The sequence below is a fragment of the Janthinobacterium sp. NKUCC06_STL genome (genome assembly GCF_019345455.1).
Classification (GTDB): Bacteria; Pseudomonadota; Gammaproteobacteria; order Burkholderiales; family Burkholderiaceae_D; genus Janthinobacterium; species Janthinobacterium rivuli.
Genome location: NZ_JAHKQY010000014.1, coordinates 56,992 through 114,662 on the forward strand (window position 1 = coordinate 56,992; position 57,671 = coordinate 114,662).

The 57,671-nt window shown below is 63.9% G+C and carries 47 protein-coding genes (2 of these 47 only partly in view); 24 read left to right on the top strand and 23 right to left on the bottom strand.

All coding sequences use genetic code 11. From position 1 onward, the window contains the following. Positions 1–182: the 5' portion of a hypothetical protein gene (locus tag KO539_RS28065; protein ID WP_219313454.1), read on the bottom strand. Its footprint begins 13 nt before the window's first position; 182 of the gene's 195 nt are visible here — the first part of the coding sequence; its start codon is at positions 180–182; its stop codon lies beyond the left edge, outside the window. A 113-nt stretch (positions 183–295) separates the two neighbouring features. On the opposite strand from KO539_RS28065, the gene KO539_RS28070 reads away from it, so the two are divergent. Together KO539_RS28070 and KO539_RS28075 are read left to right on the top strand one after the other, a co-directional pair. Next, positions 296–1,204, top strand: coding sequence for a histidine kinase (locus KO539_RS28070; protein ID WP_219313456.1), 909 nt, complete (start codon positions 296–298; stop codon positions 1,202–1,204). Between the two features lie 8 nt (positions 1,205–1,212). After that, on the top strand, positions 1,213–1,860 hold the full coding sequence (locus KO539_RS28075) for a response regulator transcription factor (RefSeq protein WP_219313458.1): 648 nt from the start codon (positions 1,213–1,215) through the stop codon (positions 1,858–1,860). Here KO539_RS28075 and KO539_RS28080 read toward each other — a convergent pair. Together KO539_RS28080 and KO539_RS28085 are read right to left on the bottom strand one after the other, a co-directional pair. Beyond that, positions 1,857–4,343, bottom strand: a complete 2,487-nt coding sequence (locus KO539_RS28080) for a TonB-dependent receptor (protein ID WP_257626522.1) — start codon at positions 4,341–4,343, stop codon at positions 1,857–1,859. The two genes, KO539_RS28075 and KO539_RS28080, sit on opposite strands and share 4 nt — an antisense overlap. Before the next feature lie 93 nt (positions 4,344–4,436). Continuing rightward, positions 4,437–4,898 (bottom strand): Lrp/AsnC family transcriptional regulator, encoded by a 462-nt coding sequence (locus tag KO539_RS28085; RefSeq protein WP_034784295.1) that lies wholly within the window; start codon positions 4,896–4,898, stop codon positions 4,437–4,439. Between the two features lie 99 nt (positions 4,899–4,997). Between KO539_RS28085 and ilvB the strand changes: the two genes are divergently transcribed. Beyond that, positions 4,998–6,749 (top strand): biosynthetic-type acetolactate synthase large subunit, encoded by a 1,752-nt coding sequence (ilvB, locus tag KO539_RS28090; protein ID WP_219313460.1) that lies wholly within the window; start codon positions 4,998–5,000, stop codon positions 6,747–6,749. Positions 6,750–6,889: 140 nt separating this feature from the next. Here ilvB and KO539_RS28095 read toward each other — a convergent pair whose 3' ends face one another. After that, positions 6,890–7,747: an AraC family transcriptional regulator gene (locus KO539_RS28095; RefSeq protein ID WP_257626523.1), complete on the bottom strand. Its 858-nt coding sequence runs from the start codon at positions 7,745–7,747 to the stop codon at positions 6,890–6,892. A 113-nt stretch (positions 7,748–7,860) separates the two neighbouring features. Here KO539_RS28095 and KO539_RS28100 point away from each other — a divergent pair, with 113 nt between their 5' ends. Genes KO539_RS28100 through bamE form a run of 5 tightly spaced genes read left to right on the top strand, consistent with a single transcriptional unit; the run spans position 7,861 to position 11,304 of the window. Continuing rightward, positions 7,861–9,297: a cytochrome P450 gene (locus KO539_RS28100; RefSeq protein ID WP_219313462.1), complete on the top strand. Its 1,437-nt coding sequence runs from the start codon at positions 7,861–7,863 to the stop codon at positions 9,295–9,297. A 35-nt stretch (positions 9,298–9,332) separates the two neighbouring features. Then, positions 9,333–9,794 (top strand): GNAT family N-acetyltransferase, encoded by a 462-nt coding sequence (locus tag KO539_RS28105; RefSeq protein ID WP_219313464.1) that lies wholly within the window; start codon positions 9,333–9,335, stop codon positions 9,792–9,794. After that, a complete protein-coding gene (locus KO539_RS28110) occupies positions 9,791–10,150 on the top strand; it encodes a nucleotide pyrophosphohydrolase (protein ID WP_219313466.1) in 360 nt (119 codons plus the stop codon). The genes KO539_RS28105 and KO539_RS28110 overlap by 4 nt, the downstream gene beginning before the upstream one ends. Before the next feature lie 60 nt (positions 10,151–10,210). Next, a complete protein-coding gene (locus KO539_RS28115) occupies positions 10,211–10,999 on the top strand; it encodes a hypothetical protein (protein ID WP_219313468.1) in 789 nt (262 codons plus the stop codon). After that, positions 10,996–11,304 carry an outer membrane protein assembly factor BamE gene (gene bamE / locus KO539_RS28120; protein WP_176390772.1) on the top strand — a complete coding sequence of 103 codons (309 nt, stop codon included), beginning with the start codon at positions 10,996–10,998 and terminating at the stop codon, positions 11,302–11,304. Before KO539_RS28115 ends, bamE begins: the two co-directional genes overlap by 4 nt. A 58-nt stretch (positions 11,305–11,362) precedes the next feature. On the opposite strand, the gene KO539_RS28125 is transcribed toward bamE, so the two are convergent. From KO539_RS28125 to KO539_RS28135, 3 genes are all read right to left on the bottom strand, one after another. Continuing rightward, complete coding sequence (locus tag KO539_RS28125; protein WP_219313470.1) at positions 11,363–13,018, bottom strand: PAS domain-containing methyl-accepting chemotaxis protein; 1,656 nt, start codon at positions 13,016–13,018, stop codon at positions 11,363–11,365. Positions 13,019–13,455: 437 nt separating this feature from the next. Beyond that, the gene (locus KO539_RS28130; protein WP_219313472.1) at positions 13,456–15,606 is read right to left on the bottom strand and encodes a DEAD/DEAH box helicase; all 2,151 of its coding nucleotides are present in this window, start codon (positions 15,604–15,606) and stop codon (positions 13,456–13,458) included. Between the two features lie 200 nt (positions 15,607–15,806). Beyond that, on the bottom strand, positions 15,807–16,688 hold the full coding sequence (locus KO539_RS28135) for an alpha/beta fold hydrolase (protein WP_219313474.1): 882 nt from the start codon (positions 16,686–16,688) through the stop codon (positions 15,807–15,809). A 134-nt stretch (positions 16,689–16,822) separates the two neighbouring features. Between KO539_RS28135 and KO539_RS28140 the strand changes: the two genes are divergently transcribed. Beyond that, positions 16,823–18,439, top strand: coding sequence for a M28 family peptidase (locus tag KO539_RS28140; protein ID WP_219313476.1), 1,617 nt, complete (start codon positions 16,823–16,825; stop codon positions 18,437–18,439). 114 nt (positions 18,440–18,553) lie between these two features. On the opposite strand, the gene KO539_RS28145 is transcribed toward KO539_RS28140, so the two are convergent. The 3 genes from KO539_RS28145 to KO539_RS28155 all read right to left on the bottom strand — a co-directional run bounded on the left by KO539_RS28145 (position 18,554) and on the right by KO539_RS28155 (position 22,861). After that, positions 18,554–18,970 carry an SRPBCC family protein gene (locus KO539_RS28145; protein WP_219313478.1) on the bottom strand — a complete coding sequence of 139 codons (417 nt, stop codon included), beginning with the start codon at positions 18,968–18,970 and terminating at the stop codon, positions 18,554–18,556. 140 nt (positions 18,971–19,110) lie between these two features. Then, positions 19,111–19,809 (bottom strand): dienelactone hydrolase family protein, encoded by a 699-nt coding sequence (locus KO539_RS28150; RefSeq protein ID WP_035824330.1) that lies wholly within the window; start codon positions 19,807–19,809, stop codon positions 19,111–19,113. A gap of 91 nt (positions 19,810–19,900) precedes the next feature. After that, positions 19,901–22,861 (bottom strand): polymer-forming cytoskeletal protein, encoded by a 2,961-nt coding sequence (locus tag KO539_RS28155; protein ID WP_219313480.1) that lies wholly within the window; start codon positions 22,859–22,861, stop codon positions 19,901–19,903. 115 nt (positions 22,862–22,976) lie between these two features. Between KO539_RS28155 and KO539_RS28160 the strand changes: the two genes are divergently transcribed. Then, a complete protein-coding gene (locus KO539_RS28160; protein WP_099401381.1) occupies positions 22,977–23,981 on the top strand; it encodes a GlxA family transcriptional regulator in 1,005 nt (334 codons plus the stop codon). A gap of 4 nt (positions 23,982–23,985) precedes the next feature. On the opposite strand, the gene KO539_RS28165 is transcribed toward KO539_RS28160, so the two are convergent. Both KO539_RS28165 and KO539_RS28170 read right to left on the bottom strand, forming a co-directional pair. Beyond that, on the bottom strand, positions 23,986–24,219 hold the full coding sequence (locus tag KO539_RS28165; RefSeq protein WP_034784311.1) for a hypothetical protein: 234 nt from the start codon (positions 24,217–24,219) through the stop codon (positions 23,986–23,988). 117 nt (positions 24,220–24,336) lie between these two features. After that, positions 24,337–25,443 (bottom strand): S-(hydroxymethyl)glutathione dehydrogenase/class III alcohol dehydrogenase, encoded by a 1,107-nt coding sequence (locus tag KO539_RS28170; protein ID WP_035824324.1) that lies wholly within the window; start codon positions 25,441–25,443, stop codon positions 24,337–24,339. Positions 25,444–25,651: 208 nt separating this feature from the next. Between KO539_RS28170 and KO539_RS28175 the strand changes: the two genes are divergently transcribed. The 3 genes from KO539_RS28175 to KO539_RS28185 all read left to right on the top strand — a co-directional run bounded on the left by KO539_RS28175 (position 25,652) and on the right by KO539_RS28185 (position 28,505). Next, positions 25,652–27,100, top strand: a complete 1,449-nt coding sequence (locus KO539_RS28175) for a PQQ-dependent sugar dehydrogenase (RefSeq protein WP_219313482.1) — start codon at positions 25,652–25,654, stop codon at positions 27,098–27,100. A 119-nt stretch (positions 27,101–27,219) separates the two neighbouring features. Further along, positions 27,220–27,663, top strand: coding sequence for a thioesterase family protein (locus tag KO539_RS28180; protein ID WP_099401379.1), 444 nt, complete (start codon positions 27,220–27,222; stop codon positions 27,661–27,663). Positions 27,664–27,704: 41 nt separating this feature from the next. Beyond that, positions 27,705–28,505, top strand: a complete 801-nt coding sequence (locus tag KO539_RS28185; RefSeq protein ID WP_219313484.1) for an ABC transporter substrate-binding protein — start codon at positions 27,705–27,707, stop codon at positions 28,503–28,505. A 59-nt stretch (positions 28,506–28,564) separates the two neighbouring features. Here the strand turns inward: KO539_RS28185 and KO539_RS28190 are convergent, their stop codons facing one another. Next, the gene (locus tag KO539_RS28190; protein WP_219313486.1) at positions 28,565–29,068 is read right to left on the bottom strand and encodes a DUF3016 domain-containing protein; all 504 of its coding nucleotides are present in this window, start codon (positions 29,066–29,068) and stop codon (positions 28,565–28,567) included. Between the two features lie 434 nt (positions 29,069–29,502). Between KO539_RS28190 and KO539_RS28195 the strand changes: the two genes are divergently transcribed. Beyond that, positions 29,503–31,008 (top strand): DUF3369 domain-containing protein, encoded by a 1,506-nt coding sequence (locus KO539_RS28195; RefSeq protein WP_219313488.1) that lies wholly within the window; start codon positions 29,503–29,505, stop codon positions 31,006–31,008. Between the two features lie 292 nt (positions 31,009–31,300). Here the strand turns inward: KO539_RS28195 and KO539_RS28200 are convergent, their stop codons facing one another. Further along, on the bottom strand, positions 31,301–33,256 hold the full coding sequence (locus KO539_RS28200) for a GAF domain-containing sensor histidine kinase (RefSeq protein WP_219313490.1): 1,956 nt from the start codon (positions 33,254–33,256) through the stop codon (positions 31,301–31,303). 185 nt (positions 33,257–33,441) lie between these two features. Here KO539_RS28200 and KO539_RS28205 point away from each other — a divergent pair, with 185 nt between their 5' ends. The 5 genes from KO539_RS28205 to KO539_RS28225 all read left to right on the top strand — a co-directional run bounded on the left by KO539_RS28205 (position 33,442) and on the right by KO539_RS28225 (position 41,138). Next, the gene (locus tag KO539_RS28205) at positions 33,442–34,989 is read left to right on the top strand and encodes a C13 family peptidase (RefSeq protein WP_219313492.1); all 1,548 of its coding nucleotides are present in this window, start codon (positions 33,442–33,444) and stop codon (positions 34,987–34,989) included. 29 nt (positions 34,990–35,018) lie between these two features. Beyond that, entirely contained in the window at positions 35,019–35,387 is a 369-nt protein-coding gene (czcI, locus tag KO539_RS28210; RefSeq protein ID WP_219313494.1) for a cation efflux protein, CzcI family, read from the top strand. A gap of 94 nt (positions 35,388–35,481) precedes the next feature. After that, positions 35,482–36,714 carry a TolC family protein gene (locus tag KO539_RS28215; protein WP_219313496.1) on the top strand — a complete coding sequence of 411 codons (1,233 nt, stop codon included), beginning with the start codon at positions 35,482–35,484 and terminating at the stop codon, positions 36,712–36,714. 13 nt (positions 36,715–36,727) lie between these two features. Beyond that, positions 36,728–37,933, top strand: a complete 1,206-nt coding sequence (locus tag KO539_RS28220) for an efflux RND transporter periplasmic adaptor subunit (protein ID WP_219313498.1) — start codon at positions 36,728–36,730, stop codon at positions 37,931–37,933. Positions 37,934–37,958: 25 nt separating this feature from the next. Continuing rightward, positions 37,959–41,138, top strand: coding sequence for an efflux RND transporter permease subunit (locus KO539_RS28225; RefSeq protein WP_219313499.1), 3,180 nt, complete (start codon positions 37,959–37,961; stop codon positions 41,136–41,138). A gap of 166 nt (positions 41,139–41,304) precedes the next feature. Here the strand turns inward: KO539_RS28225 and KO539_RS28230 are convergent, their stop codons facing one another. Together KO539_RS28230 and KO539_RS28235 are read right to left on the bottom strand one after the other, a co-directional pair. Further along, a complete protein-coding gene (locus KO539_RS28230) occupies positions 41,305–41,814 on the bottom strand; it encodes a hypothetical protein (protein WP_035824298.1) in 510 nt (169 codons plus the stop codon). Positions 41,815–41,936: 122 nt separating this feature from the next. After that, positions 41,937–42,173, bottom strand: a complete 237-nt coding sequence (locus KO539_RS28235) for a hypothetical protein (RefSeq protein WP_152598828.1) — start codon at positions 42,171–42,173, stop codon at positions 41,937–41,939. A 211-nt stretch (positions 42,174–42,384) separates the two neighbouring features. Here KO539_RS28235 and KO539_RS28240 point away from each other — a divergent pair, with 211 nt between their 5' ends. Beyond that, the gene (locus KO539_RS28240) at positions 42,385–42,759 is read left to right on the top strand and encodes a hypothetical protein (RefSeq protein ID WP_219313500.1); all 375 of its coding nucleotides are present in this window, start codon (positions 42,385–42,387) and stop codon (positions 42,757–42,759) included. On the opposite strand, the gene KO539_RS28245 is transcribed toward KO539_RS28240, so the two are convergent. Further along, a complete protein-coding gene (locus KO539_RS28245) occupies positions 42,760–45,804 on the bottom strand; it encodes a CHASE domain-containing protein (protein WP_257626524.1) in 3,045 nt (1,014 codons plus the stop codon). Positions 45,805–46,028: 224 nt separating this feature from the next. On the opposite strand from KO539_RS28245, the gene KO539_RS28250 reads away from it, so the two are divergent. Then, on the top strand, positions 46,029–46,748 hold the full coding sequence (locus KO539_RS28250; RefSeq protein WP_219313501.1) for an AraC family transcriptional regulator: 720 nt from the start codon (positions 46,029–46,031) through the stop codon (positions 46,746–46,748). Here the strand turns inward: KO539_RS28250 and KO539_RS28255 are convergent. Both KO539_RS28255 and queC read right to left on the bottom strand, forming a co-directional pair. Then, the gene (locus KO539_RS28255) at positions 46,732–47,649 is read right to left on the bottom strand and encodes a sterol desaturase family protein (RefSeq protein WP_219313502.1); all 918 of its coding nucleotides are present in this window, start codon (positions 47,647–47,649) and stop codon (positions 46,732–46,734) included. The genes KO539_RS28250 and KO539_RS28255 overlap by 17 nt on opposite strands. Positions 47,650–47,730: 81 nt before the next feature. Next, positions 47,731–48,444: a 7-cyano-7-deazaguanine synthase QueC gene (gene queC / locus KO539_RS28260; protein WP_035824294.1), complete on the bottom strand. Its 714-nt coding sequence runs from the start codon at positions 48,442–48,444 to the stop codon at positions 47,731–47,733. Positions 48,445–48,665: 221 nt separating this feature from the next. Here queC and KO539_RS28265 point away from each other — a divergent pair, with 221 nt between their 5' ends. Both KO539_RS28265 and KO539_RS28270 read left to right on the top strand, forming a co-directional pair. Then, entirely contained in the window at positions 48,666–50,573 is a 1,908-nt protein-coding gene (locus KO539_RS28265; RefSeq protein ID WP_219313503.1) for an autotransporter assembly complex family protein, read from the top strand. Beyond that, a complete protein-coding gene (locus KO539_RS28270) occupies positions 50,573–54,997 on the top strand; it encodes a translocation/assembly module TamB domain-containing protein (protein WP_219313505.1) in 4,425 nt (1,474 codons plus the stop codon). The genes KO539_RS28265 and KO539_RS28270 overlap by 1 nt, the downstream gene beginning before the upstream one ends. A 197-nt stretch (positions 54,998–55,194) precedes the next feature. On the opposite strand, the gene KO539_RS28275 is transcribed toward KO539_RS28270, so the two are convergent. Beyond that, positions 55,195–55,434, bottom strand: coding sequence for a hypothetical protein (locus tag KO539_RS28275; RefSeq protein WP_034753464.1), 240 nt, complete (start codon positions 55,432–55,434; stop codon positions 55,195–55,197). 24 nt (positions 55,435–55,458) lie between these two features. Further along, complete coding sequence (locus KO539_RS28280) at positions 55,459–55,611, bottom strand: hypothetical protein (RefSeq protein ID WP_168208500.1); 153 nt, start codon at positions 55,609–55,611, stop codon at positions 55,459–55,461. A 154-nt stretch (positions 55,612–55,765) separates the two neighbouring features. On the opposite strand from KO539_RS28280, the gene KO539_RS28285 reads away from it, so the two are divergent. Continuing rightward, the gene (locus KO539_RS28285) at positions 55,766–56,305 is read left to right on the top strand and encodes a hypothetical protein (RefSeq protein WP_257626525.1); all 540 of its coding nucleotides are present in this window, start codon (positions 55,766–55,768) and stop codon (positions 56,303–56,305) included. 6 nt (positions 56,306–56,311) lie between these two features. Here KO539_RS28285 and KO539_RS28290 read toward each other — a convergent pair whose 3' ends face one another. Further along, positions 56,312–57,121, bottom strand: coding sequence for a hypothetical protein (locus tag KO539_RS28290; protein ID WP_219313507.1), 810 nt, complete (start codon positions 57,119–57,121; stop codon positions 56,312–56,314). 86 nt (positions 57,122–57,207) lie between these two features. Beyond that, a protein-coding gene (locus tag KO539_RS28295) for a nucleotidyltransferase family protein (protein ID WP_374106499.1) crosses the window boundary here: on the bottom strand, positions 57,208–57,671 show its 3' portion. It continues 115 nt past the right edge of the window; the window shows 464 of its 579 coding nt (coding positions 116–579); the start codon falls outside the window, past its right edge; the stop codon is at positions 57,208–57,210.

The following is a 57,671-nucleotide window of genomic DNA, read 5'->3' on the forward strand; positions in this document are numbered from 1 at the left end:
AACTCCGCGAAACTTTGTTTTGTTTTATCTATGAAAGCTTGAGGAATCTCAACGTTACATTTGAACAACAATGCTTCGCACTGCAGGCGCATGGGCCAGCGCGCCGGCGCGACTTCGGATAAGCTCGAAAACCGCGCCTGCCGCGTCGTCATCCCCGTCACATCGCGGTACACCTGTTCCATCCTGGAACACTTGCCTGCCCCCTCTGCCCCGCCTGATCCACCCCTGCCGCCCTTGCGCCGATGGCATGAAGCTTGCACAACAAGGACATCTACCGTGCTCAGGGAGCAGCATCATGGAACACTACCAACTTGGCGCCCAGGCAAGCGCGCGCTCCCGGCCGCGCCGGACTGTCCTGCTGTGCTGCACGCTGGCGCTGGCTTTTTTCCTGCTGGCCGCCAGGCTGGACCTGGCCGAACGGCTGACGCAGTCACTCTGGCGCCAGGAGCACTGGCAACTCGATGAACTGGCTCTGAGCCTGCTGGTGCTGGCGCTGGCGCTGGCCGGCTTCGCCGTGCGGCGCGGACGCCAGGTGGCGCTGCTGCTGGCGCAAAACCGCGCCCTCACGCAGCGTCTGCTGCGCGCGCAGGAAGAAGAGCGCTGCGCGCTGGCGCGCGAGCTGCACGATGAAGTGGGACAAGATTGCACGGCCATCCGCGCCGCCGCCAGCTACATCCTGCGCGCGCGCGACGGCGACCAGGCGAACGTGCAGGCGTGCGCCGCCAGCATCGCGCGCTCGTCGGAAGCGCTGCATGCGATGGTGCGCACCATGCTGCGCCGGCTGCGTCCGCCCGTGCTCGACAGTCTGGGCCTGGCGCCGGCCCTGCAGGCGCTGTGCGACAGCTGGGCCCAGCAGCACGGCATCGCTTGCCATTTCGCGCCGCAGGCCATCCCCGACAGCCTCGACGACAGCACCGCCACCGCCATCTACCGCCTGGTGCAGGAAGGCTTGACGAACGTGGCGCGCCACGCGGGCGCCGACCGGGCCACGGTGGAACTGCGCGCCGATGCGCACGGCGTGCTGCACCTGGCCATCGAAGACAATGGCCGCGGTTTATGCACGGACAAGACGCCAGCAGATGGCTTCGGCATGCTGGGCATGCGCGAAAGAGTGGCCGGCCTGCGTGGCCATATCCGCTGGATCAGCGCGCTGGGCAACGGCTTGCGCATCGAAGTGGCCCTGGCGGCACGGTGCGCAGCATGAACGCGGCCATGACCCCGATCCGCGTGATGCTGGTCGACGACCACCCGGTGGTGCGCACGGGCTACCGGCGCCTGCTGGAACAGGGCGGCGATATCACCGTCGTGGCCGAGGCGGGCAACGGCGAAACCGCATATGGTTTGCACCTGGAGCACGCGCCCGACGTCTGCGTGACGGATTTGTCCATGCCCGGCATCGGCGGCCTGGAATTGCTGCGCAAGCTGCTCGCCCGCGACGCCGGCGCCCGCGTGCTGGTGTTTACCATGCACGACACGCCGCAGCTGATCGCGCGCGCGTTTGACGGCGGCGCCTGCGGCTTCGTCAGCAAGCAGGCCGACCCGGAACACCTGGTCGACGCCGTGCGCGCCGCCCATGCGGGCCGGCGCTACCTCTATCCGCACAGCGCGCCTGACGTGCTGCAAGGCACGGCCCGCAGGGAGGCGGAACGTTTGAGCAGTTTGAGCCAGCGCGAATTCGAAATCTTCCGCCTGCTGGCCGAAGGCCGCAGCGCCGCCGACTGCGCCCGCCTGCTGCACCTGAGCAGCAAGACGGTGGCCAACCACCAGACTTGCATCAGGGAAAAGCTCGACGTGCCCGGCCCCGCCGCCCTCGTCCATCTTGCCCTGCGCAACGGCGTCATTGAACAGATCCACCCTTAAAACACGTAGCGCAAGCCCGCACTCACGCTGCGCGGCGCGCCGGCCGCATAAAAGGTCGCGTTGACCATCGGATACTCGCCGTTCACGGCCGGCAGTGGTCGGGCGGCGAAATTGCCGTTGGCGTCGAAACCCGTCGCGCCCAGCTGGGCCGCCGTCGCATAGTTGCGGTCGAACAGGTTATTGATTTGGGCGAACACGCTCAGCTGACGTGTCAGCTGGTATTTGCCATTGAGTTCAAAGACCGCGTAGCCGCCGCTCTTGCCCGCACCCAGGTACGCTGGCCCGCCCGCCTGGTGGGCATTGTTTTCATTGCCGCGTGCATAGGCACTCGACACGGCCGTCATGGCCAGGCCCACCGTCCAGTCGCGCCCGCCCTCGTAATCCACGTATGCTTTGAAAATATGGCTCGGTGTCAAGGGAATGCGCTTGCCCGGCGTGATGGCGATATTGCCTTCCAGGCCAGGCGCGTCCGCGTCGCTGCTGCTGTTGGCGCTGCCGTTGACCGTCTCCCGGCTTTGATACGTTGCCTGCAGCCACGTGTAGTTGACGCCGAAGTCCAGCGCGCCCGCCTTGCCGTCCAGCGCCAGTTCGGCGCCCTGGTGGCGCGTCTTGCCGAAATTCTTGAAGTAGCCGAAACCGGCCTGGTTGTCGGCCACGAACAGGATATCGTCGTGGTTTTCCGCGCGGAACAGGCCCGCGCTCCAGCGGGCCAGCTCGCCCCACTGGCCGCGCACGCCCGCTTCCCATGTCTTCGTCACCACCTGTTTCAAGGGCGGGTCGCCGGCCATGGCGTTGGGCAGGCGGCACGGGTTTTCCGGGTCGGCGCAGCCAAGCTCGATGGCCGTTGGCGTGCGGCTGCCTTCGTTGTAGCCGAGATAGGCGCTCACGCCCGCAGCCGGCGCATAGGCCAGGCCGATAGCGGGATTGAAGCGGCTGAAACGGTGATCGCCATCGAGCGAACCGCTGCCGCCGCCCGGCGTGATGGCGTCGCGGTTGCGCACGGTGCTGCGGTTGTAGCGGCCGGAAACAGTCAGGGTCAAGTCTTGCTTGAGCGCGATGCTGTCGCTCGCATACACGCTCCAGGTGCGCATGCGCCCGCTCAAGTCGACCCGGTTATCCACTGGCGTGCCGTCGTCGCCGATCTGCGTGCCGTCGGCAAAGAAGTCCACGGGCGTGATGCCGCGGTCCGGGTTCAGGTAGCCGAACTGGCTGGTCTGGCGAAAGGTGGCGTGACTCGTGTCGAAGGCGGCGCCGGCCGTGACGGCATGGCGCGATCCCGCCAGGTCGGCCAGCGCCGTGAACTGGCCCGAAAAACCGTAGTTTTCCTGCTGCGTATGGCTGCGGTTGATCATGCCATTGCATTTTTCGGCCGGCTCGTCGTTCAGCAGCACGTTGGCTATGCAACGCCATTTCGGAAACGGCGTATTGCCCGCATTCGCCCCGCTGGCGGGAAAGCCCGTGTAGCCGGCCGCCGCCAGGGCGGCCCGTTCGGCCGCGCCGGGCTGATAGATGGACTGGTCGAGCGACTCGTCGTTCAGGTCGCCGTTGTAGGTGTGCGTGTCGATCTTGCGGTAGTAGACATTGCCGGACAAGAGCAAGGCAGCGCTGGCCTGGTGTTTGCCCGTCAGGTTCAGCAAGGTCGACCTGTTTTGCGTCAAGTCCGGCTTGGTGTAGACGCTGCGGTAATCGCGCGCCAGCAGGCGCTGTTCCTGCAAGCCGTTGCCCGTCAGCGCATTGTCCGCGTGGGCCACGGTGGCGGCAATGTCCGTGCGCGCATCGCTCCAGCCGAGCTTGCCGAACAGCTGGCGCACGTCGGACGGGGAATCGTCGCGCCAGCCATCTTCCTTGAAACGGTTGCCCGTCACATACCAGTGCCAGCCTTGCGCATTGCTGCCGCCATGTTCGAACTCGACACCGCGGCGTTGATCGGAACCCAGACGCGCCTCGACGGCGGTGCCGGAATTGCTGCGGCCATCCTTGGTCTGCAGGGCCAGCGCGCCGCCCAGGGTGTTGAGGCCGAACAATGGATTCGAGCCCGGCATCAGGGTCAGCGATTTGATGGCCATGCGCGGTATCAAATCCCAGCTGACGACGTCGCCAAACGGCTGGTTCAGCCGCATGCCGTCGAGGTACACGGACAGGCCCTGCGGCGTGCCCAGCAACGGCGAGGCCGTGTAGCCACGGTAGCTGACGTCGGGCTGGAACGGGTTGTTCTGCACTTCGTTCACGACAACGCTGCCCAGGTTGCGGCGCAGAAAGGCGGATAAGTCCAGCGCGCCGCTGGAGGCGATCTGCTGCGCGCTGGCCGTCTGCACGGGCGCGGCGAACGTGTCACTCGCCTGCTCCACGGTGGGCAGCGGCATGCTGCCCGTGATGATGACGGTGGGCAAGTCGCCCGAGGCGGCCAGGCTTGCACCAGCAGGCTCGGCAGCCTGCGCCTGGCACAGCGCCATGGCCGCGGCGGCGAATAAAGTCAGTTTCATGCGTATCCCCGTTTTTATCATGGTTTTTATGTCTGTCCAGTATCGGACAGCTACCATCGATGAACTAGGGAAAAACTCCCGCCGTGCGGGGAACTAACGCTGCAAGGGCAAGTAACTCTGCTTGAGCTGGCGCAAGACAAAGCTCGATTTGCTGTGGCGGATGCCGGGAATTTTGTATAAACGCTCGCGCAGCAGGCGTTCATAGTCGCGCGTGTCGCTCACGGCGATGCGCAGGTAGTAATCGTAGTCGCCCGAGACAAGGAACGCTTCCAGCACTTCCGGGATCATGGCCAGCGCGTGGCCGAACTCGAACAGGGCCTGGTCGGAATGGTCATCCAGGGTGACTTGCACGATGACGGTGTCGGCCAGCCCCACCTTGGCCGCGTTGACGTTCACCGTGTAGCCTTCGATGACGCCATCGTCTTCCATGCGCTTGATGCGCGCCCAGCATGGCGACGAGGTCAGGCCCACCTTGGCGCTCAGCTCGTGCAGGCTGATGCGGGCATCCTGCTGCAGGGCCGTCAGGATGGCGAGATCGAATTTATCCAGCTTCATTCTGTCATATCCTTATTTCACAGAAAATTTTGCTGAAGTCTACATTCTATACGAGAAAACCAGCAGCCTTTTCTGCCGGGGCAAGCAGAAAATAGACACATGAAACCCGATCCCGCTCCCCTCCTCGCTCCCGCCCACGATCTTGCGCCGCGCAACGGCGCCAGCACCCTGATCGACACCCTGCTGGCACTGGGCGTCGACACCGTCTTCGGCTACCCGGGCGGCGCCGTGCTGCCCCTGTACGATGCGCTGCACGCGCAACCCCGCTTGCGCCACGTGCTGGTGCGCCACGAGCAGGCGGCCGTGCACGCGGCCGAGGGTTATGCGCGCAGCACGGGCCGGCCCGGCGTCGTCTTCGTCACGTCCGGCCCCGGCATGAGCAATACCACCACGGGCTTGCTCGACGCCCTGTGCGATTCGATACCCGTCATCTGCATCAGCGGCCAAGTGGCCAGCACCAGCATCGGCACGAACGCCTTCCAGGAATGCGACGCGCTGGGCATTTCGCGCCCCGTCACCAAGTGGAACCGGCAAATCCGCGCAGCCGAGGAAACGGCGGCCGTGGTGCACGAAGCGTACGCGCAAGCCACGCAGGGCCGGCCCGGTCCCGTGCTGATCGATTTTCCCAAGGATATGCAACTGGCGCCCGTTGCGGCCAACACGCCGCCGCCATCCGTCGCAGCCGTCCCTGCTCCCCTGCCCGAGGCGGCCGATATCGAGCAAGCCGCCAGTCTGATCGCCTCCGCGCGCCAGCCCGTGTTCTATGGCGGCGGGGGCCTCATCAATTCCGGCCTCGATGCCTGCGCCGCTTTCGGCCAACTGGTGAAACTGGCGGCCGCGCCATGCACCCTGACCCTGCTGGGACTGGGCGCCTTTCCCGCCGCGCACCCGGCCTTCCTCGGCATGCTGGGCATGCACGGCACGCTGGAAGCGAACCTGGCCATGCACCACGCGGATCTGATCGTCTGCGTCGGCGCCCGCTTCGACGACCGGGTGACGGGCAGGCTCGATGCCTTCTGCCCGGGCGCGAAAATCATCCACGTCGATATCGACCCGGCGTCGATCGGCAAGGTGGTGCGCGCCGACGTGGCCCTGCGCGGCGATTGCGCGCCCGTGCTGGCGGCCTTGCTGGCGCAGCTGCGCGGCCGCTTGCTGGCCGACCGCCAGCCGTGGTGGCAGCGCATCGACGGCTGGCGCGCGCAGGAAAGTTTGGCCTTCGACGACACGCTTGACGTGATCGCACCGCAGGCGCTGATGCGACGACTGCAGGCGGCGCTCGATGGCAAGGACGCCATCGTGTCCACGGACGTGGGCCAGCACCAGATGTGGGCCGCGCAGCATATGCGCTTCGAGCAGCCGCGCCGCTGGCTCACCTCGGGCGGCGCCGGCACCATGGGGTATGGCTTGCCAGCCGCCATCGGCGCGCAGATCGCTCATCCGGGAAAATGCGTCGTGTGCGTCAGCGGCGACGCGTCGATTTTGATGAATATCCAGGAACTGGCGACCGCCGTGCAGCACCACCTGCCCGTGAAAGTAGTGCTGTCGAACAATGGCTACATGGGCATGGTGCGCCAGTGGCAGGAACTGCACCACGGCGAGCGCTACAGCCACAGCTACACGGAAGCCCTGCCCGACTTCGTCGCCCTGGCGCGCGCCTTCGGCTGGCAGGCGCACACGGTGAGCCGGCGCGAGGAGCTCGACGGGGCACTGGCGGCCTGCCTGGCATCGAGCGGCCCCTACTTCCTCGACGTGCGCGTGCATGGCGAGGAAAACTGCTTCCCCATGATGGCGCCGGGCGCGGGGCATCATGAAGTGACCCTCTCCAAGGGCAAAGTGTACAGCGAGCGGTAATCCGGCATGACCACCAGCCGCGCCAACGATGTTGTCGGATTACGCGTGGCGTTGCCACGCTAATCCATCACCTCTCGCCACCACGGGTAGGTCGGATTAGCGGCGGTACGCCGCGTAATCCGACATCACCACGGACCGGATTACGCCCAAATCCTGTAGACCCAATAACTTTCATCCTCGCGGCTGGCGCGTGCCAGTTCCGTGGGGCTCAGGCCCGTGATGGCGCGCACTTCGCGGCACAGGTGGGCCTGGTCGGCGTAACCGCCCTCGGCGGCAATATCGGTCCAGGAAGCATTGCCTTGCAGCATGGCTTCTCGCGCGTCGAGAAACGACTGTTCCGCGCGGCGCATGCGGCGCAGGGTGCGCATGGGCTGGCCGGCCCAGGCCTTGATGCGGCGCTCGATATTGCGCGCGCCGCTGGCCAGGCCCGTCGAGGCCGCCTGCACGCCCAGGCGGCGCACCCAGTCCTGGATGGCGCCGGCCGGCTGGTCGCCGCTCTTGCGCGCCAGCGCCCAGCGCGGCGCGAGAAAATCCTCCACCAGCCTGACGCGCGCTGCATCGTCGGGCGCGGCCAGCACGGCGTCGGACAAGGCCAGCCAGTCGGCGTCGAACAGCGGTGCCAGCGGACGCACCTGGTCGAACAGGGCCGCCATGTCGATGCCCGTCAACGCATGCAGGGCGGCCGGATACAGCATCACCATGAACGAGTGCACGGGGCCGGGGTTGTAGCTGACCAGGGGATAGCCGCGCGGCCCGCTGAACAGGGCCGGCGGCATGCGCACGTGCAGCAGGTCGGGAGCCGGCGCGGCCGCCTCGACATCGCCCGCGACCGTCCACAGCAGGCAGCACATGGGCGTGGCGGGAAAACGGTTCAGGCGCTGCGCGGGCGGCAGCGGCGCGCAATGCGTGGTGTCGCGCACGAGGAAGGCGCGCACGCAGGAAGCGAGCGCGGTGCGCGGCGCGATCAAACGGGTCAGGGGCGGTGGGGCGGCAGGCATGGCGACGATTGTACCGGCAATTTCTGGCCGCGCGCGCTGTCGTATTCGTTCAAGACGCGCATGCGCAAGCGCGCTACAGTCAGGCCATCGTTCCACGACAACAGGAGCTTGCCATGCCACCACTCGACCACGCCGCCGCATCCGCCACCACCCTGCGCCAGATCCGCCAGTTGCCGGGGCCATTCGCCTTGCCCATCATCGGCAACGCCATGCAAGTGAGACTGCCGCGCATCCACCGCGACGTGGAAGGCTGGGTACGCCGCTATGGCCCCTTCGTGCGCGCCTGGTTTGGCCGCACCCTGGTGCTGGTGGTGGCCGACAGCGAGGCCGTGGCCGCCGTGCTGCGCGACCGCCCGGACGGCTTCCGCCGCCCTCTCAGCAGCTACACGATTTCGGTGGAAATGGGTGGCAATCCCGGCGTCTTCCTGGCCGAAGGCAGCGAGTGGCGCAACCAGCGCCGCATGGTCATGGCCGGCATGGCGCCTGGCGCCATCAAGGCGTATTTCCCCGCGCTGGTGACGGTGGCGCAGCGCCTGCAGCGGCGCTGGCAGCATGCCGCCACGCAAGGCCAGGCCATCGCCCTCGACGGCGACCTGAAACGCTACACGGTCGACATCATCGCCGGGCTGGCCTTCGGCAGCGAAGTCAACACGCTTGAATCGGGCGAGGACGTGATCCAGCGCCACCTGGACGCCATCCTGCCGGCCGTGGCAAGGCGCAGCCTGTCGATGCTGCCGTACTGGCGCTACGTCAAGCTGCCCGTCGACCGGCGCCTGGACCGCGACGTTGCAGCGCTGGACGTGGCCGTGGCGCAACTGGTGCGGCAGGCGCGCGAACGCATGGCGCACGACCCCGCGCGGCGCGTGCGGCCACCGAACCTGCTCGAAGCCATGATCGCCGCCGCCGACGAAAAGGACAGCGGCGTGAACGACCGCGCCGTGGCCGGCAATGTGCTGACCATGCTGCTGGCCGGTGAAGACACGACGGCCAACACGATTTCCTGGATCATCTACCTGCTGCAGCGCCATCCGCACAGCCTGGCCAAGGCGCGCGAGGAAGTGCGGCGCCTGGCGCCCGACGTGGCGCAGTTCAGCGTGGCGCAAATGGATAGCCTCGACTACCTGGGCGCCTGCGCCAGCGAGGCCATGCGCTTGAAACCGGTGGCCCCCTACATTCCGCTCGAAGCGCTGCGCGACACGGTGGTGGGCGACGTAGCCGTGCCCGCCGGCAGCATGCTGTGGTGCGTGATGCGCCACGACAGCGTATCCGATGCGCACTTTCCCGACGCGCAAGCGTTCCGGCCCGAGCGCTGGCTGGAGGGCAGCGCCGAGGCGAACAACAAACGCGCCGCCATGCCGTTTGGCGGGGGCTTGCGCACCTGTCCCGGCCGCTATCTGGCCTTGCTGGAAATCAAGATCGCCATGGCCATGCTGCTGGGCAGCTTCGACATCGCCGGCGTCGATACGCCCGATGGCGGCGAGGCGCAGGAGCTGATGGGTTTTGTCATGTCGCCCATCGGTTTGACGATGCGCCTGGCGCGGCCGCAGTGATACCATGGGGGAAGTCCCATTCATTCGACCTCCCCATGACTATCCGCCTGGAATCGCCGCAGCAAGCCGACGTGCAAACCCTGATCGCCGAGCTTGATGCCTATCAACAGACCCTGTACCCGGCCGAGTGCGTCTACTCGCTGGACCTGGCATCGTTGCCGCCTGACACCCTGCTGTTCGCCGTCGCCCGCGATGCCGATGGCCGCGCGCGCGCCTGCGGCGCCATCGTCGTCACGCCCGCATTCGGCGAAGTCAAGCGCATGTACGTGCACCCGGACAGCCGCGGCCTGGGCCTGGCCAGGCGCCTGCTAAGCTTGCTGGAAGAGCAGGCGCTGGCGCGCGGCTGCCGCTTGCTGACGTTAGAGACGGGCATTCACCAGCCGGCAGCCATCGCCCTGTACGCGCGCCACGGCTACCAGCGGCGCGGGCCGTACGGCGACTATCCCGACGATCCGTTCAGTGTCTTCATGGAAAAACCGCTGCAGGTGGCGGCATGAGCGCGCCTGCCGACAGCCTGTTTGATATCCGCGCGCGCCTGCGCGCCTTTGCCGACGAACGCGACTGGGACCAGTTCCACACGCCGAAAAATCTGGCCATGGCCCTGTCCGTGGAAGTGGCGGAACTGGTCGAGCACTACCAGTGGCTGCCCACGGGCGCGGACGCCGAACTCGACGATGCCAAACGCACGGGCATCCGCCACGAGCTGGCCGACGTGCTGATGTACCTGGTGCGCCTGGCCGACAAGAGCGGCGTCGACCTGCATGCTGCCGTGCTGGAAAAGATGGCACTGAACGCGCAGAAATACCCGGCGCAACAGGTGCGCGGCGACGCGCGCAAATATAGCGAGTATTGAGCGAATACTGAGACACTCACGCGTGCGTGGCTGCCGCGCAAAAAGGCGTAGCATCAAGCCATGCGTACTCCTCTTTCCCTGCTGCTTGCCTGCCTGCTCTATGGCCCGGTTGCCCTGGCGCAAACCGCGCCCGTTCCGCAAGTCAAAGTGGACGCCACGCGCGACCCCGTCGATAAATCCTACCGCAAGATGCTGCAGGGCGTGGACCGTTTCGAGCGCGACCATGCGCTGGCGCCGCAAGCAGTGCTGCGCTTTCGCTTGCTACCGCGCCAGCCCGGTGTGGACATGACGGGCGTGCGGCTGCGCATCGCTGGCGACACCGTCAGCATCCCCTTGCCCCTGGCCGAGGACAACAGCTTTGCCCCCGTGCGCAATGCACAGGCCGCGCGCGAAGACGCCGTGCTGATCGCCAACCGCAAGGCCACCACCATGAGCTGGCGCGCGCAAGTCATCACGCCCGGCTTGCCGCCCGGCACGCGGCGCCTGGGCGACTTGCGCCTGGAATGCCGCGCCGGCATGGATTCGGGCCTGATCTCGAACGACCCGCAAATCATCGCCTGGCTGTCCAGCATGCTCTATAGCACGGACAAGGTCTGTTCCGAGCCGGACGGCAACTACCTGTTCTTCACGGACCGCCCCCTGTTCGGCGTGACCCTCGTGCATGGCGAGCGCAGGGTTTCATTACCGTTCAAGATGCTGTACGCGGGCGGCGAGCAGACCCCCGCCTCGCTGCCCTACTGCGATTGCCAGGTCTTGCTTGACCGCACGTATTACGCGCCCCTGTGGGACAGCAACTGGCCCGACGATACCCTGCTGGAATTTAACTATATGGACGAGGTGGCGCCATGAAGTGGCTGAGTGTCTTCGTGCTGATGCTGCTGGCCGCCTGCTCCGGCACGCGCGCCTTGCAAGCGAGCAAGAATGTGCCCTACGCTACGCTGGAGCAAACGGTGCAAGCAGGCAGCAGCACGCGCGAGCAAGTACGCGCGGCGCTGGGCGAGAGCACGTCCATCCGTTTCGACAGCGGCAATGAAGTGTGGATGTACACCTACCCGGCCGCCTCGGGCGCGCAGGGAGAGTATGTGATTTTGTTTGGCGGGGATGGGGTGGTGAAGAAGGTACGCAGCGGGGAAGTGTACCGGGTGAAGCAGTAAGAGTACCCCACAGGCAAAACCCGGGGTCAGACCCGACGGGTCTGACCCCAGCATTTTGCTACCTGGCCTTTAACAGCGCCCTTGCTGCCACACCCGCACCCACGCTACGCCCCACGCCGGCCGCCTTGCGCTTGGGCGAGGCCTTTAATTTGAAGATGCCGATCGACTGGGCCACGCTCTCGGTGCGCTGCGCCAGGCTGCTGGCGGCCGCGGCCGCCTGCTCCACCAGCGCCGCGTTCTGCTGCGTGATGCCATCCATGTGGATGACGGCCTGGTTGACTTGCCCGATGCCCTGGTTCTGCTCGCGCGTGGTCGAGGAAATCTCGTCCATCACTTCCGTCACGCGGGCCACCGAGGCGATCACTTCCGTCATGGTGGCGCCCGCATTGCTGGTCAGCACGCTGCCCGCATTCACGGTGGCGATCGAATGGTCGATCAGGTTTTTCACCTCTTTGGCGGCGGTAGCCGAGCGCTGCGCCAGGCTGCGCACTTCGCCGGCCACGACGGCAAAGCCGCGGCCATGCTCGCCCGCGCGCGCCGCTTCCACAGCCGCGTTCAAGGCGAGGATATTCGTCTGGAAGGCGATGCCATCGATCAAGCCGATGATGTCGAGAATCTTGCGCGACGAGGTGCTGATCTCGTCCATCGTGGTGACCACTTCGCTGACGATGGTGCCGCCCTTGGCCGCGACGGTCGACGCCTGCGCTGCCAGCTTGTTGGCCGTGTCCACGTGGTCGGCGCTGTTCTGCACGGTGGACGTCAGCTCTTCCATGCTGGCCGCCGTCTGTTCCAGGCTGGACGCCTGCGATTCCGTGCGGCTGGACAAGTCCATATTGCCCGTGGCGATCTCGGCCGTGGTGATGCGGATATCCTCGAAGTTGGCGCGCACGTCGCCGATGATGCTGTGCAAGTTGATGTTGGTCTGGCGCAAGGCCGCCATCAATTGGCCCATGTCGTCGTCGCGCACTTTGTCGATGACGCCCGTCAAGTCGCCGCCCGCCATCTTGCGCGCCATCGTGACGGCGTCACCCAGCGGAGCGACGAGCGAATTGTGCAGATGGGCCCAGAAATACAGCATCAGCGCGACGGCGGCGGCGGCGGCACCGCTGAGCCAGCTGCGCGTGGCCGTGCTTGTGTCTCCATCGATATTCCACACGGCGCAGCCGAGGATGGCCAGCACCACGCCAAAGACGATGCAATGGAAGGCCAGGTCTTGCGACAGGGTCAGCTTGCGCCATTCGGCCAGCTTGGCGACCCAGCCCTGGCGCACGACGCGGCCATTGCGGATCGCCAGCTTGGAGGTATTGCCGTCTTTGAAACTTTTATACAGGGCTGCCGCTTCGTTGATCTGCTCGCGCGAGGGCTTGGTGCGCACGGACATATAACCGATCGGGCGGCCGTTTTCGATCACGGGCGTGATATTGGCGAAGACCCAGTAGAAATCACCGTTCTTGCAGCGGTTCTTGACCATGCCGGTCCACGGCATGCCCGTCTTGATGGTGTCCCACAGGTCGGCAAACGCTTCGGCCGGCATATCGGGATGACGCAGGATATTCTGTGGCGCACCCAGCAGTTCCATTTCTGAAAAACCGCTGACTTCAATGAAATACTGATTGGCGTAATTGATGTTTCCCTGTAAATCCGTCGTGGAAACAATCGTCATGCCTTCATTTAATACGTATTCATTTTGCGTGATAGGCGTATTGACCCGCATCGTCGCTCCTCTATTTTTTTTCAACTAGCATAACAAAAACATAAAAACAATATACCACATCAAGCACCCTTGATATATCGCTTCGGCGACAGTGACACTGGTCAAATAATTTAATAAAAACCAATTCATTTATTTTTTAGAATTTACTTTGATTCAACTTGATTGATTTTATTGAATGCAAAATTCAAATTACGCGCACACACAATAATTAATAAAAAATTATGTATCTGCGCGGCAGGCGATAAATACGGCGTATGTGCCGATAAAAAGACGCAGGAAGACTGCCGTCATGGCCGGCGCATGGCGACACCTGCCGCCAACAATAACGCGGCAACAATATTCATTTCTTGAGGGAAAATAAAAACTGGCGCGAACGCGCCAGTGAGGGATGTGTCTCCAATCCGCGACACAGGCGCCGGAGCGCCCGTGTGGATGGATTACTTAAAGGTTTTGCGCGGCGACTTCGGACGCGGTGGCGCAGGCTTGCGCTCCGTCGTGCCGTCATCGAGGCTGATGCGCAGTTTCTGGCCAGAGACGACGACCGATTTCAGGTGGTCGAGGATTTCCGGCGGCATGCCTTCCGGCAGATCCAGCACGCTGTAGTTGTCAAAGATATCGATGCGGCCGATATGCTTGGCTTCCAGGTTCGCTTCGTTGGCGATGGCGCCGACGATGTTGCTTGGCGTCACGGCGTGCTCACGGCCCACTTCGATGCGGTAAGCCGTCACGCCCGGGCGTGGACGTTCCTTCTTCGGCGCGCGCGGCGCTGGGGCTGCCTCGCCCGCGTCCGCTGGTGCATCCTTGAACGCTGGCGCGGACTTGGCGGCAAACGGCTTGCGTGGCGCGGCTGGCGGCGCCAGGTCCGGCGCGTCGCCGTCACGGCTGATGCGCAGCTGCTGGCCCGCGACCCACACGGTTTTCAGCTGATCCAGCAATTCTTTCGGCATGCTGTCTGGCAAGTCCAGGACGCTGTAGTCGTCATAGATTTCGATGCGGCCGATGTTTTTCGAATCGATGCCCGCTTCGTTGGCGATGGCGCCCACGATATTGCCTGGTTTTACGCCATGCTGATGACCGACTTCAATGCGGAAGGTCTGCATGCCGGCGTCGGCTGGACGTTGAATGCGCTCCTTTTTCGGGAAGGCCGGGCGTTCGCTGCGCTCGTTGCGGTCGAAGCGGTCGCCCCGTTCCGGACGGTCGTTGCGCTCAAAACGATCCTGGCGCACAGGACGGTCGTCCTGCCACGTGGCTTGCTCGCGCGCCTTGTTCTTGTCCAGCAGCAGCGGCGTATTGCCACGCGCCATCTTCGCCAGGGCGGCGGCGATTTCGATGGCGGGAATGTTTTGCTCACGCTCGAAATCCTCGATCAGCGACTGGAACTGTTCCAGCTCGCCCAAGGCCAGGGTTTCGCTGATTTGCTCTTTGAACTTGGCGATACGCACGTCGTTGACGGCCTGGATCGTTGGCAGTTCCAGCATGCCGATCGGCTGGCGGGTCGAGCGTTCGATGGCTTTCAACAAGTTCTTTTCACGCGGGGTGATGAACAAAATCGCTTCGCCGCTGCGGCCGGCGCGGCCCGTGCGGCCGATGCGGTGGGTGTAGCTTTCCGGGTCGTGCGGCACGTCGTAGTTGACGACGTGGCTGATGCGCTCGACGTCCAGGCCGCGGGCGGCCACGTCGGTTGCCACGAGGATGTCGATCTTGCCGTCTTTCAACTGCTGGATCGTGCGCTCGCGCTGCGCTTGCTGGATGTCGCCATTGATGGCGGCAGCCGAGAAGCCACGCGCTTGCAGCTTGCCGGCCAGCTCTTCCGTACCCAGCTTGGTGCGGGCAAAGATGATCATGCCGTCAAACGCTTCCGCTTCCAGGATGCGGGTCAGCGCGTCGAGCTTGTGCATGCCCGACACCAGCCAGTAGCGCTGGCGGATGTTGTCGGCCGTGCCCGTCTTGGCGGCGACCGTCACTTCGGCCGGGTTCACCAGGTAGGTCGTGGCGATGCGCTTGATGACGGAAGGCATGGTGGCCGAGAACAGGGCCGTTTGATGGCCTTCCGGGGTTTCTTTCAAGATACGTTCGACGTCGTCGATAAAGCCCATGCGCAGCATTTCATCGGCTTCGTCCAGCACCAGGGTTTTCAGCTTGGACAGGTCGAGCGAACCCTTGTCCAGGTGATCGATGACGCGGCCTGGGGTGCCGACGATGACGTGCACGCCGCGGCGCAGGGCCGACAGCTGCGGGCCGTAGCTTTGGCCGCCGTAGATCGGCAACACGTGGAAGCCGGGGATGTGGGCGGCGTACACCTGGAACGCTTCGGCGACCTGGATGGCCAGTTCGCGCGTCGGTGCCAGGACCAGGGCTTGGGGTGAGCTTTGTTTCAGATCGATGCGCGACAGGATCGGCAAGGCGAAGGCGGCGGTTTTACCCGTGCCTGTTTGCGCCTGGCCCAGCACGTCGCGGTTCGCGAGCAATAATGGAATCGTGGCCGCCTGGATAGGCGACGGTGTTTCGTAACCGACATCCTTGAGCGCGCGAATCAGCGGCTCGCTCAGGTTAAGGTCGGAAAATAAGGAAATTGGTGTATCAGACATGAAATCACTCACAAGTTCGCTCGAATCGCCCAATGCGAAAGAGTGTATCTGCTAGTTTACTCTTTACTGGACCTTACCGGGTGGAACGAGGCGGCAGAACGCCATTTTTTGCATTCTAAAACGCAGAAAAATCGGCGATCCGCACGCAATTGGTGCAAAAATCAAACAATATTATGTGTTTTGCAATGGATATGCCGGTTTTACAGGTGCGCCTCGATATTGCTTGCCGCATCGACCGAGTGGCGCAAAAATTCCAGCAAGTCCTCGTTCAGCCTGTCCTTGTGCGTCGTCGCCAGACCGTGCGGCGCGCCCGCATACACGAGCAGCTTGCTGCCGATGATGAGCTCGGCAGTGCGCCGCGCCGAAGCGGCGATCGGTACGATCTGGTCGTCGTCGCCATGGATCACCAGGGTCGGCACATCGAATTTGGCCAGGTCAGCCGTGAAATCCGTCTCGGAAAATTGCTTGATGCACAGGTAAGACGCCGGCATGCCCGCCTGCATGCCTTGCCGCCAGAAACCATCGCGCACGCCCTGCGAGGGCTTCGCATCGGGCCGGTTGTAGCCATAGAAGGCCACACTCAAGTCACGGAAAAACTGGCTGCGGTCGGCCTGCACGCCGGCGCGGATGGCGTCAAAGGTGGATAGCGGCAAGCCCAGCGGATTGTCGTCCGTCTGCAGCATCAGCGGCGGCACGGCGCCCACGAGCACGGCGCCAGCCAGGCGCCCGGTGCCATGGCGGCCGATGTAGCGCGCCACTTCGCCGCCGCCCGTCGAGTGGCCGACGAGCGTGGCGCCCGTCAAGTCCAGCGCGGCGATCAGGGCCGCCAGGTCGTCGGCATAGGTATCCATGTCGTTGCCGTCGAAGGGCTGGCTGGAACGGCCATGGCCGCGCCGGTCGTGCGCGATGACGCGGTAGCCGCGCGAGGCCAGGTAAAACATCTGGTCTTCCCACGCGTCGGACGACAAGGGCCAGCCGTGGCTGAAGACGACGGGCGGGCCGCTGCCCCAGTCCTTGTAGTAGATCAATGTACCGTCGGCGGTACGCAGGGTATTGTTTGAATGCAAGTCAGGGGATGTCATGGAACGCTCCTTGTCGGTGAACCAGCAGCCATTGTGGCCGCAATGGCGCACGCACGCCGCGCGCTACGCTGGAGCATTGCGGTAGAGTAAGATTGCCGCTGCTTTGCTTTCCCGTATTCACTTTTGGAGTTGTCATGCGCTTTCCCCTCGTCCTCGCCGCCAGCCTGTTCAGCACGGCTACCCTCGCCCAGCCGCTCGTTGCCGAGGCGCCCCTGCGCGCCCATCTGTCCTTCCTGGCCGACGATTTGCTGGAAGGACGCGGCACGGGCCAGCGCGGCGGCGACCTGGCCGTGCGCTACCTGGAAACGCAGGCGGCCGTGGCCGGCCTGCAACCGTTGAAGGATGGCAGCTACCGCCAGGCGCTGACCATCGTCGGCAGCAAGGCCTTGCCATCGAGCACAGTGACGTTCAGCGCGGGTGGCAAGACCTTGTCTCCCTCCTTCGGCCAGGACATCGTCTTTGGCGCGGCGAATGGCCAGCAGACAGTGGCGTTCGACGCGCCCGTCGTGTTTGCCGGCTACGGCATTCGCGCCCCGGAAGAAAACTGGGACGATTTCAAGGGCGTCGACCTGAAGGGCAAACTCGTCATCATGATGGTCAACGACCCGCAGCCGACCAGCGCCGAACCGCAGCGCTTCGCCGGCAAGTCGCTCACGTATTACGGCCGCTGGGTCTACAAGTACGAAGAAGCGCTGCGCCAAGGCGCCGCCGGGGTCTTGCTGATACACACGACGGCATCAGCGTCGTATCCGTGGTCGGTGCCGGCCAACGGTTTCGGCCATGAGCGCTTCAACCTGGCTGGCGCGGGCAATGCGATGGAAGGCTGGCTGCAGGAAGACATGGCGCGCGCCCTGTTCCAGGCCGGCGGACAAGACCTGGACGCCTTGCGCGCACAGGCGGAAACGCGCGCATTCCGCCCCGTCGCCTTGAACGCGACGGTCAAGGTGGCACTGGATAGCCAGGTGCGCAGCATCGAACAATTCAACGTGGCCGGCATCGTGCCGGGCACGGACCCGAAATTGAAGGACGAAGCCGTCATCTACTCGGCCCACTGGGACCACCTGGGCAAGGATGACGAAGGCAGCCAACGCAGCGGCCAGAGCGACCATATCTACAACGGCGCCATCGACAACGCCTCGGGCGCGGCGGCCTTGCTGGCCATGGCGCAAGTGGCGGTGAAACAGCCGGCACGGCGCACGCAGATCTTCCTGTGGCCGGCCGGCGAGGAAACGGGCATGCTGGGCAGCACGGCCTACACGCGCAAGCCCTTGTGGCCACTGGCCAAGACGGCCGCCGACCTGAACCTCGACAGCATGAATTTCGTCGGCAAGACGCACGACATCGGCGTGGCCGGCGCCGAGCGCAGCAGCCTGTACGCGAGCGCCGCCAGGGTGGCCAAGCGCATGGGCCTGCGCCTGGCGCCGACCATCCCCGACCTGTCCGGCGCGTTTTACCGGGCCGACCATTTTGCGTTTGCCAAGGCCGGCGTGCCCGCCTTCAACGTGGGCTCGGCCGTGTTTTCCGGCGACGGTTCGTTCGACTTCGTCCAGGAGCCCAAAGCCTCAGGCGAGCGCCTGGTGGCGTTTAAAAAGGATTACCACCAGGTCACCGATGAATACCACCCGTCGTGGGACTTGTCCGGCATGGTGCAGCAGGCGCAATTTACTTTGAACCTCGGCTATGAAGTGGCGAATGAAAAGCAGTTGCCGACATGGAACAAGGGCGAGGCGTTTGGCAAAGTAAAGCGGTAACGTCAAGCGTAGGTCGGATTAGTCGGGCATCGCCCCGCGTAACCCGACAACATTGTTGGCGCCGGTGGTGGTGTCGGATTACGCGGCGTTGCCGCTAATCCGACCTACGAGCGTTCAAATCGCCATGATGCGTTTCAGGTCGACAAACGCCGTCTCATACAGATGCTGAAACGCGCCCACCATGACCTCTTCCACGCCTTCGGCCGCGTCGAACTCGCTCGACCATTGCGCCACGCATTCATTCGCGCCCGGTTCGCCCGTGACGCGCAGGGTGGAACGGTAGTTCTTGACGGGGATCGGGCCCGAGACGATGGTGTAGCTGTAGCTCTTGTCCGCTTCGCTGTAGCTTTGCAGGCGTTCGGCGATGATGGCGCCGTCTGTGGTTTTCAGACGGCGCACTCTGCCGCCGTGCTCGGACAAGCTGGTCTTGATGGAGCTCGACCATTCATTCAGCGACTGGAAGCCGCCGATAAAATCCCACACTCTTTCGGCGCTTGCCGCCAATGTTACAGAAACAATTACTTGGGCCATCTTTAATTCGGTTCCTCATCCAGGTTTGCCGGGCGCCGCGCCCGGCCGGCCGGAGTTGCCCGGCACAGCCGCTATTTTAGCGCCCATGCGGCTTTGCTGCTGAGCAAACCATGGCAACTGGCCAGCCTGGGGTGGCTACCTTACAGATTTTCCGCCAAGAAAATCAGGGAATTGCCATGCGCCTGGGCGGCGGCGCGCTGCTGGTAGCTGTCGCGGTGGGTGCAATTGAAACCGTGCTCGGCACCCGGGTAGATATGGATTTCCACGTCTTGCCGGTCTTCGAAACGCTCGGCGATCTTTTGCACGGCTTCCGGCGGGATATGGCTGTCCTGGCCGCCGAAATGCATGAGCAGCGGCACCTTGATGTTGTCAGCCAGGTCCAGCTTGTTCTGGATGCCGCCGCCGTAATAGGCGATGGCCGCATCGACCAGGCCGGCCGCGGCTGCCTGGAACGACAGCCGGCCGCCGAAGCAGTAGCCGACGGAAGCCAGCTTGCCCGTCACTTCCGGACGCGCGCGCAGGGCGGCAACGGTGGCGGCGATATCGGCGTCCGCCTGCGGATTGTCGGTTGCCTGCATCAGTTCGACGGCGCGCTTCCAGCCGTCCGCGTCATAGCCGAGCTCAATGTGTGCGCCGGCGCGCCAGAACAGGTCGGGCACCAGCACCACGTAGCCATCGGCCGCGTACTGGTCGGCCACGGCGCGGATGTGCTCGTTGACGCCGAAAATTTCCTGCAACAGGATGATGGCGGGGCCCTTGCCCACATGCGGCACGGCCAGGTAAGCCTGGAAGCTGCCGTCCGGGCCGGCGATATCGATCCACTGCGAAGTTGTGCTCATAGAAAACTCCAGTCTGAGGTTGGGGGAGGAAATGCCACAGCCAGGCATGTTACTGGTTTTTCGCGCTGCCTGCCCCCGCCCTTGGTTCAGGCTAATACATCTCGCGCAGGTAAATCACGGGACCCGACTTGAAGACGCCAAAGACGACGGTGCCCACGGTGCTGGGCAAGTACGCAATGCCGGGCACGGAAACATCGACGCTGCCGCTCTTGCCGACGCCGGGCGCCGCCAGGATCAGGCGTCTATTTGGCGGCAAGATGCCCTTGTCGACCGTATAAGTAACAATAGTGTTATTGGGTAATAAAAAGTCCTTGCATACCAGGGTTTTCTTGCAATTGGCAAACACCACCAGCGTGTTGTCGAACGCACTGATGCTGTCCAGCAGACTGGTGACCCAGGTCTTGCCATCCCAGTACTGCGCCTGCACCGCCAGACGCACGGGATAGCGCTCGGAACCGTAGTCATGCGGCACCATCAGGCGGCCCGTGAGCACGGTCAGCTGCGCTTCCTTGCCATCGGCCGGCGCCGAGCTCACATTACCGGCCGCCGGGTAGGCATACGTCGCGCGCAGCAGCAGCCCCGTCGGCGATGCCAGTGCCTTTGGCTCTTTGGGCACGGCATAGGCGGAAGGGAAACTGTAGGCGATGGAGCGCGTGGCAACGCCATTGCTGAAACTGCTGACGGGTACGCCCGTCACGGCCGCAGGTGCTTTTGCCCCATCCGTCAGCGTGCTACCCGATGGCGCCGTGGGCGGATAGCTGTTCTTCCCCGTGGCCGCGTCATACGGGACCAGCGTCACTTGCGTTTTGTTGATGACGTCATTCCTGGCGTCAAAATTCTTGGTGTCCACGCCACCCGAGGTCTGGGAACGGATGGTCAGATCGAAAGGCTGGCGCGAATACACGGCACGGTCGCCGGCACACACGAACGGCGCGCTGCACGGGAAAGGAAACTCCGTCTTCGTCCCCCCCGGGAGGTCCACTTTCTTGACCACCAGTTCCGTCACAAAGTGGTGCGGATAAAAGAGTACGGCATCGCTCGTCCCCTGCGACGTCAGGCCGCTGCCCAGATAACCGTATTGCAGCGCGGCCGTGAAATTGATCTTGCCCACTTCGGGCCAGACCAGCGGCGGCGCCGCGATGACGCCCCCTTTCTTCACGAAATCGAGATCGCCGCCGACCGTAGGATTGTTCGGCTTGTTGACGTCCGGGTTTTCGTAGACCGGCGCCAGCAGGATATTGCCGAGCACGACTTTTTGCACCGCGACACCGCTTTCGTTGCCAAAGTTCTTCGTCACGGCACCGAGCGCGTTGACGGCCGATAACGTGATGGGCGTCCCCGCCACGAGAGGCGCTGCCGCCAGGCCAGCGCGTTGCGTCGGCGCCAGCTTCGTCAACAGGAATTGCTGCGGCGCCACGATGACCGTGCCGCTGCCGCTCATGTCCAAACCTTTGTCGCTGCCGCTATCGGGCTTGTAAGAGGCCGTCAGGAGCAGCGCTCCCGCATCGGCATACAGCATGTTCGGCTTGGCCACGCCATCGGCGTCGAACGTCACTCTCACCTTGGTGCTCGTCCCGCTGCAACTGCTCTGGTCGCTGGCCGCCAGGGCAACATAGCTATTTTTGGCGCTGTCAAAGATGCGCGCAGGCAATGTCCCCTTGTCCGGATTGCTGTACGCACAAGTCAGGTTCAAGTCCTTGTTCTGGCCGGCGAACATGGTCACGCAAGCGGTCGGATTGTTGGGTGATACTTGCAAGGCGCTGATTTCCAATTTATACGGCACTTCCGCGTAGCGCGGAATGCCGCTCACCTGGAAGCCGCTGGAGAGAAAGCTGATCTGGCAATTGCTCGTGTTGCCGCCGCTCTTGCACACCAGCGCCCCCGTCGTGGCGGGCGTGCTGACCAGGCTCAGGGTAGCCATGCCCACCGTGGTCTGGCGCACCGTGACATTGGCGTTGACGCCGCTGGTATCGATCGGCGTCGACTCGCCGCCCGGGCTGACGGTGACATTCACGCCATTTTTGTAGACCGCGCTGCAACTGGCATCGGCGCAGGCTGTTACCTTCACCGTGGGCACCTGGCAAGTGAGCGCCGTCAGCGGGTGCTCGATCTGGAAATGGTGCAGTCCGCTCGGCGTACCGGGCCCGCATTTCGGCCCCATCGGTTCATTGAAGGCCCAGCCGCTATTGTTCGTCACGCAGCTGCACGGGTTCGATGGCGTATATGCCTTGCAGGTGATGGTTTGCTGCACCCGGCCCTGCCAGCCCAGAGTGATGTGGTCGACCTTGGCGTTGCCCGTGATATAGGCGTTGGACGAGTCGAGCGTCACCTCGCCGGCGTCCACATTGCCCTTGATGCCATTGCCGGAGGCGATCGACAGGGAATTGCTAGCGTCGACGTCGCCCGTGACGAGCAGGCCGGACGCCTTCAGGTCGATCGTCGGCGATTTCAGATTGCCCGTCACCTGGCTGCCGGAACCGATGGTCAGCGATACGCTGGCCGTGATATCGCCCTGGATGCGGGTACTGGCGGGCAGGATATTGACGATGGTGCCGCTGATCGGCCCGTTGATGACGGAACCCGAGGCGATTTCCACGGGGCCCTTGGCGCTGATCTTGCCCGTCACCTTGACGTTGTTCGAGCCCATCTTGATGGTCGTGGCGGAAACATTTGCCGTGATGGTCTGTTCCTGCGCGCCCATGAGGAAAGTGCCGCCCTCGGCTGTCAGGTTGCCCCCCGTGACTTTCAGGTTCGGCGGATTGATGTCCTTGATATCGAGATTGCCCTTGACCGTCAGCGTGGCATTGCCGCTCATCGTCAAGCCCTGGTTGTAGCTCATCGCCAGCGAACTGTTGACCGTCACGGCATACGCGCTGCCGATGACGATGACGTCGGTGGAGGTCAGCGCCAGCGAGGTGCACGTGTATTGCAAGCCATCCTGGCTCTGGCTGCAGTTGCTGACGGCGCCGCCATTGAAGTTGAGCGTGGCCGCGTGGGCAAGGGATGAGCCCAGCAGCAATGTCAGGGCGGCAAAAATGTGAAGTAAGCGCACGATATCGAGGAATCCGGTGGGTGGGGAGCCAGCAGGCGTGCCGGTTATTTCATGCTAACCTACGCCATCGCTGTTGTTGCATTATGGCAGTATTTATCCCCCTCGCGCATATCGCATGATCAAGCAAAGCCCCAAAGAATTCCCCCTGCGCACCGTCGACATCATCGTCTATCCCGGCTTCAAGGCGCTCGAAGCCATCGGCGCCATGAAAGTGTTTGACTACGCCAACACCCATTTGCGCCTGCGCAATCTGCCCGGCGGCTACGACGTGCGCATCGTGTCGACAGCCATCGGCCCGGTCGAGTCGGACACCCTGATGTCGCTGCATGCCAGCAAGGCGCTCGATGCCAGCCGCCTGCCCGACCTGGCCGTCATCGTCGGCTGCCACCACGTCGAGCAAGTCTTGCAGGACATCCCCGCCCTCGCCGCCTGGGTGGCCGAGGCGGCGCCGCGCATCGACACCCTGGCGGCCCTGTGCACGGGCTGCTTCTTCCTGGCCGAGGCCGGTGTGCTGGACGGCAAGAGCGCCGCCACGCACTGGAGCGCCGTGGACAGCCTGCGTCAGCGCTATCCATTGATACAGGTCAATGCCGATGCGATTTTCGTGCGGGAAGGGAAATTCTGGACGTCGGCCGGCGTGACGGCCGGCATCGACTTGGCCCTGGCCCTGGTGGAAGACGATTTCAGCCGCGATATCGCGCTGGAAGTGGCGCGCGACCTGGTCGTGTATCTGAAGCGGCCCGGCGGCCAGTCGCAGTTTTCCGTGCACCTGTCGAGCCAGATGACGACGCATCCGAGCATCCGCCAGTTGCAGGGCTGGATCATGGAGCACCTGGCAGAAGAGCTTACTGTGCCGCTGCTGGCGGCCAGGCTGGCCATGAGCGAGCGCAATTTTACGCGCGTATTCCAGCGCGAAACGGGTACCAGCCCCACGGAATTCATCGACACGGCCCGCTTCGAAGTGGCGCGCCGCTTGCTGGAAGACAATGTGTCTTCCTTAAAACAGGTGGCCGTGCAGGCGGGCTTGCATAGCGAGGAAAGGCTGCGCCGGCTGTTTCAAAAGAAACTCGCCATCACGCCGCGCGATTACCGCGAGCGTTTTTCCAGCACGGCGCGCTAGGATCTCAGCGCGGCTTGCCGTGACGCACGTGGCGCGTGGCCAGTTGGCGGCTCTGCCGGGCCAGCGGCGTAAACAGCAGTGCGCACAGCAGATACGTGGCCAGCAGCGCCAGCCAGATGGCGGGCGTGGCGAGGCTGGCGGCATTGCTCCACCACAAGGCCAGCAGGGAAGACAGGGCCGCGCCGAGGAAGACGGGCAGCATGCGGCGCAAGGTGGCGAGGTAGGCAGTGGCAAACATGAACGGCTCCCAAAGCAAGGCGGTGATGTCTTCACACTAGCAGGGGCAGGCAGCGAAGTACAGCGTGCCGCCCTGCCCCGTCCGTCAAGTGTTGCGCAATGAGTACATCCGATAAGATTAGTACAACACGACGGAACGGATCGATTCGCCGCTCTTCATCAGGTCGAAACCTTCATTGATGCGTTCGAGCGGCAGGCGATGCGTGATCAGGTCGTCGATGTTGAGCTTGCCTTCCATATACCAGTCGACGATCTTCGGCACGTCCGTACGGCCGCGCGCGCCGCCGAAGGCCGAACCGCGCCATTCGCGTCCCGTCACCAGCTGGAATGGCCGCGTGGAAATTTCCTGGCCCGCCGCCGCCACGCCGATGATAAAGGACTTGCCCCAGCCCTTGTGCGTGCATTCGAGCGCCTGGCGCATCAGGGTCGTGTTGCCCACGCATTCGAAACTGTAGTCGGCGCCGCCGTCCGTCAGTTGCACGATGGCATCGACGACGTTTTCCACCTCGTTCGGGTTGATGAAATGCGTCATGCCGAACTTGCGCGCGATGGCCTGGCGCGCCGGGTTGATGTCGATGCCGATGATTTTATCGGCGCCGACCATTTTCGCCGCCTGGATCACGTTCAGGCCGATGCCGCCCAGGCCGAACACGGCCACGTTGGCGCCTGCCTCGACCTTGGCCGAGAACAGGACGGCGCCCACGCCCGTCGTCACGCCGCAACCGATGTAGCAGACCTTGTCGAAGGGCGCATCTTCGCGAATCTTGGCCAGGGCGATTTCCGGCACGACGATGTAATTCGAAAAGGTCGACGTGCCCATGTAATGGAACAGCGGCTGGCCATTGAGCGAGAAGCGGCTGGTGGCGTCCGGCATCAGGCCGCGGCCCTGCGTGGAGCGGATGGCCTGGCACAGATTCGTCTTTTGCGACAGACAGAACTTGCACTGGCGGCATTCCGGCGTGTACAACGGGATGACGTGGTCGTCCTTTTTCAGGGTCGTCACGCCCGGGCCCACGTCGACGACGACGCCTGCGCCTTCATGGCCGAGAATGGCGGGGAAGATGCCTTCCGGATCGGCGCCGGACAGGGTGTAGTAATCGGTATGGCAAATCCCGGTGGCTTTCAGCTCGACCAGCACTTCGCCGGCGCGCGGGCCGGCCAGGTCGACTTCTTCGATGGTCAGCGGAGCGCCCGCTTTCCAGGCAATCGCGGCTTTGGTTTTCATGTGTGTCATTCCTGCTCGGTTTCAGATGCGCCATTATCGGGCGGCTGCCGGCACGGTGGCACAGCTGGCCCTGCGCTTGTCTGAAAACGCGGCGCATTTGTCCGATGCCGCCGCACGTTTGCGCCAGCGCAAACTTCCCGCCACAAAGACGCGCATTCTTGGCACATCCCCTCGAGCAGCCGTTGCGTCATTCCCGCAGGAGACTGACATGTGCCATCTACCTTTCCGCCTCCCCCGGCCCTGGCTGGCCCTGCTGCTGGCATGCTGCCTGGCCCTGCTGGCCGCCTGTGGCGGCGGCCATCACCACCCTGCGCCTGGTGCCACCACGGGCAGCCTGACGGTCACCCTCGGCGGCTTGCCGGCCGGCGTGGCGGGCGCCGTCACGGTCACGGGACCGGCGTCGTACAGCAAGGCGCTGACGGCGAGCGCCACGCTCACGGATCTGGCGCCCGGCGCCTACACGCTCAGCGCCGCCAGCGTAGCGCAAGGCACGGGAACGCTGGCGCCCACGCCCGTCACGCAGCAGGTGCAAGTCACTGCGGGGGCGACGGCCAGCGCGGCCGTCACGTACGCGGCCACAGCAGCGCTGGCCCTGCGCCTGCAGGAAGTGGCCAGCGGCTTGAGCGTGCCCATCTTCCTCACGGCGCCGCCCGGCGACAACCGTTTATTCATTATCGAACGGGCCGGCCGCATCCGCGTGGTGCAGAACGGCAACCTGCTGGCCACGCCCTTCCTCGACATCAGTACGCTCACCACCACCAGCGGCGAGCGGGGCTTGCTGTCGATGGCCTTCCATCCGCAATACGCCAGCAACGGCTATTTCTTCCTGTACTACACGAACCTGGCCGGCGATATCGTCATCGAGCGGCGGCAAGTGTCGGCTGGCAACGCCAACGTGGCCGATCCCCTGTCCGCGCTGAACATCATCACGATTCCCCATCCCACGTTCAACAACCACTATGGCGGCTTGCTCAGCTTTGGCCCGGACGGCTATCTGTACGCGGGCACGGGCGACGGCGGCAGCGGGGGCGATCCGCCCGGCAACGCGCAAAACACCAACGTACTCTTGGGAAAAATGCTGCGCCTGGACGTCAACGCCAGCACGGTGGCCCAGCCGTACGCCATTCCACCCGGCAACCCCTTTGCCACGGCAGGCGGGCGCCCTGAAATCTGGGCCTACGGCTTGCGCAATCCGTGGCGCTACGCCTTCGACGTGCCGGCCCAGCTGCTGTACATCGCCGACGTGGGCCAGGCCAACTGGGAAGAGGTCGACGTGCGCCCCGTGGGCCAGGCGGGCAACAACTATGGCTGGAACATCATGGAAGGGTCGCAATGCTACAACAGCGCCAGCTGCAACCAGGCCGGGCTGGTCCTGCCCGCCATCACGTACAGCAACGATGCGGCCAACGGCTGTTCGATCACGGGCGGCTATGTGTACCGGGGCGCGGCCTTGCCGGAACTGGCGGGGCAATACCTGTATTCCGACTACTGCAGCGCCTGGCTGAAAAGTTTTAGCTATAGCAATGGCACGGCATCGGCCGTGAAAGACTGGGGCATCACGAACGTGGGCAATATCCTGTCGTTTGGCCAGGACGCGCAAAACGAGCTGTACATGCTGAGCGGCACGGGCAAGGTGTACAGGATTGTGCGCAAATAAGCATACCCCCGTAAAGCGGCCCCGCGCACGCGGCTGGGACTGTTTTTCGACGGGGCGCGGGGAACCGGCTAGAATGGATTTTTTCCGCCGCGCCCTGCGCCCCAGCCCAAGAGAACACCATGGCCCGTTTGAAACTTGAATTTCCTGAAGACCAGTACTGCTATTCCTCGCAACTGACGGTACGCACGACCGACATCAACGCCGGCAACCATCTCGGCAACGATTCCATGATTTCCATGATTTCCGAAGCACGCGCCCGCTTCCTGTTCGAGTACGGCGTGCGCGACATCGAAGCGGATGGCACCGGCATCATCGTCACCGACCTGGCCACCACCTACCGCGCCGAAGCCCATGCGCGCGACCAGTTGCTGTTCGAAGTGGGCGTCATGGATTTCAATAAATATGGCGGCGACATTACCTTTCGCATCACGCGCCCGCGCGACAACACCCTGATCGCCATGGCCAAGTCCGGCTTTGTCTTCTTCAACTACAAGCGCAGCCAGGTCGTGCCCATGCCGGAAGATTTCGGCAGCAAGTTCCCACAGGTGAACTGGATCGACTGAGACGCGATACATTCTGCTCGTCATCCTGTATGCTTGTCAGGATGATATGCAAAATTGACCTGCGCCGCGCCGGCGCCTGCCTGTTGGCCGCCGCCTGCGCGATGGCGCCACCGGGCATCGGCCGTGCCGCGCCGCAAACCGTCATCCTGTACGGCGACGACGACTATGCACCGTACAGCTATGTGGAAAACGGCGTCTTCAAGGGCATGTATGTCGACATCCTGCGCCAGGTGGCCATATCGATGCCAGATTACCGGCTGGAACTGCAGCCGCGCCCCTGGAAACGGGGACTCGACGCGCTGGAAAAGGGCCAGGTTTTTGGCCTGTTTCCGCCCGGACGCAAAACGGAACGCTCGTACGTGCAACCGTATTCAGCCGTGCTATACCGTGAATCGGTGGTCCTGTTTTGCCATGAGGCCGTCATGCGCACGCCGCGCACGCGGTTTCCCGCCGACTTTGCCGGCCTGACCATCGGCGTCAATACGGGTTTTCTGCTCTCGGAAAAACTGATGGCGCCAGCCCGCGAAGGACTGCTGCACCTGGAAGCGGCCAAGGGGAATGAAGCCAATCTGAAAAAACTGGCCTTGCGGCGCATCGATTGCTACGCCAGCGACCGCGGTGCCGCGCGCCACACGGCGCGCCAGCTGCAGGGTGAACTGGCCACTTACGGCTTCGTCCTGCATGAAGTGCTGGAACTGTCGTCCGAAGCCACCTATATCGCCTACAGCGCGCGCAACACGCCGGCCTACAAGGCCGATTTCATCGCGCAGATGAATGCCGCCCTGCTGGCCCTGCGCCATAGCGGCCAGCAGGCGCGCATCGAACAGGCTTACTTGCGTTGACTTTTGCGTTGACTATTTGCGTTGATTAGCTGCCCTGCGGGTCGCGCGCGACGGCAAGATCATTTGCGTACCGGACGCTTCACTTGCGTGCCAAACGTGCTCGAGAACCAGTCATCGATCATCTTCTTCTCGTAGCGCAGCTTGTCGCCGCTCGCATAGCGATTGATGCGCGTCAGATAGGACATATCGGACAGGGCCGCATCGGCGTTGGCGATGACCTTGCCATCCTGCTCCAGCACATAGTGCAAGCGCATGCGCGGCCAATCGGCCTGGCCGGTCATCACGCGAAAATCCTGCGTGGAGCGCATGGCGGGATTTTCACGGCCAGCCATATCCAGATCCGTCACATCGATCTTCAGGGTCAGGCCAGGCTTGAGCGACTCTCCCAGTTTCTCGAAATGCGCCGTCAAGTCCTTGAGCACTTTTTCACGCTCCGTCTGATCGAAAGACACGTCCGAAAATTGTTCCGGCTTGGTGAAATGCACTTCCGTGCCCGCCCAGGCGGCACTGCTCGCCAGCAAGGCAAGACCAGCAATGAAGGTACGCGTTGTGTTCGTTTTCATGATGAGTCCTTTCAAGAATGTGGATGGCACTCCGGCCATTGTTTACGTTTTACTATAACGCAATGAGTTTCATTCTAAAGAGAAACTAATACATTGTTACTTTTCTTGCACAGCGCAACGAACATGGCTTAGGCCACAGACTTTTTTACAGATTCATTGGCAATATTAATTAAAACAAAGTATTGTCTTGAAAATATAGTTGCCTAAGCGATAAAGTATAGATGGTGTCGCCAGCAGGGATTTAAAGTGCTTTTTTGATATGCATGTTGCATGAATTTAGTCAATTATTCTTGCTTGTTGTTAATACTAAGCCGTCAGTCTACAATCGATAAAATGCGCCCGAAAAACGCGCAACGCCGTAGTGGCGCACAGGCTAGCCTGGCGCGGGCGTCTCAGCATTGCGTCAGTTATGCCTTTTAGCGGAACTCGCCCTTATGTCATTTTTGTCTTCAGCCTCACCCAAGTTACCCCCCTGGAAAGTCCTGCTCGTCGACGATGAACCCGACATCCATGACATCACCAAACTGACGCTGAGCCGTTTTCGCCTGGAAGGCCGCGCCCTGAGTTTCGTGCACGCCTACAGCGGCGCCGAAGCCAAGCAGGTGCTGGCGCGTGAAGAAGGCATCGCGCTGGTGTTTCTCGACGTGGTGATGGAGCGCGAAGACAGCGGCCTGGAAGTGGCGCGCTGGATGCGCGAAGACCTGGGCAACCAGTTTACGCGCATCGTGCTGCGCACGGGACAACCGGGACAGGCGCCGGAAGAACGCGTGATCGTCAACTACGACATCAACGACTACAAGGAAAAAACCGAGCTCGACCGCACCAAGCTGTTCACCACCACCTTTGCCGCCCTGCGCGCCTACCGCGACATCATGAAGGTGGAAGAGGCGCGCCAGGCCCAGCTCCATTACCGCGAAGGACTCGAGCGCGTCATCGCCGCCTCGGCGCACATTTTCAAGCAGCGCAACCTGCGCGACTTCGCCAGCGGCCTGCTGCAGCAAGTCGTCGCCCTGCTGCGTCTGGAAACGAGCATGCTGCTGCGCCTGCGCGGCGCCAGCGCCATCACGGGCGAGCAAGACTACGAAATTCTCGCGCAGATCGGCGACACGGACGACGGCATCCTCAGCCCTTCCCTGCTGTCGCAGCTCGACCATGCGAAGAGCAACAAGATCTCGCGCCTGCACGGCGACACCTATGTCGGCTACTTTCCCAACAGCAGCGGCAAGGCGTCCTTGCTGGTACTCAAAGGCGTGGAAGAAATTTCCGACCTCGATGCGCAATTGCTGGAAGTATTCTGCTCCGGCGTGGCCATCGCCTTCGACAACATCCTGCTGACGCAGGAAATCACCGATACCCAGGCCGAGCTGATCCTGCGCCTGGGCGACGTGGTCGAATCGCGCTCGCACGAAGGCGGCAATCACGTGCGCCGCATGGCCGAAGTGTGCCAACTGCTGGCGCAGGCGTCCGGCATGTCGGAAGAGGAAACCATGGTGCTGCGCCACGCGGCGCCCATGCACGACATCGGCAAAATCTCCACGCCCGACGCCGTGCTGCTCAAACCGGGCAAGCTTGACGCCGCCGAATGGGAAATCATGAAGCAGCATCCGACGGTGGGCATGTCCATCCTCGACGGTTCGCAGCGCCCGCTCCTGAAGGCGGCCGCCGTGATCGCCCACCAGCACCATGAAAAATACGACGGCAGCGGCTACCCGCAAGGCCTGGTCGGCGACAACATCCACAAATACGCACGCATCGCCGCCGTCGCCGACGTCTTCGACGCCCTCATGCACAAGCGCTGCTACAAGGACGCCTGGCCCCTGGAGCGCGTGGTCAGCTACCTGCGCGAAGTGAGCGGCAGCCACCTCGATCCGCAGTATGTGGAGTTGTTGATTGAGAATCTGGATGAAGCGCTGGCGCTGAATCAACGTTTTCCGGATTAGTAGGTCGGATTAGCGCTTGCGCGTAATCCGACATCACCACCGGCCACGTCAACAATGTTGTCGGATTACGCGGCTTTGCCGCTAATCCGACCTACGTCGCTGAGCAATACGCACACCAGCAAACCAGCAAACCACGCTGCGGCCCAAGCCCCCAACACAGGCTCTCCGGGCCAAGCGGGCCTGAAAAATGTCGAGGGCAAGGCGCAGCGACGCAGACAGTACGCATGTACGGCAAGGAGCTGCAACGCCGCCATCGGCATTTTCTCAGGCCCGCGTCTCCGGCCCGCCATTTTTAGGTTTTCAAGGACACATCATTGAAGCCGAGCGGAAAACGTATCTTGTAATGCAACCCCATCCCCGGCGCACTAACCACCTTCACCGTCCCACCCAGCGGTCCCGTCACCAGGTTGTACAGAATATGCGCACCGAGGCCGCTGCCGCCGGAACCGCGCTTGGTCGTGAAGAAGGGGTCGAACAGCTGGCCCAGGGTGGCGCTATCCATGCCCATGCCGTCGTCGCTGTAGTCAAGTTCCAGCATCTCGCCGGCCGTGCGCACGCTGATCTTGATCTTGCCCGGTTCGCCTTCGGCAAAGCCATGCACCAGTGAATTGACCACCATGTTCGTGACGATCTGCGAGACGGCGCCCGGATAGCTGCGCAACTGCACCTCGGGCGCGCAGTCGATCTCCACCTTGATCGGCTTGCCCTTGAGCTTGGGCTGCAGGGACAACAGGACTTCATCGAGGTATTTGCGCAAGTTAAAACTGCGCAATTCGTCCGAGGACTGGTCCACGGCCACCTGCTTGAAGCTGCGCACCAGCGCCGCGGCGCGCTGGGTGTTCGTCGTCATGATGCGCAGGGTCTGGTCGATGATGTCGAAAAATTGCCGCAAGCCGTCTTCATCGAGCTGGCCGCCGTCCATGTCTTCACGCGTGAGTTTCAATTCCTGCACCAGGTGGCTGGTGGCCGTCACGCATATGCCCAGCGGCGTATTGATTTCATGCGCCACGCCCGCCACCAGGCGCCCCAGGGACGCCAGCTTTTCCTGGCGCACCAGTTCCGACTGCGCTTCCTGCAAGGCGCTCAGGGCGCTGTTCAGGGCCGCGTTCTGCTCTTCCAGCGCTTCCTTGGCCCGGCGCATGGCGCTGTCGGCCTGGATGCGGGCCATCGCCACGGCCACGTGGCTGGCCATGAAGGCCAGCACGTCCAGTTCGGCCTGGCCATACACGACGGATTCGTCATAGCTTTGCACGATGATCACGCCATATTTGCGCTCGCCCAGCAGCATGGGCGCGCCCATCCAGCTGGCGATGCCGACATTGCCCAACGGCTCGTCCATCTCGCCGCTGGCCACCAGCGCCGCATAGCTGCCGGCATCGAGCAAACAAGCCTGGCGCCGCGCCAGCACGTACGAGCTCATGCCGATGCCATAGTGAAAACGTTTTACGGGCGCCTGCGCATCCTTCTCGTCAACGAAATACGGGATCGTGATGTCCTTGTTGTCCGGGTGATACAGGGCGATCAGGAAATTCTTGGCCGTCACCAGCTCGCTGATGATGGCGTGCAGGCGCGCGTACAAGGTCGTCGCGTCGGCCGCCTGCGCCGACAGATTGGCGATTTCATACAGCGCGTGCTGCAGGTTTTCCGCGCGGCGCCGCTCGGCCACCTCGTGCGCCAGCAGGGCCGTGCGCTCCTGCACCGCCTTTTCCAGGCGGTCCATGCTTTGCATGCCTTGCAGGGCGCTCGACACGTGCGTGGCGATCAGCGCGAACAGGGCCTGGTCTTCCAGGCTGAAGCGGTGCTGCGCGTCATAGCTCTGGATGACGATGGCGCCCAGCACCTGGTGCTGCTGGTCCAGCAGCGGACAGCCGATCCAGTGCTCGGCCGCCGTGCCGCCGCCCCAGGCGCCGCCGCCGATGGCGCGCATGGCGTCGTCGTCGGCCGTCATCACCAGTTGCTTGCGGTTGACGATGACCCACGCCGTGGGCGACTGCGCGGCGCTGGCCAGGCGCACGCCCTCATCCGGATCAGGCGCGGCGTCGAATTCATCGACAAAGTAGGGAAAGCGCACGAGGCCGTCGTCGTGGTCGCTGAGCGCCACGTAAAAGTTGGCCGCATACATGATGCGTCCCAGCGCCGCATGCACCGCCTGCAGGAATTCGCTGATATCGCTGCAGGTGCTCGAGCGTTGCCCGATTTCCAGCAACACGGTTTGAACGGCTTCCAGGCGGCTGAGACGGCTTTCCATGGGTGACTATGTACCTTGTGCAAGTATATGTTCTGAAAATCAATATTATCAGTTCAGCCCAGCCTTGGCACGGCATAAAACGCAGAATCTTGCCTTGAGGCAGAGCAACACACGCCACGCGCGCATTTGCCATGCTGGCAATACAGTGGCAGACTAGGCCCCTTCCTACAGACCAGACCGTCCTCATGACCGCCACGCTACGCGCCTCGCTTCGCCCCTACACCCTCGCCGGCCTGCTGGCCTTTGCCGCGCTGGGCATGCCGCCGCTGTGCGCCGCGCCAGCCAAGGCGCCGGCGGCGGAAACGGCCGATGGCGGACGCTATTTCGGCCCCCTCGTCGCGGGCAAGATGCATGGCCAGGGCCGGCTCGAATACGCGAGCGGCGCGTTCTACGAAGGAGGTTTTGCGCGCGGCGTGTTTTCCGGCCAGGGCAAGCTGCGCCAGGCGTCCGGCGTCGAATACACGGGGGCCTTCCGCCAGGGCGCCTTCGATGGCCTCGGCCGCTACACCTCGCCCAAGGGCGAAATCTATGCAGGCAGCTTCGTCAAGGGCAGCTTCGAGGGACAAGGCCGCTTCCAGGGCGCCGATGGCGCCACCTTCGAAGGCCATTTCAAGCACTGGCGTCCGCATGGCGCCGGCAAGCTGACCGACACGGACGGCACCGTCTTCGAAGGCGACTTCGTCCAGGGCCAGGTGCAGGGCAAGGCCAAAGTCACCACCAGCGACGGCATCCACTACGAAGGCGAGCTGAAAGACTGGAAATTCGAAGGCGAAGGCGTGCTGCGCACGGCCGACGGCGACGAATACCGGGGTGGCTTCAAGAATGGCCAGTTCGACGGCAAGGGCGTACTGCGCTATGCCGTGGCGCAAGCGGACGGCCGGCGCGAAGACAGCGGCAACTGGACGGAAGGCCAGCTGGACGACCCGGCCTTGGACAAGCTCACACGCGACAATATCGAGCTGGCCCTGTATAACCAGCGCAGCCTGCTCGACGGCGCCCTGGCCCGCATCGCCCCGCGCGATGCGGCGAAAAAAATCAATCTGTATTTGCTGGGTGTGGCCGGCGATGGCGCGCAGGAAGTGTTTCACCGAGAAACGGCCTTCGTGCAGCGCCAGTTCGACCGCGATTACGGTACCGTGGGCCGCTCCTTGATGCTCGTCAACAGCCGCAACACGGTGGCGCAGCAGCCGATGGCCACGCGCACCAGTATCGCCGCCAGCCTCGACGCCCTGGGCGCGAAAATGGACAAGGCCACCGACATCCTGTTCCTCTTCCTCACCAGCCACGGCTCGCCCGAGCACGAACTGGCGCTGGCGCAAAACGGCATGGACCTGCACAGCCTGCCCGCGCAAGAGCTGGCGTCCATGCTCAAGCACAGCGGCATCCGTTGGAAAGTCATCGTGATCTCGGCCTGCTATGCGGGCGGCTTCATTGCGCCCTTGAAAGATGACAACACCCTCATCATCACGGCCGCGCGCAGCGACCGCACCTCGTTCGGCTGCGACGACCAGAACGATTTCACGTATTTCAGCGAAGCGTATTTCAAGGAAGCCTTGCCCAAAAGCGCCGGCTTTGCGGAAGCGTTCGACCAGGCCAAGGTGCTGGTGCGGGCGCGCGAGGCGGCCGACTTTAACGAAGGCGGCATGGAGGCGGAAGAGCATTCCGAGCCGCAACTGTTTCAGGGCAAGGCCATCGCCGCGCAGCTGAAGGCATGGCGCGCCCAGCCACGTTAAGCGCTTCTTTCTGTACAATAGCCGTCACCATGCGCCGATTCTTCCTCATTTTGCTGCTGTTCGTGCTTCCGCTCCAGATGTCCTGGGCCGCGGCGAGCGCGTATTGCCTGCACGAGGAAGGCAAGGCGGCGCAGCACCTGGGCCACCACAGCCACCAGCACAAGGCCGAGTCAGACAAACAGCCGGCCGGCGACAAAAAGGTAGCTGACCAACAGAAAAAAGGCCAGCCGCACAGCGACTGCAACGTCTGCCACGGCATCGGCCACGCATGGCTACCGGCCGGCTCCAGCCTGCCCATCGGCGACATAGCGTCCGTCAACGCGGACACTTCTCCCTTCTTTTACGCTTCCCACATCCCGGACGCTCCCAAGCGCCCTGACTGGTCGTCGGCCGCCTAGGCCGACGGGACGTTTCACTCACTTTTCGCCTGATTAAGTCAGGCGCCAGCCTGCGCGTCCCGTCGAATTCTTTTCCATGCTTTTGGAGAATTCGATGCACCGATTCATTTTCTTGCTCTCCGCTGGCCTGCTGGCCGGCAATTTTGCCCATGCACAAGCTCCGCAGGAGCCTGCCGCCCCCCTGACCTTACCCGCCGCGCTGGCCCTGGCAGAGGGCGGCAACGCCACTTTGTCCGCCGCCCGCCACGAACTGGCGGCGCAAGGCGGCGCCCTGCAACAGGCACGCGCCTTGCCCAATCCGGAATTGCAAACCGTGCTGGAAGACACGCGGCGCGCCACGCGCAGCACCACCGTACAGCTGAACCAGTTGATCGAACTGGGCGGCAAGCGCGGCGCGCGCGCCGCCGTCGCCCAGCGCGGTGAAGACCTGGCGCAAGCGGGCCTGTCCCTGCAGCAAGCCGACACGCGCGCGGCCGTCACGTCCGCCTTTGTCGACGTGCTGGCGGCGCAGGAAGGCTTGCGCCTGGCCGACAGCGCGCAAGCGCTGGCCGCGCGCGCCAGCGACATCACGGCCCGACGGGTCACGGCCGGCAAGGCCTCGCCCGTCGAGGAAACCCGCGCCCGTGTCGCCGAAGCGAGCGTGCGGCTGGAACTGAACCTGGCCCGCAGCACCCTGGCCAGCGCCCGCAAGCGCCTGGCCGCACTGTGGGGCAACGCCACGCCACGCTTCAGTATCGCCGAGGGACGCCTGGAAACCTTGCCCGAGCTGCCGCCGGCCAGCGAACTGGCGGCGCGCCTGGGGCAAGCACCGGCCGTGCGCCAGGCGCGCAGCGCGCTGGCCCAGCGGCAAGCCATGCTGGACGTGGAACAGCGGCGCGCCACGCCCGACGTCACGGTGAGCATCGGCATGAAGCGTTCGGAAGAGCTGGGCCGCAACCAGGCCATCATCGGCCTGGCCTTGCCGCTGCCTTTGTTCGACCGCAACGCGGGCAACAAGCTCGACGCCCTGCGCCGCAGCGACAAGGCCAGCGACGAGCTGGCCGCCGCCCGCATCGCCGTGCAAACGGACGTGGCCGCCGCCATCGAACGGCTGGCCACGGCCCGGCTCGACGTGGAAAGCTTGCGCCAGGACATCTTGCCTGGCGCGCAAAGCGCCTACGACGCGGCCAGCAAGGGTTTCGAGTTCGGCAAGTTCGCCTTCCTCGACGTGCTCGATGCCCAGCGCACCTTGCTGCAAGCCAAAAACCAATACCTGCGCGCGCTGACGGAAGCGCAGCACGCCGCCGCCGACATCGAGCGCCTGCTGGGCACACCAGCTCCCCTGTAAGGAATCCCCGACCATGAACATCAAACTCGACAAAAAACAGACGATCGCCATCGCGTCCATCGCGGCCGCCGGCATCGTGCTGGCCATCCTCATCCTCGGCACGGGAAAATCCAGCGCCCCTTCGGTCCCTGCCGCCAAGGCGGAAGCACATGCTGAAAAGAAAGACGAACATGGCCACGAAGAAGTGGAAGGCCGGCTGGAATTGAGCGCCACGCAAAGCCGCGCCGCCGGCGTGGTCATTGCCACGGCCGCGCCCGGCCGCATCAAAACGACGGTGGCCCTGCCCGGCGAAATCCGGTTCAACGAAGACCGCACGGCCCACGTCGTGCCGCGTCTGGCCGGCGTGGTGGAAGCCGTGCACGCGGACCTGGGCCAGCTGGTGAAAAAGGGGCAAGTGCTGGCCGTCATCGCCAGCACGGAATTGTCGGAACAGCGCAGCGAATTGCTCTCGGCGCAGCGGCGCCTGTCGCTGGCCCGCTCCACGTATGAGCGCGAAGAAAAACTGTGGCGCGAAAAAATCTCGGCCGAGCAGGATTACCTGCAGGCCCAGCAAACGTGGCGCGAGGCGGAAATCGCCGTGCAGAACGCGCAGCAAAAACTCAGCGCCCTGGGCGCCACGAGTACCAGCAAAGGTCCGCTGAACCGCTACGAGATCCGCGCGCCGTTCGACGGCATGGTGCTGGAAAAACACATCACCCTGGGCGAAGCCGTCAAGGAAGACGCGAACATCTTCGTCATTTCCGACTTGTCGACCGTGTGGGCGGAAATCGCCGTGCCGGCAAAAGACCTGGCCACCGTGCGCGTGAATGGCAAGGCGGAAGTGAAAGCGTCCGCATTTGATGCCAGCGCGCAAGGCACGATCACCTATGTGGGCGCCTTGCTGGGCGAACAGACGCGCACGGCCAAGGCACGCATCAGCTTGTTAAACCCCGACATGGCCTGGCGCCCGGGCCTGTTCGTCACGGTGGAAGTGGTGTCCGGCGAAGCGGACGCGCCCGTCACCGTGCAGAGTACGGCCATCCAGACGGTGGAAGACAAGCCCGTCGTCTTCGTGCAGGTGAAAGATGGCTACCAGGCCACGCCCGTGGTGCTGGGCCGCAGCGATGGCACATTGACGCACATCAAACAGGGACTTGCCGCCGGCACGCCGTATGCGGCGCAAGGCAGTTTTGTCCTGAAGTCCGAGCTGGGCAAAGATTCCGCCGGCCACGAACACTGATCACGTCAAACTAAAGGAAACCATCATGTTTGAACGCTTGATCCGCTTCGCCATCGACCAGCGCTGGCTGGTGATGCTGGCCGTGGCCGCCATGGCTGGCCTCGGCATCTACAGTTACCAAAAGCTGCCCATCGATGCCGTGCCCGACATCACCAATGTGCAGGTGCAAATCAATACCCAGTCCGCCGGCTATTCGCCGCTGGAAACCGAGCAGAGGGTCACCTTCCCCATCGAGACGGCGATGGCCGGCTTGCCGAACCTGGAGCAGACGCGCTCGCTGTCGCGCTACGGCCTGTCGCAAGTGACCGTGATCTTCAAGGATGGCACGGATATCTATTTTGCGCGCCAGATGATCAACGAGCGCTTGCAGGAAGCCAAGGAAAGCTTGCCGGCCGGCATCACGCCGAAGATGGGCCCCGTGTCTACAGGCCTCGGCGAAATCTACCTGTGGACGGTGGAAACGCAGGACGGCGCGAAAAAGCCGGACGGCACGCCGTACACGCCGACGGACTTGCGCGAAATCCAGGACTGGATCATCAAGCCGCAGTTGCGCAACGTCACGGGCGTGACGGAAATCAATGCCATCGGCGGCTATGCCAAGCAATACCAGGTAGCGCCCTACCCGGAAAAACTGGCCGCCTACGGCATCAGCCTGCAAGACGTGGTGACGGCGCTCGAACGCAACAACAGCAACGTGGGCGCCGGCTACATCGAAAAACAGGGCGAGCAATTGCTGATACGCGCACCGGGCCAGGTGGCATCCAGGGACGACATCGGCAACATCGTCGTCGCCAATGTGCAGGGCGTGGCCATCCGCATCCGCGACGTGGCCGACGTGGTGCTGGGACGCGAGCTGCGCACAGGCGCGGCCACGGAAAACGGCCGTGAAGTGGTGCTCGGTACCGTCTTCATGCTGATCGGGCAAAACAGCCGCGCCGTCTCGCAAGCCGTCGACAAAAAGATGGTGGAAATAAACCGCAGCCTGCCGAAAGGCGTGCACGCCGTCACCGTGTATGACCGCACGGTCCTCGTCGACAAGGCCATCAATACGGTGAAGAAAAACCTGCTCGAAGGCGCCGTGTTGGTGATCGCCATCCTGTTCCTCTTCCTCGGCAATATCCGCGCGGCCGTCATCACGGCCATGGTGATTCCGCTGGCCATGTTGTTCACGTTTACGGGCATGGTGCAATACCATGTCAGCGCCAACCTGATGAGTTTGGGCGCGCTCGATTTCGGCATCATCATCGATGGCGCCGTCGTGATCGTGGAAAACTGCGTGCGCCGCCTGGCCCATGCGCAGCAGAAACTGGGACGGCCATTAACCTTGCAGGAACGTTTCCACGAAGTGTTTGCGGCATCGCAAGAAGCGCGCCGGCCCTTGCTGTACGGCCAGCTGATCATCATGGTCGTGTACCTGCCCATCTTCGCGCTGACGGGCGTGGAAGGCCGCATGTTCACGCCGATGGCCCTGACGGTGGTCATCGCCTTGCTGGGCGCCATGCTGCTGTCGATCACTTTCATTCCGGCCGCCGTGGCGCTGTTTATCGGCGACAAGGTGGCGGAGAAGGAAAACGCCATCATGCGCGCCGCCAAGCGCTGGTATGCGCCGCTGCTGGACAAGGTGATGCGCAACACACCCGTCGTGCTGACGGGTGCGGCAGTGGCCGTCGTGCTGTCGGGCTTGCTGGCCACGCGCATGGGCAGCGAGTTCGTGCCCAGCCTGAACGAGGGCGACATCGCCATCCAAGCCCTGCGCATCCCCGGCACCAGTTTGACGCAATCGCTGGCCATGCAGCAGCAACTGGAAAGCAAGCTGATGGCAAACCACAAGGAAATCGCCCGCGTGTTCGCCCGCACGGGGACGGCCGAGATCGCGTCCGACCCCATGCCGCCGAATATTTCCGACGGCTACATCATGCTCAAGCCCCGCGATGCATGGCCGGAACCGGGAAAATCGCGCGAGCGCTTGCTGGCGGAAATCGAAGCGACGGCCACCAGCTTGCCCGGCAATAACTACGAGTTTTCGCAACCGATCCAGCTGCGCTTCAATGAACTGATTTCCGGCGTGCGCAGCGACGTGGCCGTGAAACTGTTCGGCGATGACATGCTTGTCCTCGACAGCACGGCGGCGAAGATCGCCGGCGTGCTGGGCAAAATTCCCGGTGCAACAGAGGTGAAAGTCGAGCAGACGACGGGCCTGCCCATGCTGACGGTGCAGATCGACCGCGAGCAGACGGCCCGCTACGGCCTCAACATTGCCGACGTGCAAGCGGCCATTGCCACGGCCATCGGCGGGCAAGAGGCAGGCACCCTGTTCCAGGGCGACCGCCGCTTCGACATCGTCGTGCGCCTGCCCGACAGCCTGCGCAGCGACCTGGAGCAACTCAAACGCCTGCCCATCGCCCTGCCCCTGGGTGCTGCGGCGGAAGGCCGCGCGCGCTTCATCCCGCTCGGTGAAGTGGCCAGCCTGCAAGTAGCGCCGGGGCCGAACCAGATCAGCCGCGAAGACGGCAAGCGCCGCATCGTCATCAGCGCCAACGTGCGCGGGCGCGATATCGGCTCGTTCGTGGCGGACGCCACGCAGCAACTGCAAGCGCAGGTGGCCATTCCCGCCGGCTACTGGACCAGCTGGGGCGGCCAGTTCGAGCAACTGCAGTCGGCCACGAAACGCCTGGAACTGGTGGTGCCCGTGGCCTTGGCACTCGTGTTCGTCTTGCTGTTTGCCATGTTCGGCAACGTGAAGGATGGTTTATTGGTGTTCAGCGGCATCCCGTTCGCCTTGACGGGCGGCATCGTCGCCCTGTGGCTGCGCGACATCCCCATGTCGATCTCGGCGGCCGTCGGCTTCATCGCCCTGTCCGGCGTGGCCGTGCTCAACGGCCTCGTGATGATCGCCTACATCCGTCAGCTGCGCGAACAGGGCATGCCCTTGCACGAGGCGATACGCGAGGGAGCGATCACGCGCTTGCGGCCCGTGCTGATGACGGCGCTGGTGGCCTCGCTGGGTTTCGTGCCGATGGCCATCGCCACGGGCACGGGCGCCGAAGTGCAGCGTCCGTTGGCCACCGTGGTGATCGGCGGCATTTTGTCGTCGACGGCATTGACCTTGCTGGTGCTGCCGCTGCTGTACCGGCTCGCGTACCGCAGGCAAGAGGAGGTGGAAGAGGAGGCAGGTCGGATGAGCGTGGCCGAAGGGCACACGTAATCCGACACATTGTTGGCTCTGGTGGCGTCGGATTACGGCCTTTCAGGCCTAATCCGACCTACGCCCTGCCGCTGCTGTACCGGCAGGTGTATGCCGCAAGAGGTAGGTCGGATTAGCGCGCAAGCGCGTAATCCGACACATTGTTGACGCCGGTGGTGGCGTCGGATTACGGCCGGCGGTAGCCGCCCTCGATCCAATTCGCCGCTGACGTGGCATTGAACTTGAACGCGGCCGAGGTGCGCACCTTGGCGATCTGTTCGCCGTCGGCGTCGTAGGCGCTCAGTTCCGCGTACGGGTGGTCTTCGTCGGGCACGATGTCGAACATCACCTTGACTTGCCCCTCGTCGGTGGCGACGAACAGGTTCTTGTGCAGTTGCGCATGCAGCTGCTGCTCATGGCGGCGCAGCACTTCCGACGCCGTCTTGACCAGGGTATTGAAGGCGTTGACGTCGAGCGGCTTCGGGTTTTTCTTGTCGCGGCCCATGGTCCACGGGCCCACCAGCGCCGGCTCCGGCTCGCCATCCTTGATCATGGCCACGGCCCAGCCTTCATCTTCCTCATTCTTGATCACCCTCGCCGTCCAGCCATTGCCTACCCACAGGCGCGGCTCCTGGATCGGGGCGTCATTGTCTGGCTCGGCTGCTTCGTCGGAAAAGTCGGGGAAATCGGTACTCATGGCGGTGCTCGTGGTGGAAGGTCGGGGCTAGCATGATAGTCGAAAACGCCCTCCCGTGCCGCATCGCCGGAAGCGAAACGGCACGTCCTACGGCACGAGCCAGCCTGCCACCAAGGCAGCCGTCAGCACATGGACATAGCAGGCCGGTTGGGCCAGGTCAGCGGCGGGCCGGGCGGTACCCAGCGCGGGTCGATGGCCGGCAGCGGCGCATGGTAATTAAAGGGATTGATGATGATCGGCGGTATCGCCGATGGCGCGCCGACGGGCTCGGCGCAAGACTGCGTGGCGCTACGCTGGCGCGTGCTTCGATGGTGGGAAAGGGATAGCGATTGATCCCCGGTATCTGCAAACAAAAGCATGTTGCCCTCCTTGCGAGAGTGAGGTATTCAGTATAGGACGGCTTGCGCACATTACAAGAAAAGAAATCTTGTTCCAGATCAGCGTTTTTGCCCCGCCAGCGCCTTCCATACCGTGAAAATGACGGCCTGTCGCACGCCGCTGGCGGCCAGCCGGGCGCGCGCCTACAGTGTGACCATGCAAGACCCCATCACCCACACACCGAGGCTTACCATGAAAAAATTGCTCACCTTCGTCCTCATCGTCATGCTCGCCTGCCTGTTCCTCGACAAGATCAGCGGCAGCGACATGCACATGCAGTTCAACGGCGACGATGTCGACGGTCCGCTGGAGTGGCTGTTCGGCCTGGTGTTTGCCGGCGGCGGCTTGCTGGTCGCCGCCATTGCGGTGGTGTGCGCCGCCGTCGTCACGGGCGTGGTCCTGGCGGGAGTCGGCGTGGTGCTGATCGCCGTGGTGGCTCTGGGCGTGGTGCTGGCGCTGGCCTTGAGCACGCCCGTGCTGCTGCCGCTGCTGATTCCCGTCGCCATCGTCTGGCTGATCGTCAGCCGCAACCGCAAACAGGCGCAAGCGCGCCAGCACAGCCTGTAATCACTGCGCCATGAACTTGCTGAGCACGCCGTCGCCGCCGCCGTCATTCTGCTCGATGCGGTTGCGCCCGCCCCGCTTGGCCCGGTACAGCGCCTCGTCGGCGCGTGCCAGCACGGCGTCGCAATCGGCATCGGTGCCGGCCATGGCGGCCATGCCGATGCTCACCGTAATGGTGATCACGATGCCGCCATCGATGGTCAGCGAACTTTCCGCCACGCGCCGGCGCAGCCGTTCCGCAAACACGGCCGCCGCCGCCAGGTCGGTACCCGGCAGCAAGATGGCGAATTCTTCGCCACCCACGCGGCCCGGCACGTCGACCTTGCGCAAGGCCTGGCACATCAGCGCGCCCAGGTGACGCAGCACGGCGTCGCCCACGGCGTGGCCATATTCGTCGTTGACGCGCTTGAAGTGATCGATGTCGAGCATCAGCACGCTGGCGCAGCTGGCCAGCTCGCGCTGCAAGCGGGCATGCTCGTTTTCCAGCGAGGCCATGAAGTGGCGCCGGTTCGGCAAGCCGGTCAAGAAATCGGTGGTGGCCAGTTGCAGCAATTCCGCATTCATGCGCTTGCGCTCGGTGATGTCGAGCGAGGACACCATGACGAAATCGAGGCTGTCCGCATGGCCGGGCATCACCAGCAAGCTCAATTCATTTTGCCGCGCCGCCCCGTCGAGACGCACGAAACTGCTTTCGCACTCGTACAGGTGGGCGCCGCCAGCCAGCGCCAGCAGCGCATCGCCAAAACGGGGCAAGGCACTGTCGTCGAAATTCTGCGCCAGGCTCAAGGCACCGCGGCGCTGGTCGTCCTCGTTGGCGCGCACCTGCGCCAGCGCGGCGCCGTTCGCATCGATGATGCGCACCAGGCCCGCCAGTTGCCGCAGCGCGTCCGGACTGGCCTGGAAGTGGGCGCCCAGGTCGCGTACGCCCGCTTGCTCGAGGGCATCGAGCGCGGCGCGCACGGCCGACCAGTCCTGTTCCCACAAGGCCACGGGCGCATGGTCGTACAGGCTGCGGAAACGCGCTTCGCCCGCGCGCAGGGCCAGCGCCACCTGCGCCTGTTCGATGGCCATGCCGGCCAGGTGCGCCGCCTCGCTCAGCCGCGCCAGGTGCGCCGCGCCCGGTAACGTGGGCTGGCGGTGATACGCCATCAGCACGCCCAGCAGCTTGCCCGAGCCGCCACGCACGGGTTCGGCCCAGCACGATTGCAGCTGGGCCCGCCACGCCAGTTCCATCGTCTCTTGTGCATCGGCAACCGTATGCAAGTCGCCGACGATCACGCGCAGGCCGTCGCGCAGCGCTTGCGCGGCGATGCCATGCACGCCCTGCAGAGTGTCGAGGTCATGGCCATGGCTGGACAGGTTGAAAAACGCGGGCAAGCTGGGCGCCGCGCCCAGCACCAGGCGGTGGCGGCTTTCATCGAGCAGCAAGATGCTGCACAGCATGGCCGGATGGTCCGCTTGCACGCTCAGCACCACGCTTTCCAGCACCCGTTCCAGCGGCGCGCCCGTGGCCAGCATTTCCAGCACTTGCCGCCGAGTATGCTCGCGCCGCTCCATCTGGCTGCGCTCGCTGATATCGCGGAAGGTCCACAGGCGCGCCTGCTCATTGCCCAGTTGCATGCTGCGCACATATTGCTCGACCACCCGTCCATCGCGCAGATGCAGCACGTCGCGCCGCTCGCGGTGGCCGTGCGGCGCGTGGGTGCGTGCCCCGAGGAAAGGCGCGGCCTGCTCCAGCTGGCTTTCCACATGGCGCACCAGCGCCGCGCCATCGGCTTGCCAGTCGAGCGCATCGGGCACTTGCCACAAATCGCGGAAACGCCGGTTCGAGGTGAAGATGCGGCCATCGATATTGTCGACCAGAATGCCGTCGATGGTCGAATCGAGAATGCTGCGCAGCATGGCCTGGCTGCGCTGCGCCGCCTCGGCCATCGCCAGCACGCTCGCCTGCCCCTGCTCCAGCTGGCCCGTCAGTTCGCTCGAACGCGCCAGCGCCGCCTGGGCGCGGGCGCGGCCCGCCGCCAGCAGCCACGTGGCCAGCGCCAGCACGATGCTGGCCAGCAGCCCCGTCCAGGCCACCAGGCGGGGGCGCGCCAGCAATTCGCCATCGAAGCCCGGCATGGTGCGCACGCGCAAGGTCCAGGCATGGCCGGCAATGCTGATCGCTTGCCGCGACACCAGGCTGTCCGAGGCGGCAGACGACAGGGCGCCCGGCAAGCTGTCATACATCAGGGCCGCCTCGGACAATTGCGCGCCATCATAGATTTCCAGGTCCAGCTGGCGCGCGCTCTCGCCGCCCACGCCCGCCATCAGGTCGCCCATGCGAAATGGCGCAAACACCCAGGCGCGCAAGGCGGCGCGGCGCTGCGCCACGCTACCATGCAGCAAGCCATTGTCATACACGGGCAAGACGACGAGGAAGCCATGCGCCTGAGCGCTGCCGCCATCCTGCACCAGGTGGATCTTGCCCGTCATGGCCGCTTGCCCCGTGTCGCGCGCCTGCTCGAGCGCGGCGCGGCGCACGGGTTCGGAGCCGATGTCGTAGCCGAAGGCCAGCAGATTGCTCTCGCTTAAAGGTTCCAGATAAGTGATGGGCGCATGCCAGTCGCGCTGGCTGTGCGGACGCACCGCATAGCCGGGATAGCCGTCCGCGCGCACGCCGGCCTCGTGCCGCGCCAGGGCGGCGCCGGACAACAGCGGCAGGTAGCCGATGCCGTGGATGCCGGGAAAGTGGCGATCCACCTGCTGCGCCGCCAAATAGGCATGGAATTCGCGGCGCGTGACTTCCTGCGAACTGGCATACAGTCCCTGCACCCCGTGCAGCACCTGGATGTAGGTCTGCATGCGGCCGACAATGTTATTGACCAGTTCGCGCACGCGGAAATCGAAATCGGCCTGCACCTGCTGTTCGCTGGCGTTGTCGGCATTGCGCCAGGCGCCATACGTCAATCCCAGGCACAGCGCCAGCACCAGGGCGGCCAACACGCGCGGTCCCACCCAGTGCGACACTGGCCGGGCAAACCACGACGAAGACGCGCGTGTAGGCATGACAGGCTGACAGGCAGAACGGACATCAAACCGCTACACGACCAGCAACATGGCTGGCGGCGGGCTGCACGATTACCATCGGTAGTCGATGAGAATGATAGTACGTTACAGCAGGCGCCCTTGCAATGCTGAATATTGTATTAAAAAGAGCACACATTTCATCGATGCAATGATGTGTACTCCAGGAAAATTCGATGCCATGAAAACCATCGCCCGACACTGGTATGATCGCCCCGCAATCCATCACCGAGGAGCCGCGTTTGCAGCACGATAGCTGGCAGGGAACACTCTGGCTGGCGCCGGACTTTGCCATCTTGCATGGCGCAGCGGGCGCCACGGACAGCCACGCCCATTATGCGCACCAGCTGATGCTGAGCACGGGGGCGCCTTTCACGGCCGAGCTCGACGGCATCGTCCACACGGCGCGGCACTTGCTGGTCGATAGCCTGCGCCCGCACGCCATCCTGGCCGCGCCAGCGCCCATGCTGACCATCTATGCGGAACCGCAGCGCCTGAGCGGCGCGGCCCTGCTGGCCGCGGCCGGCAGCGCGGGCGTGCCCAGCCTGGACAATCTGGCTGCCGCGCTGCAGGCGCAGCCACGCGAGCACTTGCCCGATCCCCGCTTGCGGCGGGCGCTGGACAAGGTCGACGCGCTGCTGTCGGGCAAGGTCAGCGCGGCGGCCGTGGCCGAGGCCGCGCATTTGTCGCTGAGCCAGCTGGAACGCCTGTTCAGCGCCCAGCTGGGCTTGCCCGTGCGGCGGCTGGTGCTGTGGCGCCGCCTGCGCCTGGCCATCCGTTTCATCTTGCTCGGCAGTACCCTGACGCAGGCGGCCCACGGTGCCGGCTTTGCCGATGCCGCGCATTTTTCGCGCACCATGCGCAGCCTGTTCGGCGTGCGCGCCGACCGCAGCCTGCGCCAGCTCGACGTCAAGCTGCTCGATTGATGACGCGCTTGAGCGCCTGCTTCAAGCCGGCCGGCAACTCGGGCGCGCGCACGCCCTCTTCCGCGCGGAACGGTTCGATCAGTTGCGCTCCATATGCGGGCGGGTAATCGGGACGGCTGCCGATGCCCAGATCTTCGCCCCGCATGCGGTAGCCGGGCGCGTCGAAGGCCGTGCCCAGCAAGCGGTCCCAGCAGGTAAAAAACAGGCCGAAATTCACGTCGCCGGCCGTGCCGTATTTCATGTGATGAAAACGGTGCAGGGGCGCCCAGGCGAATACATGGCGCAGCGGCCCCATGCGCATGTCGACATTCGCGTGCTGCAGCAGCAACTGGATCGCCACGGCAAACGCCAGCACGGCCATGACCTTCTCAGGTATGCCCAGCAGCAACAAGGGCAGCATGCCGCCCGCCGCTTCCAGCAGCAAATGCAGCGGATGTTTCATCCAGCCATTGAAACCGTACATGCGCTGCACGCTGTGATGCACGGCATGCAGTTTCCACAGAAAATAATAGCGGTGGCTCAAGTAATGCACGAGCGTGATGCCGCAGTCGGCAATCAGGATGGCCAGCAGCAGCTGCGTCCAGAACGGCAGCTGGACAGGCCAGAATGCGCCCAGCGCCAGGTGCCCGGCCAGCAAGGGAAAGGCAGCCAGGCCCAGCAGGTACAGCGCTTCATTGACGAGCGCATGCAGCGTATCGCGCCAGCCATCGCCGTGAGCGTCGTTCCACACGCCGTCATACGGTGCATAGCGTTCGGCAAGAAAGGAAGTGAGCAGGGCCAGCAGCAGCAAGGGCGGCAAGACCCAGAAGGAATAGTGGCACACCGCAATCAGGTAACTGGCGGCGCCGATGAAGCCGGCCCAGAACACGGGGCCGTACAGCGCGGCAAAGAGGGATTTCATGGCAAGACGCTCCTGTGGCAAAAACCACAGCATGGCTGCTCTCTCCGCCGCGCCGCTTGAAGAAACGGCGCAAACTGTTTTTTACTTTGCTGCCTTGCGCGCAGCGTATTGCTGGTAGCCATTCGCGCGCAGGGCGCAGGCGGGGCAGGTGCCGCAGCCATAGCCCCAGTCGTGCAGCTCGCCCCGTTCGCCCAGGTAGCACGTATGCGTGCCGCTGCGGATCAGGTCCACCAGCGGCTGGCCGCCCAGGTCTTCCGCCAGGTCCCAGCTTTGCGCCTTGTCCAGCCACATCAGCGGCGTTTCCAGCTTCAATCGCGTATTCATGCCCAGGTTCAGGGCCACTTGCAGGGCCTTCATCGTGTCGTCGCGGCAATCCGGGTAGCCGGAGAAATCCGTCTCGCACATGCCGCCCACCAGCACCGTCAAGCCGCGGCGATACGCCACGGTGGCGGCCACTGTCATGAACAGCAAGTTGCGTCCAGGAACAAAGGTGTTCGGCAAGCCGTTTTCCTGCATGACGATCTCGACGTTCTGCGTCATGGCCGTGTCGGAAATGGCGGAAATGAGCGACAGGTCGATCATGTGATCCTGGCCCAGGCGGCTGTCCCACTCGGGCGACTGCTGGCGCATCTGTTCCAGTACGCCGGGGCGCACGGTCAGCTCGATCGCATGGCGCTGGCCATAATCAAAGCCGATGGTTTCGACGCGCTTATAGTGCTTCAAGGCCCAGGCCAGGCAGGTAGTGGAATCTTGTCCACCGCTAAACAGCACCAGTGCGGAGTCCGTTGCTAGCATAAATTTTCTTTCTATGTTTTTATCTGTTGCAATAGTGCGTGGGGAAACGAATTCCCCATGCAAAAAATACTTATTCGTCCGCCATCAGTTTACCTATTCCGGTAACATGCAGTCAGCATTTACTCATCTGGAGCACCATGTTTTCTGCACGACCCATACGGCATACGGCTGCCGGCAAGGCGATACGACCACGAATTTTGGCACAAGTAGTGACAAAAGCAATGGGTCAACTGACACTGGCCGCCGCCGGCGGTGCCATATTGCTGTTTCCCATCGCCCATGCCGGCGCGCAGGAGGCGGCGCAAGAGCGCCCGCAAGACGCCGTTGCCGACAGCCCCGCCAGCACGGAGGCGGCGCCCGCCCCGCTGCAGTACGAGGTCAAGGTCAACGCGCCCGGCGACCTCGATGAGTTGCTTGAAAAAAACCTGGACCTGGAACGCTTCCGCGGCAACCCGCGCATGGACCGCGAGCAATTGCGGCGCCTCGTGCGCGCTACGCCCGAAGAAGCCAAAAACCTCATCGCCACGGCCGGCTATTACACGCCCGTCGTCACGGTGCGCGTCGATACGACGGGCGCCAAACCCGTCGTCATCGTCGACGTCGATCCGGGCCAGCCCGCGACCATCGACAAGGTCGAACTGGAATTGCGCGGCTTCGATCCTACGCCGCCGCTGGCCGCCAGCGAACCCTACGATACGGAAGCCCTGAAACGCAGCTGGGCCCTGAAGACGGGCAGCGTGTTTCGCCAGTCCGACTGGGAAGCGGCCAAGCGCGCCCTGCTGCGCGAAGTGGTGCAGACGCGCTACCCGCGCGCCCAGCTGGTCGACACGCAAGCCGTGGTCGATCCGGAAACGCACAAGGTATCCCTGCTGGTGGTGCTCGACAGCGGCCCCGAACTGCGCTTCGGCGAGCTGCGCATCGAAGGCCTGAAACGCTACCCGGAAGCCATCATCCGCAACCTCGACAAGATACGTCCGGGTGAATACTACAGCGAATCAGCGCTGCAATCGTTCCAGGCGCGCCTGCAGGACACGGGCTACTTTGCCAGCGTGGAAGTGAGCGCCGACATGAGCAGCATCCTGGGCGAGCAGATCGAGGCGGGCCAGGAAAGCCAGGCGGCCGAGGCCGAAGGTGGCGCCATGACGAAACCCGTCAACCGCGGCCCCGCGCCGCTGTTGCCACTGGTGGTGCGCGTGACGGAAAACAAGCAGCAGAACGTCAGCGCCGGTCTCGGTTTCAGTACGAATACGGGCAATCGCGCCCAGCTCAACTATGACAACCTGAACGTGTGGGGTACGCGCTTCAAGAGCGCGATCACCATGGAAACGAAGAAACAGGCGGCGCACGCCAATTTTTATTTCCCCACCACTGAGCGCGGCTACAACGACAGCGCGGGCGCCTCGTTCGAGCGCAGCGACATTTCCAACGAAATCACGGCCGTCACGACCATTTCGGCCAAGCGCAACTGGGGCGGCACCAACCTCGAGCGCAGCCTGACGTTCGAGTTCCTCAGCGAAGACAAGACCGTCGTCGGCCTGGAACAGACGCGCAGCAAGAGCTTGCCGCTGACCTATGCCATCACCAAGCGCAGCCTCGACAGCCTGCTGTTCCCCACCAAGGGCTATGTCATCAACGCCCAGGTGGGCGGCGCCCTGCTGCCCGTGCTGACGGATGAGCGCTTCGTGCGCGTGGCCGGCAAGGCCGTGTATTACCGTCCGCTCGGTGAAAAAGGCGAGCTGATCGTGCGTGGCGAAATGGGCGCGCTCGGTTCGAAGGAAAAACGCGGCGTGCCGGCCGTCTACCTGTTCCGCGCGGGCGGCGACCAGTCGGTGCGCGGCTATGCCTACCAGGAACTGGGCGTCAAGGAAGGCGACGCCACGGTAGGCGGGCGCTACATGCTCACCGGCAGCGCCGAATACCAGTACTGGTTCAAGCCGAAGTGGGCCATTGCCGCCTTCTATGACGCCGGCAACGCGGCCGATACCGTGAAAGCGGCCATGACGCCGAAGTCGGGCTACGGCCTGGGGGGACGCTACAAGAGCCCCGTCGGCCCCATCAATGTCGACGTGGCGTACGGCCACGCCGTCCACGCCTACCGTTTGCACTTCTCTCTGGGATTCACTTTCTGATGTCCGATATGACTACCGAATCGCCCGGCGCCGTCCCTCCGCCGCCGGCGAAAAAACCGCGCCGCTGGGTGCGCTACACACTGATCGCCATCGCCAGCCTGGCCGTGCTGCTGGGCGGCGCCTTCTGGTTCCTGGGCCGCGAGTCGACCTTGCAGATGCTGGTGCAAAAAGTGGCCAGCGCCAGCGGCGGCGAGATCGAAGTGTCGGGCGTGTCCGGCTCGCTGTACAACCGCATGCACCTGGGCCACGTCAGCTACCGCAGCAAGACGCAGCACATCACGGCCGACAATATCGACATCAACTGGTCGCCGTTTCAGTTCTTCTCGGAAGGCATCGCCATCAGCGAACTGCACGTGGCCAGCCTGTCCGTGGAAAGTACGGCGCCGTCCGAGGAACCATCGACCATGCCCGCCAGCCTGGCCGCGCCGTTCAAGATCGGCATTGCCGACGCGCGCCTGGACAAGGTCACCCTGGTCAGCGCGGGCGGCAACACGGTATTTGAAAAGATTCACTTCACCTTGTCCGGCGACAAGACCCAATGGCAGCTGGAAGACGCCTCGGCGCTGACACCGTTCGGCCAGGCCACGGCCAGCGCGAAGATTGCTGCCACGCAGCCGTTCAAACTCTCAGGCAAGGTCGGCTTGACGCAGCTCAACCCCGCCGCCGGCGAAAAACCGGCCGCCCTGGCGCTGCAGCTGGGCGGCGACCTGAACGTGCTGAACGTGACGGCCAAGGGCAGCGCGGGCGCGGCCACGGCCGACGCCCAGCTGGCGCTGGCGCCGTTCGACCCCGTCATCATCCTGCGCTCGGCCAATATCCGTGGCCGCAACATCAATCCGGGCAAGTTCGACGCCACCTTGCCGCAGGCGGACCTGAGCCTGGAACTCGACGCCGCCATCGACACGCGGCCAACCAAGCAAACCGTGTCGGGCAAGCTGGCCATCTTCAATCACGCCACACCGGGCCCCATCGACCAGCAAAAGCTGCCGCTGCGCCAGTTCGAAGCGCGCCTGGGCGGCACCCTGACGGCCACCACGCTCGAATCGGCCATCATCGATTTCGGCAACGCGGGCAAATTCACGGGTAGCGGCAAGCTCAACCGCGACGCTGCCAATGCGCCCATCGGCAATGCGCAATTGACCTTGCACACGGACAAGATCGACTTGCAGCACATGTACAGCAGCATCAACAGCACCAAGATCGTCGGCGACATCGTGCTCGACAGCGACGGCAAGACGCAGACCCTGCGCGCCAAACTGGGCGAAGCCAAGCTGCGCCTGGATGTGGAAGCCACCCTGGCCGATTCCTTGGTGCAATTGCGCAAGGCGACCTTGCAAGCAGGCAAAAGCAGCGTCAATGCGACGGGCCAGATCAGCCTGAAGGACGAGCAGCCCTTCAAGGCCGTGGCCAGCACCAGCCGCCTGAACCCTGCCGACTTCGGCGCCTTCCCCGTGGCCGACCTGAACCTCGACGTGCGCGCCAGCGGCCACGTGGCGCCAACATGGCTGGCGAATGCGGACTTTACCGTGCGCCCCAGCAAGCTGCTCGACCAGCCTCTGTCGGGCAAGGGCAAGCTGACAGCCGACGCGGCCCATTTCAGCGGCATCGACGTGCAATTGGCACTGGGCAAGAACAACGTGACGGCCAAGGGCAACTTTGGCGGCGCCGGCGAAAAGCTCAACTGGAATGTCGATGCGCGGCAACTTTCCGCCCTGCAGGGCGACTTGCTGGGCAGCGTGCTGGCCAGTGGCGTGGTGCAAGGCACGATGCAGCAGCCGCGCACGAGCTTTGTTGCCGATGCAAAAGGATTGGGCCTCACCAGCGGCAAGCGTCCCGCAGCCGACAGCGCCATCCACGCCAGCGGCGACGTGGGCCTGACTGGGCCGAAGCAGACAGCGGAACTGAAAATGACGGGTTCCTTGCAAAAGATCAACCCGGCCACGTTTGGTGCATCACTGCCCAACGGCAACGTCAATGCGGACTTCAACGGCAACGGCCGCCTGAGCGGCGACTGGCAAGTGGCCCTCAACCTGGCCCTGCGCGAATCGACCCTGCAAAACGCGCCGCTGGCCGGCTACGCCAAACTGTCCGCTAACGCGAAACGCATCGACAGCGTCGATACGGAATTGCGCCTGGGGCCGAACAGCCTGCTGGCCAAGGGCGCGCTCGGTGGCGCCACCGACAAGCTGACATGGAAACTCGATGCGCCGCAACTGTCGACTCTGGGCCCGCGCTTTGCCGGCGTGCTGCAGGCAGCCGGCTCCGTCTCGGGCAAGATGGATGCACCCGCCGCGCAACTGACGCTCGATGGCCGTGACCTGACCTTCTTTGGCGACCAGCAACTGAAATCCATCAAAGGCAGCGCCAGTGTGGGCGCCGGCCAAGGCGCGCTCGACCCCATGGTCAGCAGCCTGGACATCACGGGCTACAGCACGCCCACCTTCAAGCTGGCCAGCGCCCGCCTGGGCACGACGGGCACGCGCGGCAGCCATACGGTGAACCTGGCGGCGCGCAACGACGATTTCGACGCCACCGTGCAAATCCGCGGCAGCCAGAGCGGCGCCAGCTGGACGGGCACCATCGACAGCCTGCAAAACAAGGGCCGCTATGCGCTCGTGCTGCAAGCGCCCGTGCCCGTCAAAGTGGCCGGTCCTGCCGGCAGCGGCGTGGCGGGCCTGGGCCAGCCGGAACAGATCAGCGTGGGCAACACGGTCATCAAATTACCGGCAGGCAGCATCACCATGCAAAGCCTCGTCAAGAACGGCCCCCGCTGGACCAGTTCCGGCCAGGCGGCCGGCGTGGCGCTGACCTATCTGGCACAAGTGATTCCGGCGCTGCAAGCCAATGCGCGCAGCGACCTGACCCTGGGCGCGCAATGGTCGCTCGACATGCAAGTGCCGACGGCCAAGCAGAAAGATCCATCTTTGGCCGGCATGCTGCACATCTACCGCGAAAAAGGCGACGTGACGGTCGGCGTGGAACAGCCGCTGGCGCTGGGCTTGCGCACCCTCGATGCAAGAGTGGACGTGGCCAACCAGCAGCTGCGCCTGGCCGTGAAACTCGATGGCGCGCGCGCGGGCCTGAGCGACATCAATGCCACTGTGCAAATGCTGGGCGGGCGCATCAGCAACGACAGCGCCCTCTCGCTGACGGGCACCACCAGCATCGATACACTGGCCTGGCTGGCGCCGCTGACGGGCCAGCCAGGCCTGGAACTGGGCGGCGCCCTGAAGGTGGCGCTGGCTGGCAGCGGCACCATCGGCGCGCCGCAGTTAAATGGCGACATCAACGGCAGCAAGTTGCTGGTGAACTGGGCCGACCAGGGCTTGAAATTGCGCAATGGCGTGCTGCAAGCCAAGCTGGCCGGCGATCAATTGCAACTGCAGCGCCTGAGCTTTGACGGCGGCGATGGCAAGGTGCAGGCAGATGGCTGGGTACGCTTTGCGAATGGCGAAGCAAGCCTGGAGCTGAAATTGATGGCCGACCGCCTGCAGGCGCTGTCGCGCCCTGACCGTACCTTGATCCTGTCGGGCAACAGCACCCTGGTGCGCAACGACAAGCGCTTCAGCTTCGAGGGCAAGTTCAAGGCCAACCGCGCGCTGATCGAACTGGCGCCGCAAGACACGCCGACGCAAAGCAGCGACGTGGTGGTGCTGGGCAAGGAAGTCAAGGGCGGCAAGGAAGCGCCGACACTGCCCCTGAATATCGACCTTGAATTCGACCTGGGCAACGCCTTCCACCTGCGCGGCATGGGCATCGATGCGGACCTGGCCGGCAATGTGCGCGCCAGGGTCATCAACCGCGCCGCGCCGCGCGTGACGGGCAGCATCAAGGTCACCAGCGGCCAGTACGCGGCCTACGGACAAAAGCTGTCGATCGAACGGGGCTTGATCGCCTTCACGGGCGCCTACGACAACCCGTCGCTGAACATCCTGGCCGTGCGCAAGCGTCCCGAAGGCGAAGCCTTGTCGGAAACGAATGTGGAAGCGGGCGTGGAAGTGCGCGGCACGGCCCAGGCGCCGACGGCCAAGCTGGTCTCCACGCCGAGCGTGTCGGACAGCGACAAGCTGGCCTGGCTGATCCTCGGTCACGGCGCGGAAACGGCGGCTGGCGATGAAATGGCCCTCTTGACGACGGCTGCAGGCGCCCTCTTCGGCGGCTCCGGCGGCGGCTTGCAGGGCAAGCTGGCCAGTTCGCTGGGACTCGATGAAGTGGGCCTGTCGCAGGCGCAAGGGCTGGAAAGCACGGTCGTCACCGTCGGCAAGCGCCTGTCGTCGCGCGCCTACCTGACGTTCGAGCAAGGCACGAGCACGGCGACGAGCCTGGTCAAGCTGCGTTATAAGCTGAACCGCCGCATCACTTTGCAATTCCAGACGGGCACGAACAATGCGCTCGACGTGTTGTACACGTGGGCGTTTGATTAGATTGGCGGCCAACAATGTCGTCGGATTACGCGGGGCGTTGCCCCGCTAATCCGACCTACGCTCCATGTGCATGCGCGTAGGTCGGATTAGCCCGCCAGGGCGTAATCCGACAACATTGTTGGCCAAGGTCTCAAACACAGCATCAACAAAAAACAAAGGGCGCCGCGGCGCCCTTTTTCATCAATACTGAAAACAGCTTACTCAGCCACGTCGAGCCCCCGCTCGATCATGCCTTCGACATACGCGCGCAGGTATTGTTCCAGTGCGGGGCCGGACAGCACATTGGCCGTCAGCGCGCCGTGCGGCGAGCCCTTCAGCACGCCGTCGTGGTAGACGCGCGCAATCCAGGCCACGTCCGCGCCTTGGGTGTAATCAAGTTCATAGTCGAACGATTCTCCGCTGACTTTGCGTGTGTAGACTTCCTTGACAATTGCCATCTAAAACAGCCTTTCTTGACGAAGTTAACTGGGATGCGGGTGCGGCACGGGATCGTCCTGCGGCACCGGGTGCACGGGCCCCGGATGGTGCCCGGGCGCTTCTTGCGGCTCCGGCGCCGGCATGGGTTCATCGACGGGCGCCGGGTCGGGCGCGCGGTGGGCATGGATGACTGACATGGCTGGCCTCCCTGCAGACAAAAGAAGACCATACCACGAGATGCCCGCCGCCTGCCATGTAAATGTCAACATGCAACCTTTAGCGTTTGACAAGCATCGCCGCCCGTCCCCATCTGGCTTACAATCGCTGTTTTACCCGTACCCGATTGCATACATGGAAACCACCACCCTCGCCCTGCTGTTACTGGTCCCGCTGCTGGTCTGGCGCATTTATTCGCGCCTGAAGAAACTGGTGGCGCGCCAGAAGTCGCAGCTGTGGCGGCACTGGAGCGTGGCGATCGCGTTTCCCGTACTGCTGTTGTTCCTGGCGACGACGACGAAATTCGACATCCTGCCCCTGTCCAGCCTGGGCGCGGCGGCACTGGCCGGCGGCTGGCTGGGCGTGCTGGGCCTGAAGCTGACGCGCTTCGAGCACGTCGGCAAGGACTTTTTCTTTACCCAGCACCGCTACCTGGGCCTGGCCATCACGATGCTGTTCATCGCCCGATTGCTGTACCGCGGCATGGAGATTTACCTGAACTCGCGCCAGGACGTGCCCGTGCCGCCGCCACCGTTCGGCCAGAGCCCGCTGACCATGGCCGCCTACGGCCTCGTCATCGGCTACTACGCCGTGTATGCCTGGGGCCTGGTGGGGGGGGGGCGGCGCCCCCCCCCCCCCCCCCCCCCCAACAAGCCCTTGCAAGCGGCCGAATAAGCCGGATCAGTAGTACTGGCACAGGCCAGTACACGTCGTCACCGACAGCGCCTGGCGTATCGTCGCCAGCGCAGGCGCCAGGGTGGGATCGAGATCCTTGTCCGCCTCGGCCAGGCTGGTCAGCATGCGCTCGCGCAAGGGCGGCGCCATCAGATTGGCATTCGCCGTGGCGTGCTGCGCCGCCGCTGCCAGCATGACCTTCTTCTGCGCCACGTTCCAGAACGGCACCTGCACGAACTGCACCACGTTCGCAAACATGGTGCTCGATCCCTTGCTGAAGGCGCGGGCGCGCATGCGCTCGGCACCGCTCACGTCCTGCGCCGGCTGCGTGCTGAACTCGGCTTCCATCAAACCGATCAAGTGCGCATGGCAATGCACGCCGAAGGCAAACAGGGCGGCCATTTCATCGCCATAATTGGCCAGGTTCTGCGTCACCTGCTCCCGGCGCGCCTGCTGCAGCTCCGCGCCGGACAGCAGCAGCGGCCGTTGCAAGCCAAACGTGTAATACGCCTTGCCCAGGTTGGTCGCCCGCTCGCACAGGGCCACGCTCTGGTTCATGTCTTGCAGCGCCGCGACGGGCGTCTGGAACAGGCGCGGGCCATCGGCGACCTGGGCAAACAAAGCCGCCACGGCAGGGTCGCCCAGGCGCGGCAAGCTACCTTGTGGCGTCGCCTTGGCCATCATCGCTTCCAGGCGCGTGGCAGCTTGCTGAAAATCGGTATAGCTGTCGGCCCAGGCGGCGGGCGCCACGAGGGCGGAGGAAAGGCAGAATAAACGGCCGAGGCGGCGCAGCGGCATTGAAATGGACAGGGACATGGATCAGGAAAACACTATTGGATAACTGGCAATTATAGGCAATCTGTATCCATAGTGCATTTAATTGCGTTTTACATCACATTTATCTAGGCGATGATGATGACGCGCGGCCAGCGCGCCGCATAGTCCTTGCTGGCCAGACGCTGAGCATAACCGTCCAGGCTGATGCGCGCTGGGTTGCGCCGCACCACCATGTCGAACAGGTCATCGAGGCCATGCGGCGCGACGATGCCGATCTCGCCATCAGGCTGCAAATGGATGCCGACCGCCGTGGCAAACTCGGGCCAGGAAGCGATGGCGTCGTCGAGCGACAGCAGGGGCGGCACGGCATAGCCGAACTCGCCTTCGAACCACAGGTGCACCCTGGCCTGGTTGCACACCTCCCATGGCACGCCGGGCAGCAAGGTGGTCAGGCGCTGGCGCAGCTGTGTTTCGCTTTCCGGATGCACATCGTGCGCATCGAAATACGCCACGTCGATATCGCTCAACGCCGATGGTTGCGCGTAGCCGTGCAAGGCGTCCCACACGAGGTTGCGCACGGCGCCGGCAC

Coding starts and splice junctions, on each gene's coding strand:
- KO539_RS28070 (WP_219313456.1), top strand. CDS start 296: ATGGAACACTACCAACTTGGCGCCCAGGCAAGCGCGCGCTCCCGGCCG.
- KO539_RS28225 (WP_219313499.1), top strand. CDS start 37,959: ATGTTTGAACGCTTGATCCGCTTCGCCATCGACCAGCGCTGGCTGGTG.
- KO539_RS28290 (WP_219313507.1), bottom strand. CDS start 57,121: ATGTCCCTGTCCATTTCAATGCCGCTGCGCCGCCTCGGCCGTTTATTC.
- KO539_RS28175 (WP_219313482.1), top strand. CDS start 25,652: ATGTGCCATCTACCTTTCCGCCTCCCCCGGCCCTGGCTGGCCCTGCTG.
- KO539_RS28255 (WP_219313502.1), bottom strand. CDS start 47,649: ATGAAATCCCTCTTTGCCGCGCTGTACGGCCCCGTGTTCTGGGCCGGC.
- KO539_RS28150 (WP_035824330.1), bottom strand. CDS start 19,809: ATGAGCACAACTTCGCAGTGGATCGATATCGCCGGCCCGGACGGCAGC.
- czcI (WP_219313494.1), top strand. CDS start 35,019: ATGCGCCGATTCTTCCTCATTTTGCTGCTGTTCGTGCTTCCGCTCCAG.
- KO539_RS28130 (WP_219313472.1), bottom strand. CDS start 15,606: ATGTCTGATACACCAATTTCCTTATTTTCCGACCTTAACCTGAGCGAG.
- KO539_RS28095 (WP_257626523.1), bottom strand. CDS start 7,747: ATGCCTGCCGCCCCACCGCCCCTGACCCGTTTGATCGCGCCGCGCACC.
- KO539_RS28270 (WP_219313505.1), top strand. CDS start 50,573: ATGTCCGATATGACTACCGAATCGCCCGGCGCCGTCCCTCCGCCGCCG.
- KO539_RS28240 (WP_219313500.1), top strand. CDS start 42,385: ATGAAAAAATTGCTCACCTTCGTCCTCATCGTCATGCTCGCCTGCCTG.
- KO539_RS28105 (WP_219313464.1), top strand. CDS start 9,333: ATGACTATCCGCCTGGAATCGCCGCAGCAAGCCGACGTGCAAACCCTG.
- KO539_RS28135 (WP_219313474.1), bottom strand. CDS start 16,688: ATGACATCCCCTGACTTGCATTCAAACAATACCCTGCGTACCGCCGAC.
- KO539_RS28080 (WP_257626522.1), bottom strand. CDS start 4,343: ATGAAACTGACTTTATTCGCCGCCGCGGCCATGGCGCTGTGCCAGGCG.
- KO539_RS28165 (WP_034784311.1), bottom strand. CDS start 24,219: ATGTTTGCCACTGCCTACCTCGCCACCTTGCGCCGCATGCTGCCCGTC.
- KO539_RS28075 (WP_219313458.1), top strand. CDS start 1,213: ATGACCCCGATCCGCGTGATGCTGGTCGACGACCACCCGGTGGTGCGC.
- KO539_RS28110 (WP_219313466.1), top strand. CDS start 9,791: ATGAGCGCGCCTGCCGACAGCCTGTTTGATATCCGCGCGCGCCTGCGC.
- KO539_RS28230 (WP_035824298.1), bottom strand. CDS start 41,814: ATGAGTACCGATTTCCCCGACTTTTCCGACGAAGCAGCCGAGCCAGAC.
- KO539_RS28180 (WP_099401379.1), top strand. CDS start 27,220: ATGGCCCGTTTGAAACTTGAATTTCCTGAAGACCAGTACTGCTATTCC.
- KO539_RS28200 (WP_219313490.1), bottom strand. CDS start 33,256: ATGGAAAGCCGTCTCAGCCGCCTGGAAGCCGTTCAAACCGTGTTGCTG.
- KO539_RS28190 (WP_219313486.1), bottom strand. CDS start 29,068: ATGAAAACGAACACAACGCGTACCTTCATTGCTGGTCTTGCCTTGCTG.
- queC (WP_035824294.1), bottom strand. CDS start 48,444: ATGCTAGCAACGGACTCCGCACTGGTGCTGTTTAGCGGTGGACAAGAT.
- KO539_RS28115 (WP_219313468.1), top strand. CDS start 10,211: ATGCGTACTCCTCTTTCCCTGCTGCTTGCCTGCCTGCTCTATGGCCCG.
- KO539_RS28170 (WP_035824324.1), bottom strand. CDS start 25,443: ATGAAAACCAAAGCCGCGATTGCCTGGAAAGCGGGCGCTCCGCTGACC.
- KO539_RS28160 (WP_099401381.1), top strand. CDS start 22,977: ATGATCAAGCAAAGCCCCAAAGAATTCCCCCTGCGCACCGTCGACATC.
- KO539_RS28220 (WP_219313498.1), top strand. CDS start 36,728: ATGAACATCAAACTCGACAAAAAACAGACGATCGCCATCGCGTCCATC.
- KO539_RS28250 (WP_219313501.1), top strand. CDS start 46,029: ATGATCGCCCCGCAATCCATCACCGAGGAGCCGCGTTTGCAGCACGAT.
- KO539_RS28100 (WP_219313462.1), top strand. CDS start 7,861: ATGCCACCACTCGACCACGCCGCCGCATCCGCCACCACCCTGCGCCAG.
- KO539_RS28285 (WP_257626525.1), top strand. CDS start 55,766: ATGGAAACCACCACCCTCGCCCTGCTGTTACTGGTCCCGCTGCTGGTC.
- KO539_RS28235 (WP_152598828.1), bottom strand. CDS start 42,173: ATGCTTTTGTTTGCAGATACCGGGGATCAATCGCTATCCCTTTCCCAC.
- KO539_RS28205 (WP_219313492.1), top strand. CDS start 33,442: ATGACCGCCACGCTACGCGCCTCGCTTCGCCCCTACACCCTCGCCGGC.
- KO539_RS28195 (WP_219313488.1), top strand. CDS start 29,503: ATGTCATTTTTGTCTTCAGCCTCACCCAAGTTACCCCCCTGGAAAGTC.
- KO539_RS28145 (WP_219313478.1), bottom strand. CDS start 18,970: ATGGCCCAAGTAATTGTTTCTGTAACATTGGCGGCAAGCGCCGAAAGA.
- KO539_RS28185 (WP_219313484.1), top strand. CDS start 27,705: ATGATATGCAAAATTGACCTGCGCCGCGCCGGCGCCTGCCTGTTGGCC.
- KO539_RS28275 (WP_034753464.1), bottom strand. CDS start 55,434: ATGGCAATTGTCAAGGAAGTCTACACACGCAAAGTCAGCGGAGAATCG.
- KO539_RS28140 (WP_219313476.1), top strand. CDS start 16,823: ATGCGCTTTCCCCTCGTCCTCGCCGCCAGCCTGTTCAGCACGGCTACC.
- bamE (WP_176390772.1), top strand. CDS start 10,996: ATGAAGTGGCTGAGTGTCTTCGTGCTGATGCTGCTGGCCGCCTGCTCC.
- KO539_RS28215 (WP_219313496.1), top strand. CDS start 35,482: ATGCACCGATTCATTTTCTTGCTCTCCGCTGGCCTGCTGGCCGGCAAT.
- KO539_RS28280 (WP_168208500.1), bottom strand. CDS start 55,611: ATGTCAGTCATCCATGCCCACCGCGCGCCCGACCCGGCGCCCGTCGAT.
- KO539_RS28125 (WP_219313470.1), bottom strand. CDS start 13,018: ATGCGGGTCAATACGCCTATCACGCAAAATGAATACGTATTAAATGAA.
- KO539_RS28085 (WP_034784295.1), bottom strand. CDS start 4,898: ATGAAGCTGGATAAATTCGATCTCGCCATCCTGACGGCCCTGCAGCAG.
- KO539_RS28265 (WP_219313503.1), top strand. CDS start 48,666: ATGGGTCAACTGACACTGGCCGCCGCCGGCGGTGCCATATTGCTGTTT.
- ilvB (WP_219313460.1), top strand. CDS start 4,998: ATGAAACCCGATCCCGCTCCCCTCCTCGCTCCCGCCCACGATCTTGCG.
- KO539_RS28245 (WP_257626524.1), bottom strand. CDS start 45,804: ATGCCTACACGCGCGTCTTCGTCGTGGTTTGCCCGGCCAGTGTCGCAC.